Annotated in this window: 54 protein-coding genes and 1 pseudogene (1 of these 55 running past the window's edge); 33 read left to right on the forward strand and 22 right to left on the reverse strand. The window is 65.2% G+C overall.

The annotated features are described in order from the left end of the window. Positions 1-521: 521 nt before the first annotated feature. A complete protein-coding gene (locus ABQZ09_RS06575; protein WP_166749352.1) occupies positions 522-1,097 on the reverse strand; it encodes a DUF3016 domain-containing protein in 576 nt (191 codons plus the stop codon). A gap of 249 nt (positions 1,098-1,346) precedes the next feature. Between ABQZ09_RS06575 and ABQZ09_RS06580 the strand changes: the two genes are divergently transcribed. The 5 genes from ABQZ09_RS06580 (at position 1,347) to ABQZ09_RS06600 (ending at position 6,206) form a co-directional block, all read left to right on the forward strand. Beyond that, positions 1,347-1,793 (forward strand): hypothetical protein, encoded by a 447-nt coding sequence (locus ABQZ09_RS06580; RefSeq protein ID WP_039414189.1) that lies wholly within the window; start codon positions 1,347-1,349, stop codon positions 1,791-1,793. Continuing rightward, positions 1,780-2,070, forward strand: coding sequence for a hypothetical protein (locus tag ABQZ09_RS06585; RefSeq protein ID WP_184555838.1), 291 nt, complete (start codon positions 1,780-1,782; stop codon positions 2,068-2,070). The genes ABQZ09_RS06580 and ABQZ09_RS06585 overlap by 14 nt, the downstream gene beginning before the upstream one ends. Before the next feature lie 222 nt (positions 2,071-2,292). After that, on the forward strand, positions 2,293-4,236 hold the full coding sequence (locus ABQZ09_RS06590) for a hybrid sensor histidine kinase/response regulator (protein WP_228314558.1): 1,944 nt from the start codon (positions 2,293-2,295) through the stop codon (positions 4,234-4,236). 217 nt (positions 4,237-4,453) lie between these two features. Then, positions 4,454-4,762, forward strand: coding sequence for a DUF3247 family protein (locus tag ABQZ09_RS06595; protein ID WP_039414184.1), 309 nt, complete (start codon positions 4,454-4,456; stop codon positions 4,760-4,762). Between the two features lie 88 nt (positions 4,763-4,850). Beyond that, a complete protein-coding gene (locus ABQZ09_RS06600) occupies positions 4,851-6,206 on the forward strand; it encodes a PQQ-dependent sugar dehydrogenase (RefSeq protein ID WP_349776442.1) in 1,356 nt (451 codons plus the stop codon). Positions 6,207-6,409: 203 nt separating this feature from the next. Here ABQZ09_RS06600 and ABQZ09_RS06605 read toward each other — a convergent pair whose 3' ends face one another. Beyond that, complete coding sequence (locus tag ABQZ09_RS06605) at positions 6,410-6,670, reverse strand: hypothetical protein (RefSeq protein WP_349776443.1); 261 nt, start codon at positions 6,668-6,670, stop codon at positions 6,410-6,412. A gap of 188 nt (positions 6,671-6,858) precedes the next feature. Here ABQZ09_RS06605 and ABQZ09_RS06610 point away from each other — a divergent pair, with 188 nt between their 5' ends. Genes ABQZ09_RS06610 through ABQZ09_RS06620 form a run of 3 tightly spaced genes read left to right on the forward strand, consistent with a single transcriptional unit; the run spans position 6,859 to position 9,313 of the window. Further along, on the forward strand, positions 6,859-7,926 hold the full coding sequence (locus ABQZ09_RS06610; RefSeq protein WP_166744206.1) for a class I SAM-dependent methyltransferase: 1,068 nt from the start codon (positions 6,859-6,861) through the stop codon (positions 7,924-7,926). After that, on the forward strand, positions 7,923-8,636 hold the full coding sequence (locus ABQZ09_RS06615; RefSeq protein WP_039414172.1) for a pseudouridine synthase: 714 nt from the start codon (positions 7,923-7,925) through the stop codon (positions 8,634-8,636). Before ABQZ09_RS06610 ends, ABQZ09_RS06615 begins: the two co-directional genes overlap by 4 nt. Then, positions 8,633-9,313: an HAD family hydrolase gene (locus tag ABQZ09_RS06620; RefSeq protein ID WP_349776444.1), complete on the forward strand. Its 681-nt coding sequence runs from the start codon at positions 8,633-8,635 to the stop codon at positions 9,311-9,313. The genes ABQZ09_RS06615 and ABQZ09_RS06620 overlap by 4 nt, the downstream gene beginning before the upstream one ends. 74 nt (positions 9,314-9,387) lie before the next feature. Here ABQZ09_RS06620 and ABQZ09_RS06625 read toward each other — a convergent pair whose 3' ends face one another. The 6 genes from ABQZ09_RS06625 to ABQZ09_RS06650 form a co-directional block, all read right to left on the reverse strand. Continuing rightward, positions 9,388-10,194 carry an SDR family oxidoreductase gene (locus ABQZ09_RS06625; RefSeq protein ID WP_184389428.1) on the reverse strand — a complete coding sequence of 269 codons (807 nt, stop codon included), beginning with the start codon at positions 10,192-10,194 and terminating at the stop codon, positions 9,388-9,390. 179 nt (positions 10,195-10,373) lie between these two features. Then, positions 10,374-10,934, reverse strand: a complete 561-nt coding sequence (locus ABQZ09_RS06630) for a DUF1415 domain-containing protein (RefSeq protein ID WP_039415418.1) — start codon at positions 10,932-10,934, stop codon at positions 10,374-10,376. A 131-nt stretch (positions 10,935-11,065) separates the two neighbouring features. Beyond that, entirely contained in the window at positions 11,066-11,929 is an 864-nt protein-coding gene (locus ABQZ09_RS06635; RefSeq protein WP_349776445.1) for an alpha/beta hydrolase, read from the reverse strand. Then, positions 11,907-13,646: an ATP-binding response regulator gene (locus ABQZ09_RS06640; RefSeq protein ID WP_349776446.1), complete on the reverse strand. Its 1,740-nt coding sequence runs from the start codon at positions 13,644-13,646 to the stop codon at positions 11,907-11,909. The genes ABQZ09_RS06635 and ABQZ09_RS06640 overlap by 23 nt, the downstream gene beginning before the upstream one ends. Then, on the reverse strand, positions 13,639-14,103 hold the full coding sequence (locus ABQZ09_RS06645; protein ID WP_349776447.1) for a hypothetical protein: 465 nt from the start codon (positions 14,101-14,103) through the stop codon (positions 13,639-13,641). The genes ABQZ09_RS06640 and ABQZ09_RS06645 overlap by 8 nt, the downstream gene beginning before the upstream one ends. A gap of 144 nt (positions 14,104-14,247) precedes the next feature. Next, positions 14,248-14,733: a YajQ family cyclic di-GMP-binding protein gene (locus ABQZ09_RS06650; RefSeq protein WP_039409242.1), complete on the reverse strand. Its 486-nt coding sequence runs from the start codon at positions 14,731-14,733 to the stop codon at positions 14,248-14,250. 106 nt (positions 14,734-14,839) lie between these two features. Here ABQZ09_RS06650 and ABQZ09_RS06655 point away from each other — a divergent pair, with 106 nt between their 5' ends. The 5 genes from ABQZ09_RS06655 (at position 14,840) to ABQZ09_RS06675 (ending at position 19,280) form a co-directional block, all read left to right on the forward strand. Further along, the gene (locus tag ABQZ09_RS06655) at positions 14,840-15,736 is read left to right on the forward strand and encodes a DMT family transporter (RefSeq protein WP_039409252.1); all 897 of its coding nucleotides are present in this window, start codon (positions 14,840-14,842) and stop codon (positions 15,734-15,736) included. Between the two features lie 139 nt (positions 15,737-15,875). Continuing rightward, on the forward strand, positions 15,876-16,883 hold the full coding sequence (locus ABQZ09_RS06660) for a methionine ABC transporter ATP-binding protein (RefSeq protein WP_184555856.1): 1,008 nt from the start codon (positions 15,876-15,878) through the stop codon (positions 16,881-16,883). Then, entirely contained in the window at positions 16,880-17,575 is a 696-nt protein-coding gene (locus tag ABQZ09_RS06665) for a methionine ABC transporter permease (RefSeq protein WP_039564295.1), read from the forward strand. The genes ABQZ09_RS06660 and ABQZ09_RS06665 overlap by 4 nt, the downstream gene beginning before the upstream one ends. A gap of 217 nt (positions 17,576-17,792) precedes the next feature. Continuing rightward, positions 17,793-18,596 carry a MetQ/NlpA family ABC transporter substrate-binding protein gene (locus ABQZ09_RS06670; RefSeq protein ID WP_039409234.1) on the forward strand — a complete coding sequence of 268 codons (804 nt, stop codon included), beginning with the start codon at positions 17,793-17,795 and terminating at the stop codon, positions 18,594-18,596. Positions 18,597-18,722: 126 nt separating this feature from the next. After that, positions 18,723-19,280 carry a CcdC protein domain-containing protein gene (locus ABQZ09_RS06675; RefSeq protein ID WP_166749343.1) on the forward strand — a complete coding sequence of 186 codons (558 nt, stop codon included), beginning with the start codon at positions 18,723-18,725 and terminating at the stop codon, positions 19,278-19,280. A 251-nt stretch (positions 19,281-19,531) separates the two neighbouring features. Here ABQZ09_RS06675 and ABQZ09_RS06680 read toward each other — a convergent pair whose 3' ends face one another. Continuing rightward, positions 19,532-20,203, reverse strand: a complete 672-nt coding sequence (locus tag ABQZ09_RS06680) for an OmpW/AlkL family protein (RefSeq protein WP_349776448.1) — start codon at positions 20,201-20,203, stop codon at positions 19,532-19,534. 140 nt (positions 20,204-20,343) lie between these two features. On the opposite strand from ABQZ09_RS06680, the gene ABQZ09_RS06685 reads away from it, so the two are divergent. The 6 genes and pseudogenes from ABQZ09_RS06685 to ABQZ09_RS06710 all read left to right on the forward strand — a co-directional run bounded on the left by ABQZ09_RS06685 (position 20,344) and on the right by ABQZ09_RS06710 (position 26,151). Further along, positions 20,344-20,904, forward strand: a complete 561-nt coding sequence (locus ABQZ09_RS06685) for a DNA-deoxyinosine glycosylase (RefSeq protein ID WP_349776449.1) — start codon at positions 20,344-20,346, stop codon at positions 20,902-20,904. Between the two features lie 97 nt (positions 20,905-21,001). After that, a pseudogene (locus ABQZ09_RS06690) lies at positions 21,002-21,408 on the forward strand (DUF2884 family protein); the annotation flags it as partial. A 127-nt stretch (positions 21,409-21,535) separates the two neighbouring features. After that, positions 21,536-23,311: a dihydrolipoyllysine-residue acetyltransferase gene (locus tag ABQZ09_RS06695; protein ID WP_349776450.1), complete on the forward strand. Its 1,776-nt coding sequence runs from the start codon at positions 21,536-21,538 to the stop codon at positions 23,309-23,311. Further along, the gene (locus tag ABQZ09_RS06700; RefSeq protein WP_166749340.1) at positions 23,308-23,955 is read left to right on the forward strand and encodes a hypothetical protein; all 648 of its coding nucleotides are present in this window, start codon (positions 23,308-23,310) and stop codon (positions 23,953-23,955) included. Before ABQZ09_RS06695 ends, ABQZ09_RS06700 begins: the two co-directional genes overlap by 4 nt. A gap of 16 nt (positions 23,956-23,971) precedes the next feature. Next, entirely contained in the window at positions 23,972-25,804 is a 1,833-nt protein-coding gene (gene lpdA / locus ABQZ09_RS06705) for a dihydrolipoyl dehydrogenase (RefSeq protein WP_349776451.1), read from the forward strand. Positions 25,805-25,863: 59 nt separating this feature from the next. Next, complete coding sequence (locus ABQZ09_RS06710) at positions 25,864-26,151, forward strand: hypothetical protein (RefSeq protein WP_349776452.1); 288 nt, start codon at positions 25,864-25,866, stop codon at positions 26,149-26,151. A gap of 138 nt (positions 26,152-26,289) precedes the next feature. On the opposite strand, the gene ABQZ09_RS06715 is transcribed toward ABQZ09_RS06710, so the two are convergent. After that, entirely contained in the window at positions 26,290-27,102 is an 813-nt protein-coding gene (locus ABQZ09_RS06715) for a porin family protein (protein ID WP_349776453.1), read from the reverse strand. Between the two features lie 630 nt (positions 27,103-27,732). Between ABQZ09_RS06715 and ABQZ09_RS06720 the strand changes: the two genes are divergently transcribed. From ABQZ09_RS06720 to ABQZ09_RS06765, 10 genes are all read left to right on the forward strand, one after another. Continuing rightward, positions 27,733-28,098, forward strand: coding sequence for a hypothetical protein (locus tag ABQZ09_RS06720; protein ID WP_074059361.1), 366 nt, complete (start codon positions 27,733-27,735; stop codon positions 28,096-28,098). Positions 28,099-28,123: 25 nt separating this feature from the next. Next, on the forward strand, positions 28,124-28,924 hold the full coding sequence (gene atpB / locus ABQZ09_RS06725; RefSeq protein WP_047693890.1) for a F0F1 ATP synthase subunit A: 801 nt from the start codon (positions 28,124-28,126) through the stop codon (positions 28,922-28,924). 73 nt (positions 28,925-28,997) lie between these two features. Continuing rightward, entirely contained in the window at positions 28,998-29,300 is a 303-nt protein-coding gene (gene atpE / locus ABQZ09_RS06730) for a F0F1 ATP synthase subunit C (protein ID WP_002814105.1), read from the forward strand. A 114-nt stretch (positions 29,301-29,414) separates the two neighbouring features. After that, complete coding sequence (locus ABQZ09_RS06735) at positions 29,415-29,885, forward strand: F0F1 ATP synthase subunit B (RefSeq protein WP_039409208.1); 471 nt, start codon at positions 29,415-29,417, stop codon at positions 29,883-29,885. Positions 29,886-29,888: 3 nt separating this feature from the next. Continuing rightward, positions 29,889-30,416, forward strand: a complete 528-nt coding sequence (locus tag ABQZ09_RS06740) for a F0F1 ATP synthase subunit delta (RefSeq protein WP_039409206.1) — start codon at positions 29,889-29,891, stop codon at positions 30,414-30,416. Positions 30,417-30,463: 47 nt separating this feature from the next. Continuing rightward, positions 30,464-32,011: a F0F1 ATP synthase subunit alpha gene (atpA, locus tag ABQZ09_RS06745; protein ID WP_047693888.1), complete on the forward strand. Its 1,548-nt coding sequence runs from the start codon at positions 30,464-30,466 to the stop codon at positions 32,009-32,011. 186 nt (positions 32,012-32,197) lie between these two features. Then, the gene (gene atpG, locus ABQZ09_RS06750) at positions 32,198-33,061 is read left to right on the forward strand and encodes a F0F1 ATP synthase subunit gamma (protein WP_047693887.1); all 864 of its coding nucleotides are present in this window, start codon (positions 32,198-32,200) and stop codon (positions 33,059-33,061) included. A 125-nt stretch (positions 33,062-33,186) separates the two neighbouring features. Then, a complete protein-coding gene (atpD, locus tag ABQZ09_RS06755) occupies positions 33,187-34,593 on the forward strand; it encodes a F0F1 ATP synthase subunit beta (RefSeq protein ID WP_047693886.1) in 1,407 nt (468 codons plus the stop codon). A 147-nt stretch (positions 34,594-34,740) separates the two neighbouring features. After that, positions 34,741-35,163 carry a F0F1 ATP synthase subunit epsilon gene (locus tag ABQZ09_RS06760; RefSeq protein ID WP_005992065.1) on the forward strand — a complete coding sequence of 141 codons (423 nt, stop codon included), beginning with the start codon at positions 34,741-34,743 and terminating at the stop codon, positions 35,161-35,163. Between the two features lie 266 nt (positions 35,164-35,429). Continuing rightward, a complete protein-coding gene (locus ABQZ09_RS06765) occupies positions 35,430-36,017 on the forward strand; it encodes a chorismate mutase (RefSeq protein WP_349776454.1) in 588 nt (195 codons plus the stop codon). A 412-nt stretch (positions 36,018-36,429) separates the two neighbouring features. On the opposite strand, the gene ABQZ09_RS06770 is transcribed toward ABQZ09_RS06765, so the two are convergent. Beyond that, the gene (locus tag ABQZ09_RS06770; RefSeq protein ID WP_047692945.1) at positions 36,430-36,813 is read right to left on the reverse strand and encodes a GtrA family protein; all 384 of its coding nucleotides are present in this window, start codon (positions 36,811-36,813) and stop codon (positions 36,430-36,432) included. 145 nt (positions 36,814-36,958) lie between these two features. On the opposite strand from ABQZ09_RS06770, the gene glmU reads away from it, so the two are divergent. Then, positions 36,959-38,323 (forward strand): bifunctional UDP-N-acetylglucosamine diphosphorylase/glucosamine-1-phosphate N-acetyltransferase GlmU, encoded by a 1,365-nt coding sequence (gene glmU / locus ABQZ09_RS06775; RefSeq protein ID WP_228314487.1) that lies wholly within the window; start codon positions 36,959-36,961, stop codon positions 38,321-38,323. A 205-nt stretch (positions 38,324-38,528) separates the two neighbouring features. On the opposite strand, the gene ABQZ09_RS06780 is transcribed toward glmU, so the two are convergent. From ABQZ09_RS06780 to ABQZ09_RS06810, 7 genes are all read right to left on the reverse strand, one after another. Further along, positions 38,529-39,875, reverse strand: coding sequence for a sensor histidine kinase (locus tag ABQZ09_RS06780; RefSeq protein WP_039409248.1), 1,347 nt, complete (start codon positions 39,873-39,875; stop codon positions 38,529-38,531). Positions 39,876-39,883: 8 nt separating this feature from the next. Then, the gene (locus ABQZ09_RS06785) at positions 39,884-41,227 is read right to left on the reverse strand and encodes a sigma-54-dependent transcriptional regulator (protein WP_349776455.1); all 1,344 of its coding nucleotides are present in this window, start codon (positions 41,225-41,227) and stop codon (positions 39,884-39,886) included. A 150-nt stretch (positions 41,228-41,377) separates the two neighbouring features. Continuing rightward, on the reverse strand, positions 41,378-41,725 hold the full coding sequence (locus ABQZ09_RS06790; protein WP_349776456.1) for a hypothetical protein: 348 nt from the start codon (positions 41,723-41,725) through the stop codon (positions 41,378-41,380). Positions 41,726-41,923: 198 nt separating this feature from the next. After that, positions 41,924-43,156 (reverse strand): ABC transporter permease, encoded by a 1,233-nt coding sequence (locus tag ABQZ09_RS06795; protein ID WP_349776457.1) that lies wholly within the window; start codon positions 43,154-43,156, stop codon positions 41,924-41,926. A 55-nt stretch (positions 43,157-43,211) separates the two neighbouring features. After that, a complete protein-coding gene (locus ABQZ09_RS06800) occupies positions 43,212-44,513 on the reverse strand; it encodes an ABC transporter permease (protein WP_349776458.1) in 1,302 nt (433 codons plus the stop codon). An 11-nt stretch (positions 44,514-44,524) separates the two neighbouring features. Beyond that, a complete protein-coding gene (locus ABQZ09_RS06805; RefSeq protein WP_349776459.1) occupies positions 44,525-45,244 on the reverse strand; it encodes an ABC transporter ATP-binding protein in 720 nt (239 codons plus the stop codon). A 48-nt stretch (positions 45,245-45,292) separates the two neighbouring features. After that, positions 45,293-46,564: an efflux RND transporter periplasmic adaptor subunit gene (locus ABQZ09_RS06810; RefSeq protein ID WP_228314492.1), complete on the reverse strand. Its 1,272-nt coding sequence runs from the start codon at positions 46,562-46,564 to the stop codon at positions 45,293-45,295. 205 nt (positions 46,565-46,769) lie between these two features. On the opposite strand from ABQZ09_RS06810, the gene glmS reads away from it, so the two are divergent. From glmS to ABQZ09_RS06825, 3 genes are all read left to right on the forward strand, one after another. After that, positions 46,770-48,599: a glutamine--fructose-6-phosphate transaminase (isomerizing) gene (glmS, locus tag ABQZ09_RS06815; protein ID WP_349776460.1), complete on the forward strand. Its 1,830-nt coding sequence runs from the start codon at positions 46,770-46,772 to the stop codon at positions 48,597-48,599. Between the two features lie 387 nt (positions 48,600-48,986). Then, positions 48,987-49,460: a hypothetical protein gene (locus tag ABQZ09_RS06820; RefSeq protein ID WP_039564281.1), complete on the forward strand. Its 474-nt coding sequence runs from the start codon at positions 48,987-48,989 to the stop codon at positions 49,458-49,460. Between the two features lie 234 nt (positions 49,461-49,694). Further along, positions 49,695-50,840, forward strand: a complete 1,146-nt coding sequence (locus ABQZ09_RS06825) for a hypothetical protein (RefSeq protein ID WP_349776461.1) — start codon at positions 49,695-49,697, stop codon at positions 50,838-50,840. 134 nt (positions 50,841-50,974) lie between these two features. On the opposite strand, the gene ABQZ09_RS06830 is transcribed toward ABQZ09_RS06825, so the two are convergent. The 4 genes from ABQZ09_RS06830 to ABQZ09_RS06845 form a co-directional block, all read right to left on the reverse strand. Then, positions 50,975-52,876 (reverse strand): XVIPCD domain-containing protein, encoded by a 1,902-nt coding sequence (locus ABQZ09_RS06830; protein ID WP_349776462.1) that lies wholly within the window; start codon positions 52,874-52,876, stop codon positions 50,975-50,977. Between the two features lie 72 nt (positions 52,877-52,948). Beyond that, complete coding sequence (locus tag ABQZ09_RS06835) at positions 52,949-53,710, reverse strand: hypothetical protein (RefSeq protein WP_349776547.1); 762 nt, start codon at positions 53,708-53,710, stop codon at positions 52,949-52,951. 325 nt (positions 53,711-54,035) lie between these two features. Beyond that, positions 54,036-54,560, reverse strand: a complete 525-nt coding sequence (gloA, locus tag ABQZ09_RS06840) for a lactoylglutathione lyase (RefSeq protein ID WP_039403670.1) — start codon at positions 54,558-54,560, stop codon at positions 54,036-54,038. A 165-nt stretch (positions 54,561-54,725) separates the two neighbouring features. After that, positions 54,726-55,493, reverse strand: partial view of a copper resistance protein B gene (locus ABQZ09_RS06845; protein WP_503018664.1) — the 3' portion only. Its footprint extends 306 nt past the window's final position; 768 of the gene's 1,074 nt are visible here — the last part of the coding sequence; its start codon lies off the right edge, out of view; it ends in the stop codon at positions 54,726-54,728.

A 55,493-nucleotide genomic window follows, 5' to 3' on the forward strand; every position in this document is an offset into this window, starting at 1 on the left:
GGGGCGTGAGCGGTAGCTGCGGCGTTCTTCCCTTCTCCCATCGGGAGAAGGTGGCGCGTAGCGCCGGATGAGGGTACGGGCGAAGCCTCGTGCGGTTGGAACGGCACGTGGGCTTCGCCCCGTACCCTCACCCCGACCCCTCTCCCGGCGGGAGAGGGGCGTGATCGGTAGCTGCGGCGTTCTTCCCTTCTCCCATCGGGAGAAGGTGGCGCGTAGCGCCGGATGAGGGTACGGGCGAAGCCTCGTGCAGTTGGAAAGCCACGATAGCTACGCTCCGTAACCTCACCCCAACCCCCGCTCCGCACTCCGGCCTGCGCTTGCGCCACAGGCGCTCCGAGGCACGCGCGCCTGTGGCGCGCAAGCCATGCCTTCTCGCCGCGCAGGGAGCGGGCTTTAGGGCGCAATCTCATGGTGTGGATGCGTCACTGTTGTCGCGCGTCCATAAACAAAAACGGCGCGTTGCCACGCGCCGTTACCTTTCGAGGTCTAGCTGGTTTGGCGGCGATATCCCCGTCAAACCATCACAACCCGGCCGTACTGCGATCGCCACGAAACTGTTTACGCAGCCAGTCGTCGATCATGGCTTTCTCGAAGCGCAGCGGGTCGCTGTCGGTCAGCCGAGGGCCACTCATCAGGAAGGCCGAATCCACCAGCTTGCGTTCGCCCTGATCAATCACCCGACCATCGGCCCCGGTCAGCGTGTAGCTGAAACTCAACCGCGGCGGGTAGATGTCCTTGACCACGCGAACGTCCTGCATGCGTGGACCGTGCCACGGCTCGTACTGGCCGGCGCGGCGGATGTCGGTGATGGTCACGCTCAGATGCTGGCCGTCGGGCAGCTGACGTGCGGCGCTCTGCTGGAAGTGGGTGGCCAGCTGGGTCACCCAGTCACCGCGCTGTGCTTCCCAGCGATTGCCGCTGAAGCGCACTTCGGAAAATTCGGCCGGGTCGGTCCAGCGCACATCCACCTTGCCGTCGCTGCTCAGCGCGCGCGGCGCCTGCGGGTCGGTGACGTTGCGCACGCGAGCCTGCACACCGGTCGCTGCGAGCAGTCCTGCCAGCAGCAGGCCGGCGCCGGAAACACTGGAAAGTTTCATGGAAAGCCTCCAAGCGGTAGGTACGTCGCGTACCGGGCGTGCCAGCAGTGTGGGGGTGCGCAAGAGCGCCCGCAACGCGCGCTGCGCCCGGGGCCGCTAAGGCATTGCCGTACGGTTAATCCGCGCCGTGGCAGCCATGACGGCGGGTTCACTGCGCCTGCGCCCACGCTTCACGGCACGGCCCGGAAGATCGGCGCCATGGACACCCACTCTTTCCGCACAAAGTCAGTTTCTTCGGCGCCGGCGCATATGCCGGCGGACGTGCGCCTGCAGTTCATCGACTGGGCAAAACAGCACGGCCACAACCCCGCCACCGGGGCCGCCGCCTTCGTCGCGCTGCAAAGCGATGTGGATCTGGATCTGGCCACGCGCACGCTGCGCCTGGAACCGGGTGCCGACCCGCGCGATGTCCTGCGCGAGCATCTGTCCGAGCTGTCACGCCAGGTGGATGTGGCGGTGCAATTTCCGCCGGTGTATGCCTACACCGCTGCCAACGGCCTGGAGTATCGCTATTCGCTGATGCTGGTGATTGCCGAGGACTGCGTGGAGTGGACCGGACGGGTCTGGCAGGACCTGGATTACCAAGGAATGCTTACCGGTCGCGGGCAGGGGCCACGTGCCAACTACACCCAGCTGGCGCGCATGGCGCTGGAACACGAGTTAGACCAGGAGCATCCCCGTTATGTCCAGGCATGAACTCGAACTGGAGCTGCCGCTCGGCGCGCAGGTCGCCAGCGGTGAGGACGGCTTCAGTCAGCGCTGCCGCAATGAATGTGCCGCGCTCGGGTTGTCGCGTGTGCGCCTGTTGCTGCTCGATGCCGACTATGCGCGCTCCACGGCCTGGCGCGAGGAAGCGCAGCGCTGGATGGACGAACAGCTGCGCCGCGAGGGCGAATGGGTATTCCGTGGCGTGATTGCCGGCATCGTGTTGATCACCGCCTGTATTGCCGTGGCGGCGGCCACCTTGTGGTGAATGCCCGTCGGGGGTGACCGACGTGCGATGGGGGCGTGATCGCCTGCGGCCGCCCGTGCACCCGCTGACGACATAGGGCATGGTTTCATCTGTCCGTCATCCGCACTGGCAGCACCCGTGGCCCCCGATTTGCGTCCTTCGCCCCCCAACCTTGATCCGAGCAGCCTCGATCCAAGCGCCGGCCTGGCCGTCGCCATTGCCGAGCCGTTTCTCGACCCGGCGATGTACCACGAGATCTTCCACAACATCGATGCCGGCTTCTGCGTCATCGACATGGTGTTCGAAGGCGATCAGGCCGTCGATTACCTGATCCGCATGACCAATGGCGCCTTTGAGCGCTACACCGGTCTGTCCAACGCGCTCAACGTGTCCATCCGCAACATGCTGCCCGAGCATGAACAGGAATGGTTCGACCGTTACGGGCAGGTTGCCCGTACCGGCAACCGTATCCACTTCGAGATGCAGGCCAAGGCGTTGCGTCGCTGGTATTCGGTGGACGCATTCCGGGTCGGGCAACCGGAGCAGGCGCGGGTGGCGGTGTTGTTCATGGATATCACCGAACGCAAGCGCGTGGAGCGCGAACTGGCCGAGAGCGAGGCGCGTTTCAGTGCGCTGGCCGACGGCCTGCCGATGCCGGTCTGGGTGCTGGATGCGCAAGGCGTGGTGCGCTTCGTCAACAGTGCCTACGGCGAGTTCTTCGGCCTGGACATTTCCAGCGGCACCGTGTCGGCCTGGAGCGAGTTGCTGCATCCGGACGACCTGCCGATCTTCCAGTTTGAATTATCGGCCGCACTGGAAGAACAACACGGCCTGCGTGCCCTGGTGCGTGCGCGCCGCCACGACGGGCAGTGGCGCTGGATCGAAATGACTGCCACCCCGCGCTATTCGGCCGATGGTCGGTTCATCGGTCTGGCCGGCAGCAGCCCGGACGTGACTGAGCAGCGCGAAATCGAACTGGCCCGCGAGCAATTGCTGGAGTCAGAGCGCAGCGCGCGCAACGAAGCCGAGAGCATGGCCCGGCTGAAGGATGAGTTCCTGGCTACGCTGTCGCATGAACTGCGCACGCCGCTGACCACCATCCTGGGCTGGAGCGAATTGCTGTTGCAACGGGTCGAAGAAGGCCACCCCAACTTCAAGGGCCTGTCGGTGATCGCCAGCAGCGCACGCGCGCAGAAGCGGCTGATCTCGGACATGCTCGACCTCAGCAGTATGCTGCTGGGCAAGGTGCAGCTGGAAGTCGAATCGCTGGATCTGGCCGAGCAGGTGCGCGAGGCCCTGAACACCCAGGAACTGGCCGCCGAAGGCAAGGACCAGGTGCTGGAGCTGCACGTGCCGCCAACGCCGTGCCTGGTGCTGGGCGATGCCACGCGGCTGCAGCAGGTGCTGTGGAACCTGCTCTCCAATGCCATCAAGTTCACCCCGGCCCATGGCCGGATCGATGTCACCATCGAGCGCGACGACGGCCATCTGCTGGTGGCGGTGCGCGATTCGGGCGATGGCATTGCCGCCGAATTCCTGCCGCACCTGTTTGGCCGCTTCCGCCAGGCCGATGGCACCACCACCCGTCAGCATGGCGGCCTGGGGCTGGGCCTGGCGATCGTGCAGCAACTGGTGGAAATGCATGGCGGCCAGGTCGGCGCCACCAGCGGCGGCCGTGGCAAGGGCGCCACGTTCACCGTGCGCTTGCCCGAGCACGTTCCCGACCAGGCCAAGCGCCCGCGGCGCGAACTGCGCCGCCGCCTGATGTCCGAACAGATCGTCGAGGCGCGTGCGCTCAACGGCCTGCGCCTGTTGGCGGTCGAAGATCAGCCCGACATGCTCGATTACCTGCGCCGTCTGCTCGAAGAGCAGGGCGCCGAAGTGGTTACCGCCGGCAGCGCCACCGATGCGCTGGCGTTGATCGACCACCGCGGCCATGCGCGCTTCGATGTGATGCTGACCGACATCGGCATGCCCGGCATGGATGGCTACGGATTGATCCGCACCGTGCGCGACAACCTGGGGTTGGATGCCAATGCCCTGCCGGCGGTTGCGGTGACGGCGCTGGCGCGCGATGACGACCGCAAGCGCGCGCTGGAATCCGGGTTCCAGGAGCATCTGGCCAAGCCGTACAGCGTGGCGCAACTGGTCACCGCGGTGCGTGCGGCGCGCGAAGCGATGGAATGACGCGGGGCGCGGCGGTAACGCCGCGCAGTGCCACGCGCGCAGCTGCCGGTGCATCGGCGTGCGCCTGTCGCCGATCGCTCATTGCATGGTGCCCATCACCTGCACGCCTGCAGGCTGGCATCGCCGTGCAGGCGTGCTCACCGTGACATCGAGGCGTTTGCTGTGTCTTTCACGCCGCGTGGCCTAGCGTGAGGAGCTCGTTGATGGAGAAATCGCAATGCCAAAGTACGCCCCACACGTGTATTCCGAACAGGTACAGATCGCCACGCTGGAGCATTGGGTGTCCTTGCTCGATGGGCAGGAGCGGGTGCGGATCGAACTGGACGACGGCAGCATGCTGAGCGGCACGGTTGCGGTGCGCCCCAGCATCCAGACCTATCTCGACGACAACGACAATGAAGGGCTCAACGGGCAACTGCGTCTGGACCAATTGGACGCCTCGCAGGAGCCGCAGTGGATCTGGATGGATCGCATCGTGGCCGTGCATCCGCTGCCCCTGGGTGCAGATCCGCAAGTCATGCCGTGAAGGCGGCGTGTTGACGATGTGTTTACTTCTCCCTGGCGTGTTGCCGGCATGATGTCCGATTGCCGCAACCGTTCAGGAATCGTCTGCAATGACAGCCTTTCTGCCCTCTCGCACTCGCTGGCCGCTATCGCTGATGGCGGTCGCCGTCCTGGCCGGCTGTGGTGACACCGCCACTCTTGCCATCGAACAGGGCACCGGCCCGAACCCGCAATTGCCCGAGCCGGTCAAACGCCTGATCCCCACGGTGAAGGTGGCGCCGGTCAAGCGCTGGGCGGCCACGGCCAAGCCAATCGCTGCCGACGATCTGCAGGTCAATGCGTTCGCGCGCGACCTCGATCACCCGCGCTGGGTGTATGTGCTGCCCAACGGCGACGTGCTGGTCGCCGAGACCGCGCGACCGCCCAAGCCTGAAAACGCCGAGAGTGGCGGCGGGCTGCGCAAGAAGGTGCAGGGTGCGGTGATGAAGAAGGCCGGTGCGGTGGTGTCCAGCGCCAACCGCATCACCTTGTTGCGTGACGCCGATGGCGACGGCGTGGCCGAGGTGCGCACCCAATTCATCAGCGGGCTGTTCTCGCCATTCGGCATGGCCCTGGTCGGTGACCGCTTCTATGTGGCCAATGCCGATGCACTGGTGAGCTTTCCATATACGCCGGGCGACACGCATATCACCGCCAAGCCCACGTTCGTGGCCAATCTGCCGGGCGGGCTCAACCATCACTGGACCAAGTCGCTGCTGGCCAGCCCGGATGGCAGCAAGCTGCCGGATGGCAGCAAGCTGTATGTGGGCGTGGGCTCCAACAGCAACGTGGCCGAAAACGGGATGGAGGCCGAGCTCAATCGCGCCGCGATCCTGGAGATCGACCCGGCCACCGGCAACAGCCGCGTTTTTGCCAGCGGCCTGCGCAACCCGGTGGGCACGGCCTGGGAGCCGCAGAGCAAGGCGCTGTGGGTGGTGGTGAACGAGCGCGATGAGATCGGCAGCGACCTGGTGCCGGATTACCTGACCTCGGTGCGCGATGGCGGCTTCTATGGCTGGCCATACAGCTATTACGGCCAGCACGTGGACGAGCGGGTCGAACCGCAGAATGCCGAGCTGGTGGCCAAGGCGATCAAGCCGGACTACGCGCTGGGCCCCCATACTGCATCGCTCGGCCTGAGCTTTGCCAGCGGCACGCTGCTGCCGGAACGCTTCCGCCGGGGCGCCTTCATCGGGCAGCACGGCTCATGGAACCGCGACCCGCCCAGTGGCTACAAGGTGCTGTTCGTGCCGTTCGCCAACGGCAAGCCCAGCGGGACGCCGATCACGGTGCTGGACGGCTTTCTGGATGCCGAAGGCAACGCCCAGGGGCGCCCGGTCGGCGTGGCGCCCGACAACAGCGGTGCGCTGCTGGTGGCCGATGACGTGGGCAACGTGATCTGGCGTGTGACACCGAAGACGCGCTGACGCATCGACTGAAAAAAACCGGGCGGCTGCCCGGTCTGGTTGGCTCTACATGCGTGCTCGACGTCCAGTGCTTGAGCTTGTCCGTGAACGCGGCAAGCTACTGAATGTGTGTTCGAGTCGCGCATGCCTGACGATCAATTGGCATTGCACGCTGCGAACGCTCCACGGAGCAACGTGAGAGAATGCGCGGCAACACGCTCGGACTAGCGTGGCGCTTCGGGCGTGGCGCTGAAGCGGCGTGCGTAGTCGCGCTCTTCGGTGATGCGGTTGATCTCGTCGTCGGCCATTTCCGGAGCGCCGTAGACCGCATACGCCACGGTGCCGTCTTTGCGCTCACCTACCTGGTGCAGCCGGTAGCGGGGGCGGCCGGCGCCGGTGTTTTCAGGGTAATGCATCGGTGGTGGTGTGTCGTCCAGATCCATTTCGCTGTTGTCGACAACTCCTCCTACGAACAAGGCTCGCATCGCGTCTCTCCGGTGTGGGCTTGGATTCCAGCCTAGGCGGGCGGATGTTGCGTGCGCATCAATAGTCCGTATACACATTGGAAGGCGCATGGCGGCGATGCACACACGCAGGCAACCCCACGTCGGGCGCGGCGGGCAGGCGGCACCGGTCCCTTACAATGGCGGCCTGTTCCCGACCCGATGATCCGATGGCTGGCCCGCCCGATGCCCCGCTTCAAGCCCTGTTCCTGCCTTTTGCCCAGGGCGCGCTGCCATGGCCGCAAGGCCCGGTGTTGTTCCTGCGCGCACGCGACGGCTTTCCGCTGCGCGAACATGCCACCGCTGAGGCGTTGATCTGCGAGCAGAGCTTTCGTCCGTTTGCCCAGGCGCTGGAGCGCAGCGGCTGGAGCGTGCGCGAAGAAAGCCAGATCGAGGCCGACACCACCCGTTATGCCCTGGTGCTGGTGCTGCCGCCGCGCCAGCGCGACGAAGCGCGTGCGCTGTTCGCGCGTGCGGTGGCGCTGACCGCGCCCGGCGGCCGCGTGGTCGCCTGTCAGTCCAACAACGAGGGCGCGCGCTCGGGTGAAGCCGATCTGCGCCAGCTCACCGGCCTGGCCGGCAGCCTGACCAAGCATCACTGCCGCACCTACTGGACCGCACCGCTGCCTGCCGAGACCGATGCGGCGCTGCAGGCGCGTTGGGCGGCGCTGGATGCGCCACGCAAGATCCTGGACGGGCGTTTTGTCAGCCGCCCGGGAGTGTTTGCCTGGGATCGCATCGACCCGGCATCGGCGTTGCTGGTCGAGCACCTGCCCGCCACCCTGGCCGGGCATGGCGCCGATCTGGGCGCCGGGTTCGGGTATCTCTCGGCCGAGGTGCTGGCGCGCTGCCCCAAGGTCACTGCGTTGGATGTGTATGAAGCCGAAGCGCGTGCGCTGCAGCTGGCGCAGCGCAACCTGCAGGGCCTCGCGCATCCGGCGCAGCTGCACTATCACTGGCGCGATGTCACCGCCGGGCTGGAGGCGCAGTACGACTTCATCGTCAGCAATCCACCGTTCCACACGCCGTCCCGTGCCGATCGCCCGGATATCGGGCAGCGCTTCATTGCCGTGGCCGCGCAGGCGCTGCGCCCGGGCGGGCAGCTGTTGCTGGTCGCCAACCGCCATCTGCCCTACGAACAGGTGCTCAACGACAGCTTCGGGCAGGTGCGCGTGGCTGCCGAGCGCGACGGCTTCAAGCTGATCGCCGCCACCCGTGGACGCGGAGCGCGCGCATGAAGCTGGTCAAGCACATCGCCAATCTCGGCTACGGCAGCCGCAAGCAGGTGACCCAGCTGTTCCGCCAAGGCGCGGTCACCGACGCGCAGGGCGAGGTGCTGTACGCCGACGACCAGGTGGAACACGACGCCATCCGCATCGATGGCGAGCCGCTCGATCCGCCCCCGGGCTTCAGCCTGTTGCTGCATAAACCCAGCGGTTACACCTGCTCGACCAAGGACACCGGCCGGCTGATCTACGAACTGCTGCCGCCACGCTTCCGCTCGCGCGCGCCGGTGCTGGCGCCGGTTGGGCGGCTGGACCGCGAAACCAGCGGCCTGTTGCTGATGACCGACGACGGCGCGCTGCTGCACCGGATCATTTCGCCCAAGTCCGCGCTGGACAAGGTCTACGAGATCACGCTGGCCGAAGACCTACGTGGCGACGAAGCCGCGCTGTTTGCCAGTGGCACCTTGCTGCTGGAAGGCGAAACCAAGCCATTGCTGCCGGCCGAACTGGAAGTGCTCGGCCCCCGGCAGGCACGCCTGACCCTGCACGAGGGCCGCTATCACCAGGTGCGGCGCATGTTTGCCGCCGCCGGCAATCACGTGGTGGCGCTGCATCGCAGCCGCATCGGCGGGTTGGGGCTGGACGCGCTGCCGTCCGGGCAGTGGCGCGCGCTGGAGGCGAGCGATCTGGAGGTATTGTTCGGCCGTGGAGCATCTGCATGACGGCGGTCGCACCGCTGCCGTTCCGTCCGCAGGCGGTGATCTTCGATATGGATGGCCTGATGCTCGACAGCGAGCGCGCCATCACTGCCTGCCTGGCACAGGCGGCCGATGTGCAGGGGCTGCAGATCGAGCCGGCCTTCTGGCTGCTCATGGTGGGCACGGGCGATGCGGCGTGCCGCCGTCTGCTTGGCGAACGTGTCGGCGATGCCGCTGCCGAGCACCTGCTGGCGCGGGCCCAGCCGTTGTATGAAGCTGCGGTGGAACGCGGTATCCCGCACCGGCCCGGCATCATCGCGCTGCTGGAGTATCTGGCGGCGCAAGGGCTGCCGCGTGCGGTGGCCACGTCCACCCAACGCCCGCTGGCCTTGCGCAAGCTGGAGGCTGCGGACCTGTTGTGGCGCTTCGCGGCGGTGTGCACCGCCAGCGACGTGCGACATCCCAAGCCGGCGCCGGACATCTACCTGCTGGCCGCGCGCACGCTGGACGTGGACCCTGCGCAGTGCCTGGTGCTGGAAGACTCGCCCACCGGCGTGCGCGCCGCCCTGGCGGCTGGCATGACGCCGATCCAGATCCCGGACCTGCTCGAACCCGATGCCGATGTGCGCGCGCTCGGTCATCGCATCCTGCCCTCGCTAAGCGGTGCGCAGCACCTGCTGGAAGCGCAGCTGGCGGGCTGATCGGCGGGTGGCGGGAGCGCGGACACACATCGGGACCGCAGCGCTCGATGCCAGGCGACACGAACGGTACGCCCTCACACGTACTGCATCTTGCGCGACATGCCGCCGTCGACGACGAAATCCTGCCCGGTGACAAACCCGGACAGCGGCGGCGACAGCAGGTACACCGCCAGCTGCGCGATATCTTCCGGAGTTCCCACGCGTCCGGCCGGATGCTGCGCATGGTCGCGTCGCGACAGCTTGGGCGCACGTCGGCGCTGCGGTGCGCGCCAGGCATCGGTACTGATCCAGCCCGGGCTGATGCTGTTGACGCGCACCTGCGGGCCCTCGCTCAGCGCCAGCGCATGGGTAAAGGCGACCAGGCCACCCTTGGCGGCGGCATAGGCCTCGCTATGCGGTTCCGACTGCCAGGCGCGGGTAGAGGCGATGTTGACGATCGCGCCGCCGCCCTCGGCCTGGGCCAACGCGGGCAGCGCCTGTTTGCTGCACAGAAACGCGCCGTGCAGACTCGCAAGACGCCGGTTCCACTCGTCCCATGCCAACTGCGGCAAGGGCGCGATGTGCGGATCGGGGACGCCGGCGTTGTTGACCAGGCCATCGAGCCTGCCGAAGCGTTTGAGCGCGGTGGCGATCAAGCGCGCCGCCTGCGTCTCGCGCGCGGCATCGCAGCGCACGAAGGCGCTGCGTCGCGGCAGCGCCCACTCCTGCAGGCAGGCCTTTCCGGCATCGGCGTCGAGATCGCCGATCACCACCGTGCCACCGGCACCGAGCACTGCCTGCGCAATGCCGCGCCCAATGCCTTGCGCACCGCCGGTGATCACGACCACGCGGTCCTGCAGGGGGGAAGGGTTCCATGCGGAAACGCCGGGAGTCAGGGCCATGGCATGCGCACCGTGCGAAAGAAGGCGGCACTGTAGCGCGCACGCTGTCAGCGTCGTAGCAACACCGCATGCACCGGCGCGCACGATGCGCTCGCGCCGCCTTGCGCTTCAACACTTGCCGAACGGCACCGCGCGCGCCCGGCTCTGCTGCACGCCGGCGCGCGCGGCGCGTTGCAGGCTCAGTGCTCGGCGCCGTTCAAGACGCGTTCCCAGCCAGCGTGGCCCAGCCGCTCCAGCGTCTGGATGTTGCGCTCGACGATGACGTCCGGATCCGGGAACGCGGCCACCGCACGCTCCACGCTGTCTTCGCGCAGCAGGTGCAGGGTGGGGAAGGGCGAGCGGTTGGTGTAATTGGCCACATCGTCCGGCGCAGCGCCTGCAAACTGGTAGTCGGGGTGGAAGCTGGCAACCTGCAGGACACCTTGCAGGTCCAGCGCTTCCACCGCCGCGTCGGCGTTGTCGAGAAAGTCGTTGTAGTCCAGGAAATCGGTGAGCACGTCCGGGTGCACGATCAGCGTGGTGTCGATCTGCTCGGCCGGCGTATCGCGCAGCAGCACCAGCTCCTCGGCCAGTTGCTCCAGCAATGCCTCGGGCGTGCTGGCATCGCTGAGCACCAGCCGCACCTGCTCCTTGACGTATACCGCCTTGGCGAACGGGCACAGGTTCAGGCCGATCACTGCGCGTTCGATCCACGTGCGCGTGGCGGTCAACGGATCGGTCGGGGCAGGCGTGGTGGTCATCGTGGCGGCGGCGTGATGGCGCGCCAGTGTATGCGATCGCTGTGGGCGCAGCGGCGCATCCATCCACGGCGAATGACCCGGCAGACGCAAGCGGCGCTGCGGGCGGCAATGCTCCAGCGCCTGCGCGAAGCTCAGGGCTTGCTTGCGCTGCTGGGCTCGTCATGCCTCGCATCGCCCGGAGCTGCGCCCACCTGCGTACGCAGAAATTCCACCGACACCTGTGCGACGTGGTCGGCCAGCGGCGTCTTGTGCGGCGATCCGATCGCATGCGCGCCCGCATCGAATGCCATCGCCTGCTTGTGCGAAGGCGGCGTGCCCAGCGCCTCGAACATGGCCAGCATTGCCGGCACCGAGGCGATCTGATCTTCGTCGCCGTTGGGCGCGCGGTAATAGCCAAGCAACACCGGGCAGCGCACCTGCGGCCACGGCGGCGCAGCGGTCACCGCGTGGAACAGGCCGCGCAATGCACGAAAACCGTCCGGGTGGATGGTGTCTGACCAATACGCCAGTGCCGCCGCCGTGCGCGGGTACGGGTCGGTCACCGGCACCTCCGCAGCGCATAGCCGATCGAGAAAGCCCGGGTTGGCAGGCTGCACGCCGGGCGACCACGCGACCACGGCCGCGATGTGCGCCGGATGCTGCGCGGCCAGCCACAGGCCCAGCGTGCCGCCCATCGACGAGCCCACGATCGCTACCCGTTCGCCCATGCGCTGCGCCTGCGCAAGCGCCTCCACCGCCGACGCCTGCAAGGCCGCTGTGGTGAGCCCGTGCATCGCGTCCGCTGCGCTGTGCCCGTGCCGGGGCCAGCGATGCACGCAGCAGTTGGCCTGCAGCGCATCGGCCATCTGCTCGGGTAGCGTGCCGGCTTCGCCCGGGCTTGCGGAAAACCCGTGCAGGTAGAGCAGCGCCAGCGGGGTGCGCGCCTGCGCGGCGGTGCGCCAGTGCCGGCGCGCCGCATTCCCCGGTTTCAGTTCAGTGCGGTGGTCGGTGGGCATGGCGGGCAAGCAGCGCGAGCAGTTCGTGCGCGTTGATCGGTTTGGACAGGTATCCGGCCACGCCGGCAGCGGACGCCTCGCGCATGGAGTCGGTACGCGTGTCGGCAGTCAGCACGATGATCGGCGGCAGCGTGGCGATCGCATCGCGTGCCTGCCCCAGCGCATCCCAGCCGGAGGTGCCGGGCATGTGCAGATCCAGAAACACGATGTCGGGTGCGGCCTGTGCGATGCGTTGCACCGCATCGGTGCCATCGACATGGAAACTCACGCGATGCCCGGCGCGGGTCAGCAGGTTGCCGATCACCAGGCGGTTGGTATCCAGGTCCTCGAACACCAGGCAGTGCAACGATGGCACCGTCTGTGCGTGCTGCGCCAGCGCATCGCGCAGGTCCAGCGTGCGGCTGCCCTCGGCGGCGGTGGCAGGCAATTCGAAGATCCAGCGGAAGATACTGCCACCGGCGGGGTTGTCGCTCACCGTCAGGCTGCCGCCCATCGCATCGGACACCGACAAGGCGATGTACAAGCCCAGCCCCACACCGCCCTCGACGCGATTGAAGCCGGTGCTGAGCTGGGTGAACGGCGTAAAGATGTAGGCCTTCTTGTCGTCGGGCACGCCGATGCCGGTATCGGTGACGGTCACCTCGATGGTCCAGCGCGCGTGCGCCAGGGTGGCGTCCACCAGCAGCTCGACCGCGCCGCCGGTCGGAGTGAACTTGATCGCGTTGATGACCAGGTTGCTGATCACCTGCTCGATGCGGCCCTCGTCGCCCAGCACGTGCGGCGGCTGCGCAGCCTCCAGGCGCACGCCCAGCGACACGCCCTTGGTGGACGCGGCGGTCGCGCACACCGCCTTGACCGTTGTCAGCACGTCCAGCAGGCTCACTGGCTTGCTGTGCAGCTGCAGCCGTCCACCGTCGATGCTGGCCACGTCCAGCACCTCGTTGACGCGATGGCGCAGCGCCGTGGCGTTGACCGTCACCGCCTGCATCAGGTCGCGCTGGTCGGCCGGCATGCGCTGGGTGTCGATCAGCTGCGCGCAATTGATGACCGCATTCAACGGCGTGCGCAGCTCGTGGTTCATGGTGCTGATGAAGCGGCTTTGCGCATCGCGCGAGGCCAGCGCCTGCAGCGCCACTTCCTGCATCGCAATCACGATGCGGGCCACCAGGAACGGCAGCACCATGCTGAGCGCCACCGCATACACAAAGTACGCAGGCCGCGACAGCCAGTAGCCGGTGGGCGCGGTCAGCAGCATCAGCACGAAGGTGCTCAGCAGCACCGGGACCATCGCGCACTGCCCGTAGCGCGCTACGGCAGCGATGGTGATGAAGGGCAGGAATGCGTTCAACGACATCAGCAGGATGAAGGCCTGCGAGGTCTGGATGCCGATGAACAGCAGGCTCATCGCAAAGCCGAAGGCATCCATCCATTCGCCCGGCGCAATGCGTTTGCTGCGCACCACCACCATCCATGCCACCGCCACCACCCACAGCAGCACCGCGGTGAGAAAGACGTTGTGCGCGTCTTTCACCAGTACCGGCTGCGGACCGTACAGCCAGCCCAGGCACCACAGCATCACGATGGTCTGCACGATCACGCGGCCCACGCAGGCCCGGTATTCCAGGAACGACTCGAGCAGCTGCACGAGCCTGTCGTTGCGCAATTGCCTGGCCGCCGGAATCAGGCCGGGCGCAGCGCGGTGGGAAGTACTACGCATGAGGTTTCGCGTCGTCGAGGGGAAGGGTGCGCCGGTAGTGCCTGACCAGTAGACCAGCGGCGGTCGCCACCGCGGTGAAGCGGTGCGCAAGCGTGTCGCTCAGGGCGTCGCGCTCCACGTCGCGGCGCAGCTGGTCGCAGGCCCTGAGCAGTTGCTGCGAGCCGGTCAGCGAGATCGTGTTCTTCAACGCATGGATCTGCTCCAGCGCCTGCTGCCGGCTGGTGGCGGCCTGGCCGAGCGTGCAGCGTGCGATGGCATGGTCGATCTCCACCGCGAAGGCATCGGCAAAGGACGCCGCCGCCACCGGGTCAAGGCCGGCCATGGCGTGCAGCGTGGAGCCGGCTTCGATGCGGGGCTGTGCCTGGACGGCGGCCGCCTGCCCCCCGCTCGCGACAGCCACGCCCGTCTGTGGGGCGACGCGCAGGCGATTCAACAGACGGCCGAGCAGCGCGCGCATCGGGCTACCAGACCAGCGGCCCGATGCAGCGTGCGTTGCCGCACGCTGCCTGCGGCGGGCAGGGGCGGTGCGCCGTCACGCGACCGACGTCAACCATGGGCATGGCCTGGCGGCTCGACGCGTTCACCGGCATGCCCGCCGCGCTCAGTCGCGGAAGTTGTCGAACTGCAGCGGCAGCTCGAAATCGGCCTTTTTCAGCAGTGCGATGGCGTCCTGCAGGTCGTCGCGCTTCTTGCCGGTCACGCGCAGCTTGTCGCCATTGATCTGCGCTTCGACCTTCAGCTTGGCCTCCTTCAACTTGGCCACCAGCTGCTTGGCCTGCTTCTGCTCGATGCCCTGCTTGACGGTGACCTTCTGCCGCGCGCCGGCCAGGTTGGTTTCCACATCGCCAAACTCCAGGCAGCGGATGTCGATGCCGCGGGCCAGCAGCCGCGCGCGCAGGATGTCGGTCATCTGCTTGACCTGGAAATCGCTGGGTGCGGACTGGTTGATCACCTTGCCGTCTTCCAGCTCGAACCTGGCCTCGACTCCCTTGAAGTCGAAACGTGTGTCCAGTTCACGGTTGGCCTGGTCCACCGCATTGGTCAGTTCGTGCTTGTCGACTTCGGACACCACGTCGAAGGAAGGCATGCAAAGCTCCTGCTGTCTGAAAACAGCGGCCATTCTAGGGCATCGCACCGGGCTGCCCGTCACCGGCGCGTGGCGGTCGATGGGGCGCGGCGGCGATAATGCGGCCATGCCCACCACCCGTTCTCCGCTCCCCGCCATCGCCTGGATGGTGGCCGCCGTGGCCTGCTTCTCGCTGATGGATGCGGGAATGAAGCTGCTGTCGGCCCATTACCCGCCATTGCAGGTCACCTTGCTGCGGGGCGCGGCCTCGTTGCCGTTCGTGCTGGTGTGGGTGTTCGCCACGGCCGGGCCGCGCTCGATCGTGCCGGTGCGCTGGGGCCTGCATCTGCTGCGCGGGGTGCTGGGCATGGTGATGATCGGCTGCTTCGTCTACGGCCTGAAGCGCATGCCGCTGTCCACCGCCTACACGCTGTACTTCGTGGCGCCATTGCTGGTGGCGGCGTTGTCGGTGCCGCTGCTGGGCGAACACGTCGGGCCGCGGCGCTGGACGGCGATCGGCATCGGCCTGGTCGGGGTGATCGTGGTGCTGCGCCCGGGCGTGGACGGGCTGATCTCGCTGCCCGGCCTGATGGTGCTGCTGGCGGCCACCGCCTATGCCATCGCCGCGGTCACGGTGAGCCTGCTGACCCGCACCGACACCCCGCAGGCGATGGTGGTGTGGTTTCTGCTGTTCATGGCGATCGGCGCCGGGCTGCTGGCCATCCCCGACTGGGTGCCGCTGCAGCCGCGCCACGGCTGGCTGATCGCCGGCATGGGCCTGGCCGGGGCGCTGGGGCAGATCGCGCTGACCCAGGCCTTCCTGCGCGGCGAAGCCTCGATGATCGCACCGCTGGAATACACCGGCCTGGTCTGGGTGATCGGCTGGGACTGGCTGCTGTGGCAGACCCTGCCCGACGGCTGGACCTGGACCGGCGCCGGCATCATCGTCGCCAGCGGGCTGTATTTGTTGCGGCGCGAGCGCATACGGCAGGCCGACAGGCTGCCGCCGCTGGATAGGCCGTAGTTGGGGATTCGGGATTCGGCATTCGGGATTGGCAACAACGGGGCGCCGGTTGCTTTTACGAATCCCCAATCCCCAATCCCGACTCCCAGCAGTGAACATTGACTGTTAGGCTTCACGACCCCCCAATCGGCCACGCGCGGTGATCCAGTTTCAGCGCCTGCACAAGTCCTATTCCGTTGACGGTCGCCACATCGTGGCGCTGCATCCGCTCGATCTGCGGATCGGCCCCGGCGAGGTGTTCGGCATCATCGGCCATTCCGGTGCCGGCAAATCCACCCTGATCCGGCTGATCAACCGGCTGGAAGAACCTAGCGGCGGCCGCCTGCTGATCGGCGACGAAGACGTCACCGCGCTGGACAGCCAGGGCCTGCGCGCCCTGCGCCGGCGCATCGGCATGATCTTCCAGCACTTCAATCTGCTGTCCTCACGCACCGTGGCCGGCAACGTGGCCTTTCCGCTGGAACTGGCCGGCACGCCGCGCGCGGAGATCGATGCGCGGGTGGCCGAGCTGCTGGCCCGGGTGGGCCTGCAGGACCACGCCAACAAGTATCCGGCACAACTGTCCGGCGGGCAGAAGCAGCGCGTCGGCATTGCGCGCGCGCTGGCCACCCGGCCACAGATCCTGCTGTGCGACGAGGCCACCAGCGCACTGGACCCGCAGACCACCGCATCGGTGCTGCAGCTGCTGGCGCAGATCAACCGCGAGCTGGGCCTGACCATCGTGCTGATCACCCACGAAATGGACGTGATCCGCCGCGTCTGCGACCGCGTGGCCGTGCTGGATGCGGGCCATCTGGTGGAAACCGGTCCGGTCACCGAGGTCTTTTTGCACCCCAAACACGCCACCACCCGGCGCTTCGTGTCCGAAGCCGAGCATGTGGACGAAGCCGAACTGCACCGCGATTTCGCCGCGGTCGGCGGGCGTATCGTGCGGCTCACCTTCCTGGGCAACGGCACCTATGAACCCGTGCTGGGCCGCATCGCCCGCGAGACCGGAGTGGACTACAACATCCTGTCCGGGCGCGTGGATCGCATCAAGGACACGCCCTACGGTCAGCTCGTCGTCGCGCTGACCGGCGGCGACCAGAACGCTGCACGCGCCGGCTTCGTCGCCGCCGGCGTGCATGTGGAGGATCTGCGCGTATGAACCCGATCGTTGCCGCTGCCGGCGGCTTCTTCCGCAATCTCGATGCCGCCAAGTGGGGCGACATCGGGCAGGCGACCCTGGACACCTTGCTGATGCTGGCCGGCGCGTTGCCGCTGACCTTGCTGATCGGCCTGCCGCTGGGCGTGGCGCTGTTTCTGTGCGGCGCGCCGCAGCTGCGCCGCCGTCCGGTGCTGTACGGCGCGCTGGCGCTGGTGATCAACCTGCTGCGCTCGGTGCCTTTCATCATCCTGATGATCGCGATGATTCCGCTCACGCTGATGCTGATGGGCACCTCGCTGGGCGTGCGCGGCGCGATCCTGCCGCTGGTGGTCGGTGCCGCGCCGTTCTATGCGCGCCTGGTGGAAACGGCACTGCGCGAGGTGGACCGCGGCATCATCGAAGCCAGCCAGGCGATGGGCGCCACCACCCGCCAGCTGGTGCTGCGGGTGCTGCTGCCCGAGGCGCGCCCCGGCCTGATCGCTGGCGCCACCGTCACCACCATCGCGCTGATCGGCTTCACGGCCATGGGCGGTGCGATCGGTTCCGGCGGGCTGGGCGATGTGGCCTACCGCGAGGGCTACATGCGCTCGCATGCGGATGTGGCGCTGATCACCGTCATCGCCCTGCTGGTGCTGGTGCAGCTGCTGCAGATGCTGGGCGACCGCCTGGTGGCGCACTACAGCCGGCGCTGAGCCGCGCAAGGCAGGGGCGGGGCGGCGGACGCTGGTCGTGCGCCCTGGCCATGGCCGCGCTGGCCGCGGTGGAGCAATGCGCGCGCCTGTCTGCATGGCGTCGTGATGGCGTCGTGCGCTGTGCGTGGCGGCGGCGCGCTGCATCGCCGCCGCCGCCACGGTCTGCTAGGTTTAACGTCTGCGGCCTTTCCGCACTCCTCCTCCCACGGATCCCTACATGAGCACATTCGCGTTTCGTTCCCTCCTGGCTGCGGCCACGCTGGCGTTGGCGTCCTGCGGTGGCACCGGCGGCAGCAGTGGCGGCGACACCCTCACCGTGGCGGCCACGGCGGTGCCGCATGCCGAGATCCTGGAAGTGGTCGAACCGCTGCTGGCCAAGCAAGGCCTGACACTGGACGTGCGCGTGTTCAACGACTACGTGCAGCCCAACGACCAGGTCGTGCAGAAGCAGATCGACGTCAATTATTTCCAGACCGAGCCCTACCTGGACGCGTACAACCGCGACCGCAAGAGCCAGCTGGTGACCGTGGTCGGCGTGCATATCGAGCCGTTCGGTGCGTACTCGCGCCGCTTCAAGGCGCTGGCCGACCTGCCCACCGGCGCCGATGTGGTGATCCCCAACGACCCCAGCAACAACAGCCGCGCGCTGATCCTGCTCGACAAGGCCGGCGTGATCAAACTCAAGGACCCGAGCAATGCGCTGTCGACCCAGCGGGATATCGTCGACAACCCCAAGCAGCTCAAATTCCGCGAGCTGGATTCGGCAATGCTGCCGCGCGTGCTGGATCAGGTCGACCTGGCGCTGATCAACACCAACTACGCGCTGGATGCCGGGCTCAATCCGACCCGCGATGCCCTGGCGATCGAAAGCAAGGAGTCGCCCTACGTCAACTTCCTGGTGGCGCGAGCGGACAACAAGGACGATCCGCGCGTGCAGAAACTGGCCAAGGCGCTGACCAGCCCGGAAGTGAAGGCCTTCATCGAGCAGAAGTACAAGGGCGCGGTACTGCCTGCGTTCTGAGCAACACGCACCATGCCTGCGTCTGCCCACATGCGGGCGCAGCCACACATCGGCTGGCAGGCGAACACGCGCACCTGACGCAGGCGTAGTAGCGTGGTCGGCTTCTTTGTCCAGGCCGTGCCTTCGATGCCCCTGCTGCTTGCCATTCCACTGGCCGTGATCATTGCGTTGGCGGTATTCGCAGTGCTGTTTCCGTTGTCGCTGCTGCAGCGCTTCCGGGTCGGCACCGCACGCCGGCAGGCACGGGGCTGGCTGCTGATGGTCAACCTGGTTTCGGCCGGGCTATCCAGCGCGCTGTTCGTGGTGTTTACCCTGATCGCCGCCGCGTTCTGGCCCGGCGCGATCAGCCATGCCGCGTTCGGATGGGCCTGCGGGCTGGCGCTGGGCGTGCTGGCCTTGCGCCTGACCCGCTTCGAGCGCACCGCGCAGGGCCTGTTCTATCGGCCGAATCTGTGGCTGGTGCTGGGCTTGACGGCGCTGGTGGTGGTGCGGGTGATCGCCGGGATGGTGCAGGGCTGGCGCAGTACCTGGCAGGGCGCCACGTGGCCGGTGGACGGCTGGCTCAGCCACGCCAGCCTGCTCGGCGCAGCCGGCGTGCTGCTCGGCTACGCGCTGGCCTACGCCACCCTGTTGTGGTGGCGGTGGCGCACCGCGCGCCTGCGCGGCAGCGTCTACTGGCGTTGAAGGCAGCGCCACGCTCCACTGCCTGCGCGACGATCAACTCTCCTGCGGCGTTGCCGTGGCCATCGCCCGTGCGCTGATGGGCGAGCTGCGCACCGGTCACCCGCCGCCTGGGCACCCCGATGTCGCCACCGGCCAAGCCAACGCGCGGGGCAGGTACCGCGACCCGCGCAACGCGCAAGCGACGCGCACAAAAAACGGGCCTTGCGGCCCGTCTTTCGTCAACTGACACATTGCGTACGGCAGGTGCGTGCTTAGAAGCGCGCGCCGATGCCGAAGCCGACGGTCCACGGATCCAGTTCCAGCTCGCTGCCGGTGCCCTGGCCGCCAACGCGCAGTTCCGGACGCGAACGCATGTAGCGGGCGTCGGCGCGTGCGAACCAGGTGGAGTTGATGTTCATGTCCACACCGACGGTGCCGATCACGCCCTTGGCGGTATCCACGCCGACGTGCTGGCCGCTCGGCGAGGCCGCGTCGATCTTCTCGTTGCTGAAGTTCGACTCGTAGTAGCCCACGCCCACGAACGGACGGAACACGTTGTCGGCTTCGCCGAAGTGGTATTGGCCGCTGATGGCGATCGGCTGCTGCTCGACGGTACCGACCTTGCCCACGCCATCGGCGTTGACGCGGTGGTTGAACTTGTCGGCAGCGCCCCACAGTTCAACGGCCCAGTTGTCGTTGATGTAGTAGCTGGCGCTCAGCGTCGGTGCCGGGCCGCCATCGACGTCCAGGCCCGGAGCCGGATCGTTCTTCGGGTTCAGCAGTGCCACGCCACCGACCACGGCCCAATGCTTGCCGGAGGCAGTTTCAGCAGTGGAAGAAGTCGAGGAGGTGTCACTGGAATAGGTGGCGTCCTGCGCGAACGCGGACGGTGCAATCGCAAGTGCAGATACAGCAGCCAGGCTCAGGATGGAAATGGAACGCATGAGGATCTCCTCGTCTTGTTGTTAGGCCCGTGGAGTGGGCCGCGCCAAAACTATTCCTAAAAATCTGAATCCACGCCTACCTGCGGCTCGCTAAAATTTCGTTTGTTCAGGAACGTTCCCAAGAAGGCCGTGGTTGCACGATGCAGGCAGAAGAAGACATTCACGCAGATGCGAGTGCCGTGACGAAAAACGGCACATGTGAGGGCTTGCCAGCGCACGTTCGTAACGATTGTCGTGTGCTGGTGCTCGGCTCGATGCCCGGCATCGCCTCGCTGGATGCTGGTCGCTACTACGCGCATCCGCGTAATCGGTTCTGGCCTGTCATGCATGCCCTGTTGGGCATCGATGCGGCCGTTCCCTATGCCTTGCGCATGCAGGCACTGCTCCACGGCGGGCTCGGTCTGTGGGACGTGATCGGCCAGTGCGTGCGCCCCGGCAGCCTGGACACCGCCATCGTTGCCGACAGCATCGTGATCAACCCGCTGCCCACGATGCTGTCCACGTTGCCGCAACTGCGGCTGGTGGCCTGCAACGGCGCTGCCGCCGCCAAGGCCTGGCAGCGGCATGTGCACCCGCTGCTCCCGGAACAGGCGCGCGCGGTGTCGATGCTGGCCTTGCCTTCCACCAGCCCGGCCAATGCTGCCTGGTCGTTGCCTCGCCTGTGTCAGGCATGGCAGCCCGTGCGTGATGCGCTGAGGTAAGCCACACGCCAGCGTATCGCCGCTGGTGTGCAATCGGTGCAACACACAGACCGGGCAGGTACGGCGGCTGTCGCCATCAGTCACGCCAGCCTCTGGCACAGCTGCAGCGGAGGCAGCGGCGGGACAGTGCAGGCAGCACACGGGGAGCGAGAAGCTGGACCTGCGGTTGACGCAAAGCTTCAGCAAGCGCCAGCTCACGCCCATCGATATCGACCAGGAGATCGGTGCGCTGGTTGCCGAGCTGCTGCCAGCTGATCGGCGATGTGCTCGCCGCGGATGCAGTCGGCACTGACCGGAAACGACGCGCAGCTGCGCTCGCTCGATGGCCTGCAAGCGCGCATCGAGCGCATGGTCGAGCCGCAGGCACGTGCATTGCGGCCTCGCGCGCAGCAGCTGTGCACACGGGTCGACGCCCTCGATGCGCTGGACAATGCGCTGGCGTATCGTTTGCCCTCGGGCGAGCTACTGCAGCTGTTGCGGGTGGATCTGCGCATGTCGAAATGAGCGTACAGGTGCGCGCGCGGACGCTGCATCCTGCCGGGCGCGCGATTTTTTCCGCGGCAATGGTTGGCGCTGCGGCCCGCAGCCGGCCACAATAGGGGTTTCCCCATCTGTTGCCGGAGTTCCCCGTATGGCCGAAATCAAGGAAGCACTTGTCCCCGATATCGGTGACTACAGCGACGTCCCGGTAATCGAGGTGCTGGTGTCCGTCGGCGATACGGTCAGCAAGGACCAGAGCCTGGTCACGCTGGAATCGGACAAGGCCACGATGGAAGTACCCTCGTCGGTGGCCGGCGTGGTCAAGGAGATCAAGGTCAAGGTCGGCGATTCGCTGTCGCAGGGCGCCCTGGTGGCGTTGATCGAAGTGGCCGATGCCGGCGCAGATACCGCCGCCAAGCCGGCCCCCGCCGCCGCGCCCGCCAAAGCCGCACCCGCTGCGGCGCCGGCACCTGCCGCCAAGGCCGAGCCGGCTGCACCGGCGGCCGGTTCGGAAGGCGGCCTGATCGAGGCCACCGTGCCCGACATCGGCGACTACACCGACATTCCGGTGATCGAAGTGCTGGTCGCCGTGGGCGACACCGTTGCCAAGGACCAGAGCCTGGTCACGCTGGAGTCGGACAAGGCCACGATGGAAGTGCCGTCCTCGGCCGCGGGCGTGGTGAAGGAGCTCAAGGTCAAGGTCGGCGACACCCTGTCGCAGGGCAATGTGGTGGCGATCATCGCCGCCAGCGATGGCGGCGCCGGTGCGGCGCAGTCCCCGGCCAAGCCCACCACCGACACCGCCGAGACGGCGGGCAAGGTCGAGCCGGTCGCCGTCTCTGCGGAGCCAGACAAGCTGGCCCAGCGCGAAATCGCGCAGGTGCAGGGTGCCCGTTCCAGCGGCCCGTCGCAGCCGGCCGGTGCCGCGCAGGGCGGCCAGTCGGCCGGCAACCCGAGCAGCCCGCCGGTGACCTTCGATGCCGACAGCGTGTTGCCCTCCAAGGTGCCGTATGCCAGCCCGGTGGTGCGCGTGTTTGCACGTGAACTCGGCGTGGACCTGGGCCAGATCAAGGGCAGCGAAAAGGGCGGTCGCATCACCCGTGAGGACGTGCAGCGCTTCGTCAAGGCCGCACTCAGCGGCGGCGCACCTGCCGCATCCGGTGCCGCACCGGCCGGTGGTGGCAACGGCCTGAACCTGCTGGCCTGGCCGAAGGTGGACTTCAGCAAGTTCGGCGAAACCGAAACCCAGCCGCTGTCGCGCATCAAGAAGATTTCCGGTGCCAACCTGGCGCGCAACTGGGCCATGATTCCGCACGTCACCCAGTTCGAATCGGCCGACATCACCGACCTGGAAGCCCTGCGCGTTGCCCTCAACAAGGAAAACGAGAAGGCCGGCATCAAGCTCACCATGCTCGCCTTCCTGGTCAAGGCCAGCGCCGCAGCGCTGAAGAAGTTCCCCGAGTTCAACGCCTCTCTGGATGCGGCCGGTGAAAACCTCACCCTGAAGAAGTACTTCCACATCGGGTTTGCGGCCGATACGCCGAACGGCCTGGTGGTGCCGGTGATCCGCGACGTCGACAAGAAGGGCGTGTTGCAGATCGCCCAGGAAAGCGGCGAGCTGGCCAAGAAGGCGCGCGACGGCAAGCTGGGCCCGGCCGACATGAGCGGCGGCTGCTTCTCGATCAGCTCGCTCGGCGGCATCGGCGGCACCGCGTTCACGCCCATCATCAATGCGCCGGAAGTGGCGATCCTGGGCGTGTCCAAGTCGGCGATGCAGCCGGTCTGGAACGGCAAGGACTTCTCGCCCAAGCTGATGCTGCCGTTGTCGCTGAGCTACGACCACCGCGTCATCGACGGCGCGCTGGCGGCCCGCTTCACCACCTACCTCAGCCAGGTGCTGGCCGACATGCGTCGCGTCCTGCTGTGAAGCCTGCGCTGCTGACGATCGCTCTGCTTGGCGCGTTGCCGTGGACCTGTGCCGTGGCGCGCGAGTGCGACAGCACGCTCGGGCGCGGCTGGCCGCCGGCAGTGGGCAACTACGGCACTGCGGTGACCACGCTGCTCGATGGCGCCAGCAAGCCGGCCTTGTCGTTGCTGACCCTGCCCACACGTGGGGTGGAGAGCGGCGTGTCGCTGGTGCCGGGCAAGGACGGCGCCGACTGGACCCTGCGGCATAGCCGCGCCGACGAGCGCGTCTACAGCTGGGTCAGTCAGGCCGATCGCGGCAGCGTGCAGTTCCGTACCGAACAGACCCCGGAAACGGTCGAGATCCCGATTCCGGCGGCCCTGGCCAGGCGCCTGGTCAGCAACTGGACCGCTGCACTCACCCAGCTGGCGCCGACCGGCCGTACTGCGCCGGTGACCGAGGGCGAGGTGGTGTCGTTCCAGGTGGAGGGCGTGCGCTACAGCGGTACGCGCCCGAACTGCGGTGCCGGCGAGCTGCTGCTGCAACAGGCCGCGCTGCTGATCGAAGCCAGCGACGGCAAGGAAAAGAAGCGCGACAAGCGCTGGACCCAAATCGAATCGTCGCTGGATGAACTTCAGCAGACGCTTGCCGGCACGGCCGGTTGAGCCACAGGAGAAGCAAATGGCGGTCATTGAAATCAAGGTTCCCGACATCGGCGATTACAGCGATGTCCCCGTCATCGAAGTGCTGGTTGCCGTGGGCGACAGCGTGGCCAAGGACCAGGGCCTGGTGACGCTGGAATCGGACAAGGCCACGCTGGAAGTGCCGTCCTCGGCGGCCGGTGTGGTCAAGGAACTCAAGGTCAAGGTGGGCGACAGCCTTTCCGAAGGTGCGGTCGTGCTGCTGCTGGAGACCGAAGGCGAAGCCGCCGCGCCGGCAGCGCCTGCCAAGGCCGACACCAAGGCGGCCCCGGCCGCTGCAGCGCCTGCCGCCGCTCCGGGCAGCAAGCCGCCGGTGACGCCGTCGCATCGCGCTCCGGTCGAGCCGGCAGCGCCCAAGCCGGCGCTGGCCAGCGGCAAGCCCGCCGATATCGAATGCAAGATGGTGGTGCTCGGCGCCGGCCCCGGTGGTTACACCGCCGCGTTCCGCGCGGCCGACCTGGGTCTGGACACGGTGCTGATCGAACGCTACGCCAGCCTCGGCGGTGTCTGCCTCAACGTGGGCTGCATTCCGTCCAAGGCGCTGCTGCATGCGGCGGCGGTGATCGACGAGGTCGCCCATGCCGGCGACTTTGGCGTGGACTTCGGCCAGCCCAGGATCACCCTGGACAAGCTGCGCGAGTACAAGGAAAAAGTGGTCGGCAAGCTCACCGGCGGTCTGGCCAGCATGGCCAAGCAGCGCAAGGTGCGCACCGTCACCGGTGTGGCCAGTTTCGTCTCGCCCAACGAGCTGGAGATCGTCGGCGACGACGGCAAGAGCCAGCTGCTGCGTTTCGAGCACTGCATCATCGCGGCCGGCTCGCAGGCAGTGAAGCTGCCCAACTTCCCCTGGGACGACAAGCGCGTGATGGACTCCACCGACGCGCTGGAGCTGCACGACATTCCCAAGACCCTGCTGGTGGTCGGCGGCGGCATCATCGGCCTGGAAATGGCCACGGTGTACAGCGCGCTCGGCAGCAAGGTCACCGTGGTCGAGTTCATGGACCAGCTGATGCCGGGCGCCGATAAGGACCTGGTCAAACCGCTGGCCGACCGCCTGAAGAAGCAGGGCGTGGAGGTCCATCTCAAGACCAAGGCCACCGACGTCAAGGCCGACACCAGCGGCATCACCGTCTCGTTCGAAGCGGCGGTGGAAGGCGAAAAGCCGGGTCTGCAGGCCACCGCCTACGATCGCGTGCTGGTCGCCGTGGGCCGTACGCCCAACGGCAAGAAGATCGGCGCGGAGAAGGCCGGCGTCACCATCACCGAACGCGGCTTCATTCCGGTCGACCGGCAGATGCGCACCAACGTGCCGCACATCTTCGCCATCGGCGACATCGTCGGTAACCCGATGCTGGCGCACAAGGCCACCCACGAAGGCAAGCTGGCCGCCGAAGTGGCTGCCGGCGAGAAGAAGGAATGGGTGGCGCGGGTGATCCCGTCGGTGGCCTACACCAACCCGGAAATCGCCTGGGTCGGCGTCACCGAAACCGAAGCCAAGGCCAAGGGCCTGAAGGTCGGCGTGGCCAAGTTCCCGTGGGCGGCCAGTGGTCGTGCAATCGGCATCGGCCGCACCGAGGGCTTCACCAAGCTGATCTTCGACGAAGAGACCCATCGCGTGATCGGTGGTGCCATCGTCGGCGTGCATGCCGGTGACCTGCTGGCCGAAATCGGCCTGGCCATCGAGATGGGCGCCGAATCCGAAGACATCGGCCACACCATCCATGCGCATCCGACCCTGAGCGAATCGGTCGGCATGGCGGCCGAGGTTTACGACGGCACCATCACCGACCTGTACATCCCCAAGAAGAAGTAAGCGCCGTTCACGGCCGCGCCGCCACGTGTGGTGCGGTCGTTGCGGTGGTGAGTCGACGCATGGAGGTCGTCATGGGGCAGGGCAATCTGTGTCCTGAACTGCAGGCGCTGCTGCAGCGCGAACTGGCCAGCGGCAACCGTATCGCCGAGCCGCCGCGGCGAGCCGACTGGCCACATCCGGGCTCGGTGTTCGTTTCGCTGAAGCGCGACTTGCGCAGCGACGTGGCGTCGCTGCCGGCGACGGTGCAGCATGCGATCTGCACCGATCCCCACTACGGTTGGCACGACGAGTGCTACTGCACCACGCACCGGCATCTATTGGTCGCGGGTGCGACCAAGCCGCCCTGAGCGTGTGCCCACTGCTGCCATGGGTTGCAGTCGCGTCGGTTACTTGCCATGCATCCGTAAAACGACAGAACCCCGCATCGCTGCGGGGTTCTGCATAAGGCTGCTTTTTCCGGTCCCGGGTCCCGGGACCGGAAAGAATCAGAACGCGAACGTCACGCCTGCGACCGGGCCCTTGAACTCCTGCTTCAGGCCGATCAGGCCGTCGCTGCCGCGCTGGTCGACGTCGAGCTTGAACCAGTCGTAGCCGGCGAAGATGCCGAAGTTCTTGGTGAAGCGGTATTCGGCCATCGCGTTGGCGCGGCTCAGGTCACCGTCGTAGTCGCCGAAGTCGCCCCAGCTGGTGTTGAGGTACTGGCCCTGCACGTTGAACAGCCAATGCTCGCTTGGGCGTGCGGTAAAGCGGATACCCACCACCGGCGCGGCGCCATCTTCGCTTTCGTCCAGTACGTCACCGGAGAACACGCTGCCCAGATCGGCATACGCATTGGCTTCGACCTTGGCGTACTCGGCACCGATCTGCAGGCCGAGGCTGAATTGGGGGGTGTCGATCACCGAGTAGTCGTACACCAGGGTCGCAACCTGGTACTTCAGCTCGCCCTTGATGAAGCTGCCGGTCGGCACGGTCACGCCACCGGCGCTCAGATCCTGGGTCAGGGTCTCGCGGCGGTCCTTGTCGTACTTGAAGTAATCGAAGATCAGGCGCTGACGGGTGCTGATGCGGAACACGCCATCCACGCGCGGCTCCCATTCCTTGCCGCCGAGCTTGAAGTCTTCGTTGACCGACACGTTGTTGCCAGCCACCAGCGTGTTGCCACGGATGGTGTTGTCGTTGTCGACATTCATCGCACCGAGGCGAAGCTGGAAGCGGTCGTCGGTATCTTCGGCGTGTGCGGGCGCGACATAGCCGACGGCCAGAACGCACGGGATCGCCAGTGCGAGAAGGTGTTTCATGGGGAGCTCCGAATTCTTGGAATGGTCAGGCCGTTGAGCCAGTGCGGCGCATGTTCGATAAGGCGGCGTCGTCCAAAAGTGAAGAACCCGTCGCATGCCCGTGAAGGTGCACATAGCAATCGGACAAAACGGTCCGCAACGCCAACAGGCACAGGCGCCGCCGCTGTCCAGCCCTGAAAACGCTGCCGGTCGCGATGGGCCCAAAATGTGCGGCAGTGCATACCCTGCGGTACGTTCGACTGCGCAGACTGCGCAGTGACTTCTCGATGTCGCCGGGCCAATGCTCGTTCCGCGCGCTGGCGAAGCGAGCGGTCGTGCCCCGCAGCGGATTGGACCGCGGATGGGAAAGTGTCAGGGTGCGACAAAATGCGTAAAAAGCAGGAGCCCCGGTTTCCCGGGGCCCCCAGACGCGGCCTGCGGCGCGACCTTTCGACGAGGATGTGCAGGCCTCGCCGGTTATGACCGTCGGTTTGTGGCAAAGTTCCCACCCGTCGCCGCCATCGCCACATGGTGCATCGCAACAACGAATGACCTTTGCCGGTTGTCTCGCAATTTGTCCCATTGCTATACTTTCGCGGCTCGACGAGGCGCAACTGCGCTTCCCACTCATTCACACGTAAGGTAACCGTAGTGCTGAACTCCGTTGACGCGGGTCGGCGGTTGATGCTGCGCGCTGCGGTATATCCGCTTGCCGCCGTAGCTATAACCAGTCTGGGGTTGCTGTTGGTCGGTCCCCGTTACTCTGCCGGTCTGGCATTGACCGGGTTTGCGACGGTGCTGGGTGGTTGGGTGGCGGCACGCACCGCGCTCGGTGGCGGCATCCAGGCAGCCGGTATCGCCATGGTGCGGTTGGTGCTGGCGATGGTGCTGAAGTGGGTGTTGGTATTTGCGGCGTTGTCGCTGGGCTTTGCCCTGTGGCGGCTGCCTCCTCTGGCTCTGTTGGCGGGTATCGCCATCGGGTTGATTTTTCAGGTTCTGGCCCTGGCCAGACGTTGATTCGAACTTAAAGGGCTCCAGACACATGGCGGGCGAGGCAGCAACCCCTACCTCCTATATCCAGCACCACTTGCAGAACCTAATTTATCCGGTTCGCGAGGGTGGCGGCACGTTTTGGACCATCCACGTCGACACCCTGGTCATGGCCGTGTTGATGGGCCTGGTGATGGTGCTGGCATTCTGGACGGCGACCCGCAATGCCACTGCCGGTGTGCCGGGCAAGTGGCAGGCATTCGTGGAAATCTGCCTGGAGTTCGTCGACCGCCAGGCCAAGGACACCTATCACGGCAGCAGCAAGCTGGTGACGCCGATCGCGATCACCATCTTCTTCTGGATCCTGTTGATGAACCTCATCAAGATGATTCCGGCAGATTTCATCGCCATTCCGCTGGGCTGGGCCGGTATCCATGCCTGGAAGCCGGTACCCACCGCCGACGTCAATGCCACCTTGGGCATGTCGATCAGCGTGTTCTTCCTGATGATCGTGTTCTCGCTGCGCTCCAAGGGCGTGGGCGGCATGACCAAGGAATTCCTCACGGCGCCGTTCGGCAAGTGGATGATGCCGTTCAACCTGCTCTTGAACATCGTCGAGTGGCTGAGCAAGCCGATTTCGTTGGCGATGCGACTGTTCGGCAACATGTTCGGCGGCGAGATCGTCTTCCTGCTGATCTGGGTGCTGGGCGGTGCGGGCATCGCCGGCATGGTCGCTGGCGGCGCATTCGGCCTCGGCTGGATGCTGTTCCACCTGTTGGTGATTCCGCTGCAGGCCTTCATTTTCATGATGCTGTCGATCGTGTATCTGAGCCTGGCTGAAGACAGTCACTGAGTTTGCGTCACCCCTTCATCTGCTTCATTCCGCTTCATCCATCACCCTTAGAAACTTTCGTTCGGAGATCACCATGTACCTCGCCGTCCTGACCAACCTCGCTCAAGTCCAGAGCTCCACCGTCCTCGCCGTCGGCATCATGATCGGCCTGGCCGCGCTGGGTGCCGGCCTCGGTCTGGCCATCATGGCTGGCAAGTTCCTGGAATCGGCTGCGCGCCAGCCGGAACTGATCCCGGTGCTGCAGGTGCGTATGTTCATCACCGCCGGCCTGATCGACGCCGCGTTCATCATCAGCGTCGCTGTCGGCCTGCTGTTCGCCTTCGCCAACCCGCTGGCCCAGGTGTTCATCGAGCGTCTGTCGCAGGCCGCCGGCTGATCCAGCGGTAGCAGGATGTGGAGGCAGCCGCGCGCGGTTGCCTCCGCGGATGAAGGTCGGAAAGCGTCGCCCGTGCGGCGGCGCTTTCACCCCTAAACAGCGATTGAGCGACCCATGGATATCACCCTTACCATCTTTGCCCAGGCGTTGGCCTTCGCCGGTCTGATCTGGATCGTCGCGACCAAAATCTGGCCGCCGCTGTTGCAGGCGATCGAAGAGCGTCAGCAAAAGATCGCTGAAGGTCTGGCTGCGGCCGATCGCAGTCAGAAGGATCTGGCGCAGGCGCAGGAAAAGGTCAACGAAGCATTGAAGGACGCACGCACCAAGGCCAACGAGATCATCGATCAGGCCCATGCGCGCGCCAACCAGATCATCGAAGCGGCCAAGCTGGAGGCAATCGCCGAAGCCAACCGTCAGAAGGATCTTGCCCAGACCGAAATCGACGCATCCGCCACCCGTGCCCGCGAAGAACTGCGCAGGCAGGTCTCGGTGCTGGCCGTCAGCGGTGCAGAAAAGCTGCTCAAGCGCGAAATCGACGCCAACGCCCACAAGGCGCTGCTCGACGAGCTGGCGGCGGAGATTTAAGCGATGAGTCAGGCCCTCACACTTGCCCGTCCCTACGGCCGTGCCGCGTTTGCGATCGCGCGTGAGGGCGGCACATTCGCGCCCTGGTCCGATGCGCTGGCGTTTTCGGCGCAGGTGGCTGGCGATCCGCGCGTGGCTGCGCTGCTGCTCAACCCGGCCCTGGGCCAGGAACAGGCGGTAACGTTGCTGGCGCCACCGCAGGCAGGCGAAGACTATCTGCGCTTCCTCGGCCTGCTGGCCGATGCGCAGCGGCTGTCGCTGCTGCCGGAAGTAGCGGGGCTGTACGAACAGCTGCGCGCCGAAGCCGAACACGTCGTCAAGGCGACCGTGACCTCGGCCACCGAAATGAGCCCGGCCGAGCTGGACACGATTGCCGTCGCGCTGAAGAAGCGTTTCGGCCGCGAGGTGGACATCACCACCGCGGTGGATGCGTCGCTGATCGGCGGCGCGGTGATCGACACCGGCGACGTGGTCATCGACGGCTCGCTGAAGGGCAAGCTTGCGCGTCTGCAAAGCTCGCTCGCCCACTGAATTCACATAAACGCATGGCCCTCGCGGCCGGCACCTAGGACTGAACGATGGCAACCACGCTCAACCCCTCCGAAATCAGCGACCTGATCAAGACCCGCATCGAGACGGTCAAGCTGTCCGCGGAGTCGCGCAACGAAGGCTCCGTGACCAGCGTGTCCGACGGCATCGTTCGCATCTTCGGCCTGGCCGATGTGATGCAGGGCGAAATGATCGAACTGCCGAACAACACGTTTGCGCTTGCACTGAACCTGGAGCGCGATTCGGTCGGCGCCGTGGTGCTGGGCGATTACGAAAGCCTGCGCGAAGGCGACGTGGCCAAGACCACCGGCCGCATCCTGGAAGTGCCGGTGGGTCCGGAACTGCTGGGTCGCGTGGTCAACGCACTGGGCGAGCCGATCGACGGCAAGGGCCCGCTGGGGGCCACCCAGACCGCACCGGTGGAGCGCGTGGCGCCCGGCGTGATCTGGCGCAAGTCGGTCGACCAGCCGGTGCAGACCGGTTACAAGTCGGTCGATGCGATGATCCCGATCGGCCGTGGCCAGCGCGAGCTGGTCATCGGTGACCGCCAGACCGGCAAGACCGCGCTGGCGATCGACGCGGTGATCAACCAGAAGGGCACCGGCATCAAGTGCGTGTACGTAGCGATCGGCCAGAAGGCCTCGACCGTTGCCAACATCGTGCGCAAGCTGGAAGAGAACGGCGCGCTGGCGCACACCGTGGTGGTGGCTGCGACCGCGTCCGAATCGGCCGCGATGCAGTACATCAGCCCGTATGCCGGCTGCACCATGGGCGAATACTTCATGGACCGCGGCGAAGACGCATTGATCGTGTACGACGATCTGTCCAAGCAGGCCGTGGCCTACCGCCAGATCTCGCTGCTGCTCAAGCGCCCGCCGGGTCGCGAAGCCTACCCGGGCGACGTGTTCTATCTGCACTCCCGCCTGCTCGAGCGCGCTGCGCGCGTGTCCGAGGAATACGTGGAGAAGTTCACCAACGGTGCGGTGACCGGCAAGACCGGCTCGCTGACCGCGCTGCCGATCATCGAAACGCAGGCTGGCGACGTCTCCGCGTTCGTGCCGACCAACGTGATCTCGATCACCGACGGCCAGATCTTCCTGGAAACCGACCTGTTCAACGCCGGTATCCGTCCGGCCGTGAACGCCGGTATCTCGGTGTCACGCGTCGGTGGTGCGGCCCAGACCAAGATCATCAAGAAGCTGTCCGGCGGCATCCGTATCTCGCTGGCGCAGTACCGCGAGCTGGCTGCGTTCGCGCAGTTCGCCTCGGACCTGGACGAAGCCACCCGCAAGCAGCTTGAGCGCGGCCAGCGCGTCACCGAGCTGATGAAGCAGAAGCAGTACGCGCCGATGTCCATCGCCAACCAGGCGCTGTCGATCTATGCCGTCAACGAGGGTTATCTCGATGACGTGCCGGTCAACAAGCTGCTGGCGTTCGAAGAAGGCCTGCACGCGCATTTCGCCAACACCCAGGGCGAGTTGATCAGCAAGATCAACAGCACCGGCGGTTGGGACAACGACATCGAAGCGGCGTTCAAGAAGGGCATCGCAGAGTTCAAGACCACGGGCACCTGGTAAGTCAGTAGCCGGGATTTGGGATTGGGCATTCGGGATTTGTAAGAACGGTGGATCGAGGTCTATTGATCCTCGACCATCGTTTCGAATCTCCAAATTAGGTATTCGGAAGTCGTGGTGCGGGACGTGGGAGGCTTCGGCCATTCCCGAATCCCGATTCCCGATTCCCACGAGCGAAGCGAGCGAGCAATGGCAGGCGGACGCGAAATCAAAACCAAGATCAAGAGCGTGCAGAACACCCGCAAGGTGACGCGCGCGCTCGAAATGGTCTCGGCCTCCAAGATCCGCAAGGCGCAGGACCGCATGAAGACCTCGCGTCCGTATGCGCAGGCGATGAAGCAGGTGATCGGGCATCTGGCGCAGGCCAGCACCGATTTCCAGCATCCGTTCCTGGTCGAGCGTGAGCAGGTCAAGCGGGTCGGCTACATCGTGATCTCTTCCGACCGCGGCCTGGCCGGCGGTCTGAACAACAACCTGTTCCGCAAGATGCTGGGCGAAGTGCGCCCGTGGCAGGACAAGGGCGCCGAGGTCGACGTGGTGACCATCGGCCAGAAGGCCTCGGCGTTCTTCCGTCGCATCAAGGTCAACATGGTCGGCAGCGTGACCCACCTGGGCGACAGCCCGCAGGTGGAACAGCTGATCGGCGTGATCAAGGTGATGATCGATGCCTTCATCGAGGGCCGTGTGGATCGCGTGTACCTGGTCTACAACCGTTTCGTGAATACCATGACGCAGAAGGCCAGTTTCGATCAGCTGCTGCCGCTGCCGGCCGCCGAACACAAGGTGGCGCAGCACGATTGGGACTACCTGTACGAACCCGATGCCGCCACCGTGCTGGAGCACGTGATGACGCGTTACATCGAGTCGCTGGTGTACCAGGCGGTGCTGGAAAACGTGGCCTCTGAACATGCCGCACGCATGGTGGCGATGAAGGCCGCCAGCGACAACGCCAACAAGATGATCGGCACCTTGCAACTGGTCTACAACAAGGCGCGCCAGGCGGCGATCACCCAGGAAATTTCGGAAATCGTCAGCGGCGCGGCCGCTGTGTAGCCGGGAATGGAGAATCGGGAAACGGGAATAGGCAAGGCCGTCGGTGCTCTTGATCTTCCCATTCCCCATTCTCGATTCCCCATTCCCGACACCAGAATCGAACAGACATTAGTGGAGTTATCCAAATGAGTCAGGGCAAGATCGTTCAGATCATCGGCGCGGTCGTCGACGTCGAATTCCCGCGTAATGAAGTGCCGAAGGTGTATCACGCGCTCAAGGTCGACGGCACCGAAATCACCCTGGAAGTGCAGCAGCAGCTGGGCGACGGCGTCGTGCGCACGATTGCGCTGGGCTCCACCGACGGCCTGAAGCGCAACCTGGTCGCCACCAACACCGAACGCGCCATTTCGGTGCCGGTCGGTGCCGGTACGCTGGGCCGCATCATGGACGTGCTGGGTCGCCCGATCGACGAAGCCGGCGACGTGCAGGCCTCGGATCACTGGGAAATCCATCGCGGCGCACCGTCGTATGAAGACCAGTCGTCCAGCACCGAATTGCTGGAAACCGGCATCAAGGTCATCGACCTGATGTGCCCGTTCGCCAAGGGCGGCAAGGTCGGCCTGTTCGGCGGCGCCGGCGTCGGCAAGACCGTCAACATGATGGAACTGATCAACAACATCGCCAAGGCGCACAGTGGCTTGTCCGTGTTTGCCGGCGTGGGCGAGCGTACCCGCGAGGGCAACGACTTCTACCACGAGATGAAGGACTCCAACGTCCTGGACAAGGTCGCGATGGTGTACGGCCAGATGAACGAGCCGCCGGGCAACCGTCTGCGCGTTGCGCTGACCGGCCTGACCATGGCCGAGTACTTCCGCGACGAGAAGGACGAAAACGGCAAGGGCAAGGACGTGCTGCTGTTCGTGGACAACATCTACCGCTACACGCTGGCCGGTACCGAAGTGTCCGCACTGCTCGGCCGCATGCCGTCGGCCGTGGGTTACCAGCCGACCCTGGCCGAAGAAATGGGCGTGCTGCAGGAGCGCATCACCTCGACCAAGAGCGGTTCGATCACCTCGATCCAGGCCGTGTACGTGCCTGCGGACGACCTGACCGACCCGTCGCCGGCGACCACCTTCGCCCACTTGGACTCGACGGTCACGCTGAGCCGTAACATCGCATCGTTGGGTATCTACCCGGCGGTGGATCCGCTGGACTCCACCAGCCGCCAGATGGATCCGCTGGTGATCGGTCACGAGCATTACGACACCGCCCAGCGCGTCCAGCAGACCTTGCAGAAGTACAAGGAACTGAAGGACATCATCGCGATCCTGGGCATGGACGAGCTGAGCGAAGAAGACAAGCAGTCGGTGTCGCGCGCACGCAAGATCGAGCGCTTCTTCAGCCAGCCCTTCCACGTGGCCGAAGTGTTCACCGGCTCGCCGGGCAAGTACGTCTCGTTGAAGGACACCATCCGCGGCTTCAAGGCGATCTGCGACGGCGAATACGACCACCTGCCGGAGCAGGCGTTCTACATGGTCGGCAGCATCGAAGAAGCGGTCGAGAAAGCCAACAAGATGAGCGCCAAGGCGTAAGAGCCGGGATTTGGCATTCGGGATTCGGGATTAGGTAAGGCGGTGGGCGGGGTGCGGAAACGAGATGAGTGGCCATGGTGAAAGCTGCGGTTGCCAATCCCGAATCCCCAATCCCCAATCTCCGCCTCACAACGTGAGGCATCCACCATGAGCACTATCCGTTGCGACATCGTCAGCGCCGAGAAGGAGATCTTCCACGGTGAGGCGACGCTGGTCGTGGCTACCGGCGAGCTGGGCGAGCTGGGCATTGCGCCCAAGCACGCACCGCTGATCACCCGCCTGAAGCCGGGCAAGGTGGTGGTCACCACCGCCAGTGGCGAACAGCTGGACTTCGCCATTTCCGGCGGCATCCTGGAAGTGCAGCCGCAGGTGGTGACCGTGCTGGTCGACACCGCGGTGCGTGCGCAGGACATCGACGAGGCCGCCGTCCGCAAGGTCAAGGAAGAAGCCGAGCGGCTGCTGGCCAACCGTGGCGACACGGTGGACGTGGCCCAGGCGCAGCGTCAGCTGGCCGAGGCGACGGTGCAGTTGCAGGCGCTCGAACGCCTGCGCCGTAATCTCAAGCACTGAGCGCTTGCCTGGCCTGTCAAGGGTCAGGCAACGCGACGCCCGTGTACTGCCGCACCCAGGTGTGGACTGCAAACGCCGACCTTCGTGTCGGCGTTTTCGTTTCTGGAGCCGCGGTTGCGGGACAGCACGCCATGTTCTGTGGGTAACAGGCACACTGCGCGCTTGCGCCGTGGTGCGATGCGGGATGCGCCGTTACGACGGTTTGTGTGCATTGGTTGACGCTGGCGCGTCATCGCCGCAGGCGACCTGTCGTGGAGGATCGTTACATGACCCACTGGGTGGATGGTTTCCGTCGTTACGTCATGACCGGCATGCTGACAGCCGCACTGCTGGGGTGCGCATGGCCGGCGCGCAGCCAGCCGTCGCTGGATCCGCTGCTGGACCGCATCGTGGCGCGCAATGCCATCGGCGATGCCGTGGCGTTGAGCAAGTGGGACAGCGGCAAGCCGGTACTGGACCAGACGCGCGAAGCCGCAGTGTTGCTGAGCGTGCGCGATCAGGCGTCCCACCATGGGCTGGAGCCCGATGATGCGGTGCGTTTTTTTGCCGCGCAGATCGAGGCCAACAAGGCGGTGCAATATGCACTGCTGAATCGCTGGCACGAGCGCGGCCGCGCGCCGGATATGGCCCGGCCGGATCTGGCTGCGTTGCGCGCACGGCTGGACCAGCTGCAAGGCGAGTTGCTCGATGCACTGGCCGCCGCAGGTCCCGCACGCGCGGCGCGGGAGTGCCCGACCGACACCGCGCGCGTGGCTGCGCGCTATGCCGCGCAATGGCAGCTGGACGCACTGCATCGCGCGGCACTGGTGCGCAGCCTGGGCGACTTCTGCCAGCAGGTGGGCAACAAGACCTAGCGGGCGGCAATTCGGCGCGATGGGCTTGATGCAGGCGAGCAGACGATTCAGTGCGTGTGTGGGTCTATGCGCTTGCAGCGTGTGCGGGAACGAGTGACCGTATCTGCGGTCAGGCGGATAACCGCGCGGTCAGCGATTGGCCGCGTGGTTCTGCGACCTGTGGGTGCCACGGTTGTTTAGCAATAGCATTCAACGACGGCGAAGCCGGTTCGTGCGCGGTCGTCAGCCTGAGGTCCGGGGGCGCCGCTGCGCGGGCGTCTGCGACGGGAAAAGCGGGGGTTTGGACGACATGCCTGTCGCATGGCGGCTGTTCGCCAGCGCTCCCCAGGCGAAGGCCGGCGCACTGTGCAGGACAGGTCGCGCCGGCGCGGAGTGTCTGATGCGCCCGGTCGCTACGATCGCTTGCCTGGCCTCAGCGATACACCACGTGCCGGCCCAAAAAGAACGACACGATTGCCAGCCCGCCTTCGACCAGCGGTTTGGCCAGCCAGGCCTGACGCAGGCCGACCAGATCGACGGTGACCGACAGCAGCCAGGTGCTGATCAGCGTCAGCGCCAGCCACATCACCGCAAAGCGTCGGAAACGCTGCCAGCCAAGGCGTGCATCGCCTTGCCGGGCAAAGGTGTAGCGGCCGTTGAGCCAGAAGCCGAGCACCGCACCGCTGATGCGCCCGAGCAGATTGGCCGGCACCGCAGGCATGCCGGCGGCGGTGGCCGCGATGAAGATGCCGCAATCCACCGCCAACTGCAGCGCGCCAATGAGGATGAACTGGCTGCCTTGGCGGAACAGGCTCATGCGGACCGAAGAGGAAGAAAGGGCGCCCATGCTAGCGGTCGCCGCGCTTAACGGTGTGTCATTGCCTGCCGATCCTCTGTGACGGGCACGCCGTGTTGCACTGCTGCGACTAGAATTTACGCATCTATCGTCTCGGGAACTGTTGATGACCCTGCCTTTGCACGTTGTGATCCTGGCCGCAGGCGAGGGCAAGCGCATGCGCTCGTCGCTGCCCAAGGTGCTGCAGCCGCTGGCGGGCCGGCCGATGCTGGCGCACGTGATCGCCACCGCACGCCAGCTGCAGCCGGCGGCGATCCATATCGTGTACGGGCACGGCGGCGACCAGGTGCGGGACGCATTCGCTGCGCAGCAGGATCTGCAATGGGCCGAGCAGCGCGAGCAACTGGGCACCGGCCACGCAGTGCAGCAGGCAATGGATGCGATTCCGGATGCGGCCACGGTGCTGGTGCTGTACGGCGATGTTCCGCTGATCCGCAGCGAGAGCCTGCTGGAACTGCTGCACGCGCCGGGGCGCATGGCGGTGCTGGTCGCCGAACTCGCCAATCCCACCGGTTATGGACGCATCCTGCGCGATGCCGAAGGCAAGGTGGCAGCGATCGTTGAGCAGAAGGATGCCAGCGAGGAGCAGCGCCGTATCCGCACCATCAATACCGGCATCCTCACCGCCGAATCCACCGCGTTGCGCCGTTGGCTGGGTGGCCTGTCCAACGACAACGCGCAGGGCGAGTTCTATCTCACCGATGTGTTTGCCAGCGCGGCCAGCGATTTCACGCCGGCCGACATGGTCTACGTGGCCGACCCGCAGGATGTGGAGGGCGCCAACGACCCCTGGCAGCTGGCCCAGCTGGAGCGTGCGTGGCAGACACGGGCGGCGCGGGCGCTATGCCTGCAGGGCGTGCGCATGGCCGACCCTGCGCGCGTGGAGCAGCGCGGCAGCGTGCAGGTGGGCCGCGACGTGCAGCTGGATATCGATGTGATTCTGGAAGGCGATGTGACCTTGGGCGATGGCGTGGTGATCGGTCCGTTCGTCCGGTTGCGCGACGTGAACCTGGGCGCGGGCACGCAGGTGCGCGCGCACTGCGACCTGGAAGGCGTGGTCACCGAGGGTGCGGTACTGGTGGGCCCGTTCGCACGGCTGCGCCCCGGCACCGTGTTGGCCGATGGCGTGCATATCGGCAATTTCGTGGAGACCAAAAAGGTCACGATGGGCGTGGGCAGCAAGGCCAATCACCTCACCTACCTGGGCGATGCGGTCATCGGCAGCAAGGTCAACATCGGCGCCGGCACCATCACCTGCAACTACGATGGCGTGAACAAATCGCAGACCACCATCGGCGATGGCGCCTTTGTCGGCTCCAACAGCGCGTTGGTGGCACCCATCGAGATCGGCACCAATGCGACCATCGGCGCGGGATCGGTGATCACCCGCGATGCACCGCCGGGCCAGCTCAGTGTGTCGCGTCCGCGACAGACCGTGATCGAAGGCTGGGAGCGGCCTGGTAAAAAGTAGGCCGCCCTGTTGGCGGACACACAGTGCGCTGCGGCCCCAGATCGACTGCGTAGGAGCGCACCCGGGCGCGCCTGACAACGCCGGGAAGCCTGTCGCGCCCTGGTGCGCTCCTACAGCTGCACGACGGCGTTCTGATGCGGACGGTCTGATGCAACGATGACGCGTGCTGATCCTAGGCGCTACCAGGCGTGGACGGAGTGCTGCTTCATGCGGCCAATGGCAGCAACAGGGTCACACACAGCCCGCCATGCGCGCGGTTGTGCAGCGAAATGCGCCCGCCGTGCGCCTCGGCGATTTCGCGGGTCAGTGCGAGCCCCAGGCCGGTGCCGTTGCGCTTGGTCGAGTAAAACGGCATCAGCGCATTGTGCAGCACCGCTTCGTTCATGCCATTGCCGCGGTCGAGCACTTCGATGCGCAGCCATTGCGGCACGCGGCTTACGCGCACGGCGACCTCGCTATTGGCCGGTTGCGCTTCGCTGCAGGCTTCGTGCGCGTTCTTGAGCAGGTTGAGCAGCGCCTGTTCGACCTGGGCGGCATCGATGCGGCTGCTGACATCGCTGAGGTCGCCCTGCAACTGGAACGGGATCTGTTGCCGCAAGCGTTCCAGAAATGGTTCCCAGGCGATTGTCTGCAGCTGCGGCTGCGGCAACTTTGCAAATCGCGCATAGCCGCGGATAAACCCTTCCAGATGGCGCGCGCGTTCTTCGATGGTTTCGAACACCGTGCCCAGGCGGTCGGTGCGTTCGCGGCGCAACAGCTCGGCGCCGGAATGCGCCAGCGAGGCGATCGGAGCCAGCGAGTTGTTCAATTCGTGGCTGATCACGCGGATGACCTTCTTCCAGGTCTGCACTTCCTGCCGGCGCAGCTCGGTGGTCAGGGTGCGGATCAGCAGCAGCTCATGGCCGCGCCCATTGAGGTGGAAGCTGCGCCGCGACAGGTGGTAGATCTGCTCATCGTCTTCGTCGTCACCCTCTTCGCGTACCGCAAACAGGCAGTCGCCGCCGCGGGCCAGGGCATCGCGCAATTCGCCCGGCATGCGCTCCAGCACATCGTCCAGATGCTGGCCTTCGAGCTTGCGCCCGCCATGCAGCAGTTTGCGTGCGGCATTGTTGGAGAAACCGATCCGTCGCAGGCCATCGCCGCCGGCCACCACCAGCAGCATCGCGACCGGCGTGTTCTGCAGCATGGTGTCGAGCATCAGTTCGCGTTGCACCAGGTCGCGGCGTTGCGCACGCAGCACGTCGCCGAGTTCGGCATGCGCCTGCACCAGTTGTGCCAGTTCGTCATTGCCGCGCCAGTGGACACCGAAGTTGTATTCGCCATCGCGGTAACTGCTGGTGGTGCCGGCCAGCGCTCGGAACAGCGAGCGCATCGGCGCGGTGGCGCGGCGCAGGCTCCACCACATGGCCGACAGCAGCGCCACGGCCGAGACCAGGGCCACCTCCCAGCTACGGTCCAGCCAGTAAGCGATCAACCAGGGCAGGGCAGCGGCCAGCGCGAGTACTGGCAACAGCCGCAAGAACAGGCCAAGGGTGAAGGAGCGATTCCACATGCGATGGCTCATTCGGCAGTGATGCCGTAGCGGTCCATGCGCCGGTACAGTGCCTGCCGGCTCAGGCCCAGCTCGGCGGCCGCTTGTGCAATCACGCCTTGCGCGCGGGCCAGTGCCTGTTCGATGCGCGCGCGATCGGGCTCGCCGGCCACTGCAGCCACCGGGCGCGGTGCGGGCGCCCGTGGCAGATTCAGATCGCTGACCTCGATGCGCGCGCCCTGCGCAAGGAGTGCGGCACGTTGCAGCACGTTGCGCAGCTCGCGCACATTGCCCGGCCAGGCGTGCCGCTGCAACGCGTCGCGCGCCTGTGCGGACAAGGGCTTTTCGCCAGCAAGAAAGTAATCGGCCAGTGGACCGATGTCGCCTGGCCGATCGGCCAGTGCCGGCAGTGCGATCTCCACCGTGTTGAGGCGGTAATACAGGTCCTCACGGAAGCCGCCCTCGCGGATCATGCCCTGCAGATCGGCATTGGTCGCGCTGATGACACGTACCTGGGTGTGGCGCTCGCGGTTGGAGCCCAGGCGTTCGTAACGGCCGGTTTCCAGCACGCGCAGCAGTTTCATCTGCCCCGCCAGCGGCAGGTTGCCGATTTCATCCAGGAATAAGGTGCCGCCGTCGGCCGCCTCGAACTTGCCTTCGCGCGCCTTGTTGGCGCCGGTGTATGCACCGGCCTCGGCGCCGAACAGTTCCGCTTCGATCAGCTCGCCTGGCAAGGCGCCGCAATTGAGGGCGATGAACGGCCCCTGCCTGACGGCGGAATTGGCCTGGATGATCTCGGCGATCTTCTCCTTGCCGCTGCCGTTGGGGCCGGTGATGAGCACTGGAAGATTCGAGCGTGCCACCTGGCAGGCGAGCGCAATGGCGCGCTCGCTGGCCGGGTCGGCGAAGACCGCACCGCGCAGGTCGTAGCGCTGGGTGAGTTGCTCGCGGCCGCGATGCTCGCGCTCGCGGCGGCGCTGCAGCTCGCGCCGCGCTTCGGACAGCTCCAGCAGGTTGTTGACCGTGGTCAGCAGCTTGGTGTCGTCCCAGGGCTTGGCGATGTAATCGGCCGCACCGGCCTTGACCAGGCCCACCGCGCTGCCCAGATGGGTCCAGGCGGTGAGCAGGATCACCGGCAGGTCCGGGTGGCGCTGACGGAGTTGGCTAAACAGCGCCTCGCCTTCCTCGCCGGAGGTGGTGTCGGCGGTGAAGTTCATGTCCTGGATCACCAGGTCGAACACCTGCTCGTCCAGCAGCGCCAATCCGGCCTGCGGCGAATGCGCATGCCGTGCCTCGATGTCGTGCAACGAAAACAGTACCTCCAGCGCAGTGGCCACGGCCGTGTTGTCGTCGATGATCAGGATGTGCGGCATCGCGGTGCTCAGGAAGGCGCGGGAAGAGGGATCGACACAGAATACTGTGCAGGACGGTGCTGCAAATGCGTCGCTTGTCGGGGCGTGATTTGCAGGCGGTAGCAATGCCGACGGACTGGACCGTGCGCGGGATGGAGACTTGGCTGCTTGTCAGCCGGACGTGGGCGGCGAAGGAGCCCTCGGCGGGAGGAGTGGCGCGTACGCTGCTGCAGCCCAGGTCAGACGCACCTGGACGCCGTCGCGCAGCACGTGCACTTCGATCGGGGCGTTTGCAGCGGCACGCAGTGCGGCGATCAGCTGGGCGACGCTGGTGATCTGGGTACGCCCTGCCGTGCGTAGCCGGTCGCCACGGTGTAACTGCAGCGCCAGTGCCGCGCTGGCTTTTGTCACCAGCAATCCGTCGCCGGTCGAGACGAGTTCCAGGACCTGTTCGTTACGTCGCCAGTCCAGCCGCGTGTCTTCGATAACGAGGACATCGCGGGTCGAGGTGGCTGGCACGGAGGTCGCCTGCCTTGCGGCACTGGCCTGCCCGGCGTGCAAGAGGCAAGAGACTGTCAGCAGGATCAGCGCCGGTGTTGCAACAAAGGGATGCATGGAGTGTGTCTCGATCAGTGAAGTTGCCGCAGGCGCGGGCGATGGCAAGGAGACGCCGACGCTTCGTCCCTCCAACGCGCAGCAAGGAAGAGGCCTCGTTGATCATGCACTGCGAGTGGCGACAGCCGGTGGCACTGCAGCCGCGCGACGCGCGGGCCAGAATACCGCCACCTGGCCAAGCGTCCACAACAGCAAGGCGCCGATCGGCAGGTAGATCGCCGGCAGCCGCGGCAATTCGTAGCGCGCCATCAGCCATACGTTGATCGAGTAGGCCATGAGCATGCCGAGCACGATACCGATCGAGGCGAGCAGGAAATTCTCCATCTGGAAGTAGCGCAGAATCTGGCGACGCGTTGCACCCAGCGCACGGCGGATGCCGATCTGCTTGGTGCGCTGCTGTACCCAGAAGCTGGCAAGACCGACGATGCCCAGCGCAGTGACGACCAGTAGCGCGATGCACACTGCGCCGAGCAACCAGATCATGGCGCGATCGTTCTCGAAATAGTCTGCGCGGATTTCGCTATAAGTCTCTTGTTTCAGGACCAGCCGACTATCGTCCAATTTCATCAGTGCTGCGACGGCAGATTGCAAGACCTCTGCCCGACGCGTTGGATCGGTGACACGGATGATGTATTGGCCTGCGGTGTAATTGATGCGCAGTGGCAGCAACATCGAATAATTGCTCTGATCAAGGCCGGCTGCGGTATTGTTGGTGGGGCGTGCCAGTGTCTGCACGATGCCGATGATGTGTAGTGCAGTATCGCCTGCGTAAACTGTCTTTCCCAATGCAGTTTGGGCGGGGAATAGCTTGTTGGCCATGTGCTGCGTAATGATCACCGAAAGGCCTTTCTCATCGATGGACCTGTCCTTGTTGGCCTGCGACATATCCATGAATTCGCCTGCGGTGAAATCGCGCCCTGCCAGCAACTGCAGACCAAGTGTGCCAAGCGTGCCTTCGCTGGCCATGTATTGCGCGGCATTGAGTGTCGGGCGCTCTTGTTCTCGAGTAAGAGAGACACTGCTGTTCCACGAGTAATGAACAAACGGAATCTGATTGATGACGATCGCGCCGCGGACACCGGGCAGGTTGCGGAGTGCTGCCAGATCTTCACGCGTGCGCGCTTCTGCATTGACCTGGGTGCCGATACCCCCAAGCTGGATGCTGACCAGTTCCGATTCGGCAATGCCACTGGGCTGCTGCAGCGTTTCGATGCGGTTGCCGATCAAAAACAGGGAATTGCAGATAATCGCGCAGGCAAGTGCTATTTCGAGCACGATCAATGCTGCTGCGGTCTTGTGACGGCGCAACGTGGAAACGATAGGGCGAATGTCCATGGGCGGTACCTTCGGATAAGAGGCCGTGCCCGCCTTGGCGCGGCGGGCTTGGTGATCAGGACGCTTTGAGCTGTAGCGCGGGGGCAACCTGGATGGCGCGCCAGGACGGCAGTAAGCCGGCCAGCAGGCTGGCAAACAGCGCCAGTGCGAAGGTCAGCAGCAGCATGGTCGGATCCAGATGTGCCAGCTCGGCGTAGTCGACGGCCTGTTGGCGCACCGCCCACAATCCCAACCATGCCAGCCCCAGTCCCGCGATGCCGCCTGCAAGTCCGATGGTGCCGGCTTCGACCAGGCATTGCGCAAAGATGGCACCGCGCGATGCGCCCAGTGCGCGACGCACACCGATCTCGCCACTGCGGCGCAGGAACTTGGCGAGCAACAAACCAACGGTATTGAGCAGGCACACCAGCAGGAAGCCCATTGCCAGCCACAACTGCAGGCGCACGTCGCCGGGAACCACCTCTTTATAGTCCAGCCACTCCATCACGTTGCGCAGGCGGGTGTTGTTCGGGCGCTGGAAACGTCCGGCAGCGCGTTGTTGATCGGAGTAGTTGTCCAGGTAGGCCTTGTAGTCACCAGCCTTCGCCGGGCTTTCCAGCTCTGCCCAATACTGCATCCAGGTGCAGGACGCATTGAGCGCCGTTTGATCGCTATTGTCGTTCTTGCCAAAGCAATTCATGCCGCCGTAATGGTCCATCTTCAGGTCGATCGCCACCGAGAACGGCAGGTACACCTGTTCGTCTGAGCCGTAGCTATTGCTGAGGTCATAGAAGCGCGGATTGACATTCCATTCATTGAGTACGCCAACAATGCGGAAAGTGCTCTTGTCCATGCGCAAATCGCGGCCGACGCTGTTGCTCCCGTCGAATAATTTCTCGTTGAGTTTCTTGGTAATGACTGCAACGCGTTCGTGTTTTTCGTCGCTGCCGGCCGACCAGCCCTGTCCGTACAGGAACGGTGTTTCGAACATAGGGAAGAAATCTGCCGAGGTAAAGCGAGCTTCCGACCTGAATGCGCTGATGCCCTTCTTGTCTGGCTCGATGGCCACTTGCCCGCCGGTCATCAGTGCCTGGCGTTTGGCACGTTTTTCACGTAATAGCGCTTCGGCATCAAAGCGGGTCACTTGATCATCCGGCTCTTCGCCTGGCTGAAAACCGGCTTTGGGTTGTGGGTCGACCAGCACGTTGAACAGCCGATCGCTCTTCTGCGGAATCGGGTCGCCCGACAACACATGGAACACCGTCAACGTGGTCATGCTGGCACCGATGCCCAGCGCAATGGCCAGCACCATCAGTGCGGTGAGCACCTTGTTGCGGCGGAAACTGCGGACCGCCAGAGTGAAGTAATAGCCGAACATGGGCGGGCTCCTTAGTCGGCCAGGGTTGCAGCGGCGCTGGGCGCGCGCATCAGGCTGGGGTTGCGTTCCAGATCGGTGGCCTGGCCGTCGACGATGTGCACGTTGCGCTGCGCGCGCGCGGCCAGTTCCGGGTCGTGGGTGACCATGACGACGGTGGTGCCCTGGCTGTTGATCTCTTCCAGCAGTTCCATCACCCCGCGCGCCATTTGCGAGTCGAGGTTGCCGGTGGGTTCGTCGGCCAGCAGCAGGCGTGGGCTGCCGGCCAGTGCGCGCGCGATCGCGGCGCGCTGCTGCTGGCCGCCGGACAGTTCGGTGGGGTAGTGCTTCAGCCGCGAGCCCAGGCCGACCTTGGTCAGCGCCTCTTCGATGCGCTGCTTGCGCTCGGCCGCGGCCATGCCGCGATAGCGCAGCGGCACATCGACGTTGTCGAACAGGTTGAGGTCCGGAATCAGGTTGAAGCCCTGGAAGATGAAACCGATCTTTTGATTACGCAGGCGCGAGCGCGCATCGTCGGAGAGATGGCTGACGTCTTCGCCATCCAGCAGATACTGCCCGCTGGTGAAGGTTTCCAGCAGCCCGGCCAGGTTGAGGAAGGTGGTCTTGCCTGAGCCGGAGGGGCCGGTGACCGCGACGAATTCGCCTTCGCGTACATGCAGGTCCAGCGACCGCAGCGCGTGCGTTTCCACCTGTTCGGTGCGGAAGACCTTGGAGACCGCTTGCATCTTGAGCATTGCCGATTCCTTTGCGAAGAGAGAGTGCGACGAGATGGAATGACTGAATCAGTGGACGGTGACGCGCGGCGCATCACCGAAATTGTCTGCGCCGGACACCACCACGCGGTCGCCGGCCTGCAGCCCGGACAGAACCTGCACTTCGCCCAGGCTGCTGACGCCCATGCGCACCGGGCGGCGCACCGCGGTGTTGCCATCCATCACGTAGGCGTAGCTGCCGCCGGATTGTTCGACGAAGGGGCCGCGCTCGACCTTGAGCACGTTGCGGCGCGTGTCCATCACCACGCGTGCGCTCATGCGCTGGCTCTGGCGCAGGCCCGGCGGCTGCTTGTCGGTGAAGCGGATGCGCGCAGTGACTTCGCCGTTGACCACTTCCGGCGACACCGCCGAGATGGCGCCGGGGAACGGTTCGCCGCTGCCGCTGGTGAGCTGGGCCGGCATGCCGATCGCCAGATCGCGGGCGAAGCTTTCCGGCACCTTGATCTCGACTTCGAACTTGGACAGATCCACCACGCCCAGGATCGGCGCGTTTGCGGCGACCTGGGTGTGCTGCACGGCCTGCACCTGGCCGACCTGGCCATCGAACGGCGACAGCAGCGTGAGGGCATCCACCTGGCGCTGCACCTCGGCCACCACCGCGCGTTGGCGGTCGGCCAGCAGGCGCTTGTTGCGCGAATCCAGATCTGCGCCCTGGCTCTTCAGCGCCGCATCGCGCTGGGCGTGCTGCAGGTCGATGTCGGTCTTCTTCAAGGTGTCCTGCGCCTTGGCCAGCTCCACCTGCGGCACCGCACCGCCATCGTAGCCACGCTGGTAGCGCTCCAGGTCGCGTGCGGCGGCCTGCTTGTCGATTTGGGCCTGGTCGGTGAGCTTGCTGGCGTTGGCGCGTGCCAGCGTGGCATCCAGGGCGGCGCGGCTGGATTCGGCCTCCAGGCCGGCCAGCGTGGCCTGCTCCTGCGCCAGCTTGCTGCGCAGCTCCGGGCTGTCGATGCGCGCCAGCTCCTGGCCCTGCTTGACCACATCGCCGGCGACCACGCTCAGGGTCACGGTGCCGGCGGAGATGGCGTACAGCACGGGGCTGTTGGCAGCGATCACGCGGCCGTCGGCGGCGATGTCGCGTACCAGGTCGCCCTGGCTGACCGTGGCGATGCGCACCCGGCTGGCGTCGAACGAGCGGCTGCCGGCGCTCCATGCAGTGACCGCCCAGCCAATACCGGCCAACACGGCGACCGCCGCGATGCCGGGCCATAGCCAGCGGCGCCACGGCGTGCCCCGGGTGGGGGTGCTGAGAACCTGGTCCTGGGCAGAGGTGTCACGAATCATGGTCGGCGGGCTCGGTGGCGTCACAGTGACAAAGCAGGACGCGTGCCAACCGGCAAGTGGCTGAAATGCTTGAACTTTAGGGTCGCAGCGCAGGTGTCCGCAGTGTCCGCGGACACCTGCGCGGACACGCTGTCCGGGGACGGTCATGCAGTGGACAAGAGCGGACACGCTAAAATGCCGGCCTTCTTCCTAAAGAGCTGTCCCTATGTGCGGCATTGTCGGAGCGATCGCCGGGCGCGATGTGGTCCCGGTCCTGATCGAAGGACTCAAGCGGCTGGAATACCGCGGCTACGATTCCTCCGGCATTGCGGTGCTCGATGGCGACCAGGTGCGCCGGGTGCGACGCACCGGGCGCGTGGCCGAAATGGCCCAGGCCGCGCAGGCCGAACAGTTCGGCGCCACGTTGGGCATCGGCCACACCCGCTGGGCCACGCATGGCGGTGTCACCGAAGCCAATGCGCACCCGCATATCAGCGCCGGCGTGGCGCTGGTGCACAACGGCATCATCGAAAACCACGAAGCGCAGCGCGAAAAACTGCGCGCGCTGGGCTACACCTTCGAGTCGCAGACCGACACCGAGGTCATCGCGCACCTGATCCATCACCATCTGGGCAGCGCGGGCGACCTGCTGAGCGCGCTGCAGCGCACCGTCAAGGAGCTCACCGGTGCCTACGCGCTGGCGGTGATGAGCCAGGCCGAGCCGGAACGGTTTGTCTGCGCGCGCATGGGCTGCCCGTTGCTGATCGGGGTGGGCGAGGGCGAGAACTTCGTCGCCTCCGATGTGTCGGCCATCGTGCAGGCCACCCGCCAGGTGATCTTCCTGGAAGAGGGCGACACCGCCGAACTGCGTCGCGATGGCGTGCGCATCTTCGATGGCAACGACGCCCCGGTCGAGCGCCCGCTGCACCTGTCGGATGTCTCGTTGGCGTCGCTGGAGCTGGGGCCGTTCCGGCATTTCATGCAGAAGGAAATCCACGAGCAGCCGCGTGCGCTGGCCGACACCATCGAAGCGGCCATCGATGCCAAGGGCTTTCCGGCATCGCTGTTCGGCGCCAACGCGGAAGCGGTGCTGCGTGACATCGAAGGCGTGCAGATCCTGGCCTGCGGCACCAGTTACTACGCCGGCATGACTGCGCGTTACTGGATCGAAGCCATCGCCGGCCTGCCGTGCAGCGTGGAAATCGCCAGCGAATACCGCTACCGCGCCGCGTATGCCAACCCCAAGCACCTGATCGTCACCATCTCGCAGTCCGGCGAAACGCTGGACACGATGGAAGCGCTGAAATACGCCAAATCGCTGGGGCATCTGCATACGTTGTCGATCTGCAACGTGCCCGAAAGCGCCATCCCGCGCGCCAGCGAACTGGTCTGCTATACGCGCGCCGGCGCCGAGATCGGCGTGGCCTCGACCAAGGCGTTCACCACGCAGCTGGCGGTGCTGTTCCAGCTCACCATGGTGCTGGGCAAGCTGCAGGGCCGCATCAGCGAGGCCGAAGAAGCCGATTATCTGGAGCAGCTGCGTTTCCTGCCGGGCAGCGTGCAGCACGCCTTGAATCTGGAGCCGCAGATCATGGCCTGGGCCGAGCGTTTTTCGCCGAAGGAAAATGCGCTGTTTCTTGGTCGCGGCCTGCATTACCCGATCGCGCTGGAAGGCGCGCTCAAGCTCAAGGAAATCTCCTATATCCATGCCGAAGCGTATCCGGCTGGCGAGTTGAAGCACGGCCCGCTGGCACTGGTGGACGCGGCGATGCCGGTGGTGGTGATCGCACCGAACGACCGCCTGCTGGAGAAGGTCAAATCCAACATGCAGGAAGTGCGCGCACGTGGCGGTGAGCTGTTCGTGTTCGCCGACCAGGACAGCCACTTCAGCGAGTCCGAGGGCGTGCATGTCATCCGCACGCCACGCCACGCCGGCGTGCTGTCGCCGGTGATCCACACCATCCCGGTGCAGCTGCTGGCGTATCACACCGCCCTGGCACGCGGCACCGATGTCGACAAGCCGCGCAATCTGGCCAAGTCGGTGACGGTGGAGTAAGCGCGCGAGCGGGACGACCGCGCCCGCCTTGGGGCAGGCGCGGCTAGTGCGTTGTTTCGGCTGAGACTATGCCACCGGAATGCAATGCTTGCGCGCTGCCGGTGCCGGCCTCTGGCTGACGACCTGCGTGCCATATCCGCATCGAGCCACTGCACCGAAGCCTGAGCCCGCAGCTTGTACAGCGGCGGTGCGCAGCCAGGCTGCGTGGCTGCCTCGCTGCTTCTGCTCAAGAGAGTAGCGATCGTCGTCCTCGGGCAGCCAGGCGATGGGCCCTCGTCAAGGCAGTTGCGTGTTGCGCCGCTTAGCAGCCGCGCTCCGAGGCTGCCAACGCTTTGGCCCAGGTTATGCATAAGCTTCTTGCGAGGGTCACACCACGCAGGAGGACGTATGCACGAGTCTTTCAAACAGGGGGCGCCAGCGGAATTGTGGCAGGCGTTGGTGCGCGAGGCGGGGCAGCGGATCGCACGTCCGCTGGACGAGTCGCGTGAGCATTATCTGGTGTTTGTGTTGTTGCGTTTCCAGCGCGATGCGCATCTGCTGTCGCGCACGCAGGCACTGGCATGGTTGCATGCGCAGGATCAGGTCGGCAGCGTACGGGCCGATGCATTGCGCGACGTCGGCGACGGTTGCCTGCTCATTGCGGGCCTGTTCCCGGGCGTGGCGCAGCGCCGTCGGCTCAGCGTGGACTACTTCATCGACCTGGGGCGCGGTGCGTATTCCGAAGTAGCCGACACCCGCTACAGCGATGCAGGTCTGTTTGCACAACTGGCCGGCAGCTATCGCGAGCTGGTGCGCACACTCGCTGCATTGCGCACTCCACACGACTGGCAACCGAGCGCTGGCGGGATCTTGCATGCGTAACCAGTGAACGTGCGCAGGGACGGTCCCCACATCGGCGTCGGGACCGCCCCGACTGCGATGGCTGCCGTGTGCGGGCACACTATCCCTGCAGGACGATCTGCGGGTGCGTTGTGCCATTACCTGTCGATCCGAACCCTGCAGTGTTAGAGGCCATCGCGTGCAAGCGTTGGTGCATCGGTCGCGCTGCATGGGGGACATGCAGCGCGCCGCAGTCATCCACAGGGACAGGGATCCATGAAGACGTGTATCGCGGCGGTGCTGTTGGCACTGCCTGGGCTTGCCGTTGCGCAAGATCTGCCGCTTGGCTATGCGGGTCAGGGTGGAATGACGCTGCAGGAAATCGACCCGGCCATCTATGCGTATCACTACGACCACGGGTTCGTAGGCGAAGATGCGATGGGTTGGGACCCTGCGCTGCAATTCGCCTGGTCGCGTCTCGCTGCCGCCAAGGTCTGCGCACAGCAAACGCCATCTGATGCAGTGATCGGCAAGCTGGTGGAGCAGTACGGCAAGGATGCCGTGGTGCACCAGATCAACGGTATCGGCTTTCATGAAGCGCAGATGCGTGCGGCTGGGACGTTTTGTACGCCGACGCGCGTGGCCGAAGCCACAGCAGTGGGGCCTGCGTTTGCAGGCGGTGACTTCTCTGCGGCAACTGCCTATGCGGCGGCAGCTGAGGCGGGGACGATTACGGTTGTGGCAGCCGAAGGGCAGCCATCGTCACAAACGCAAGCCGATGCAGATGGCGTCATTGCAGCATCGGCTGACTGGGCCTTGCAGCTGCCGTTGCATGCCAGCATGCGCGTAGGCCCCAATGGGCTGCCCAATGGCGATGAGATGTTGCGCGTGGTTCGTCGCGGGCATACCGGGGCGGTGGTGGGATTGCAGATCGCCACCAGTTTGTTTGCGCGTGGGGGCGTGGTCTCGGCCTTCAACAAGGGGCAGTTGAAAGGCGAGAAGATGGAAGGGGTAGGCAATCCGGGTTATCAATTGCAGCGCGATGCGGTCAACGCGCACTTGAAGACCTATTTCACCGGGCATCCGACCGCCTTGCCGGTGGATCCGTTTCCATTGCAGGTGCTGATGTCCGACTGGCTGCTGGTGTATCAGAGCCTGGCCGATACCAAATCGCCCTACGAATTGCGCTATGTAGTGACGATCGGCGGGGAACGCACCGGCCTGCTCAAGCGCAAGGCGAGCCCGGTCAGCATGCACTGTACACCGACACCGCGGACTGCTTCTCTGGAGCAGTGGGAAGCCAACGATTACGCATTGGTCAAAGAGGCCGCGCAAGCCTACAGCGACGAATGCGCAGCGAAATTCGCCGAGCGGTTGCCGCAGTGGTTCCCCGATCGAGAGGCTGTTGCGACGTCCAATTGAACGGCCGGATCTGTCGACGCCGGACATTTGGCACCTGATGTGCTGTGATAAGAATCGCGCTAAACATATCGCTAAACCACAAGGGGCACTGATCCATCGATCAGTACCCCTTATGCCTTTCCATTGCAGAGCGATCAGCCTACGCTGCGCGCCTGGTTGCGTTGCTGCTCGTGCTGATCTTGGGCCTGCGTCTGCGACTGCGCTTCCTGCCGCACGGCATTGCTGCTTTGCTCCAGGGGCCGTTCCGCAGCGGTTGCCTTGTCGGTGTAGATCCGCTGATGCGCCGGGTCGCTCGGCTGGCCCTGTACGGCAAACAGCCCGCTGCCATCCTTGCTTTGCGCCACCATGTCGATTCGCTGCAGGCCACTGACTTTTGCTTCGAAGGTCATGTGGCCGGCAGCGTTCACCAACTGCTGCCGATTGGCGAATGCATTCGGACCCAGTTGTTCCAGCTTGCTGAAAGCCTGGTTGAATAGTGGATGGTCGGGGTTGGTTTTCTCCGAGAGCAGCGGTGTTTTTTCTGCCTGCTTCAGCGCATTGAGCGTATCGCGGCCAACCACGCCATCGTCCTGTAGCCCGTGTGCACGCTGGAACGCCTTGACTGCCTCGCCCGTCCGCTGGCCATAGGCGCTGTCGGCTTTGAGTTCATTGCCGTTGGCGTCCTTGTAGCCCAGCTGTTGCAAGGTTTGCTGCAATTTTTGAACATCGGCACCGTGGGCCTTCTCGCGCAGCACGCCGGGTGTTTCGGCCGCAACTTGTGCATGCGCGGGCTTGTGCGCGTTGCTGTCGTGCGACTGCTGCTTGGTCTGGTTGCGGTCCTGCAGCAACTCGCGCGCCTCGGAGAGCGGGTCGCTGGCATAGAGTTTGACGCCCTTGGCGTGCTTGCGCTCGAGGTAGGAATCCAGCGAGCTGAGTTCGACACCCTCGCCGCCGCGCGACTGGCTGATCTTGAGCTCGCCATCCTTGGGGTCGCGCACCACCATGGTGATGTGGTCGATGCCCTTATAACGCCCCTTGTCCCAACTCTGCGGGCCATTGTCCTCGCCGATGATCATGCCCTCTTTGAGATTCTGGGCAGTGACGTCTTTGCCTTGCATCAGAACCCCAGAGCGCTCCTGCGCTTTTTCCACGATCATCGCCGCGCCGTCAATTGCCAGCTTGAATTGATCGCCCTTACTGAACACGGTATGCCCAGCCTTTTCGTTGATCTCCTTCATGGTTGCGTTCTGCATGGTGGCAACCCAGCCAGAACAATCAACATAACCCTGTTCCGGGTGTTTCCCGTCCACACCTGTATGCTTGCCGCTCATGGCGTATTTGACGTGATCGTACTTCTCTGTCAAATCATAGGCAGCGCTTAGTGCAATAGTTCCCTTATGCTGTGTTTGTGCGGGCGTGCCCTGGGCCTGCGTCGGTGCGCGTGAAGGTGCATCGTTAATCGGCTCAATTCCTTTTTCGGGAATGCGAATGCGATCAAACTTGGTATCCCAGTATTGCCTGAACGTTTGTGCCATTTCCCTATCGGGGAGGCGTTTAAACGCGTCGTATTCGACTCCAGTCACTTCCTTTAAGTCTTCTCTGGAGACATTGTTGATGATCTTCGCGCGAGTATCGGGACGGATGAATTCGCCGCGTGCGATAGCTGACTGGATTGAACGATAGCCGTCCGCACCCTGCTGGTGCGCCATGTATAAGTCCATTCCATCGGGCTGCTCTTTGCCCGATAGATATGGCATTCCGTTGCTTCCATGGCGGTTTACCAGGATGCGACGGTTGTCCTGATACAGTTGTGCAGCGGCATCGGTGTTAGCGACCGCATCCAACTCACGGCCCCTGATGCCGTATTGCTCAGCCGTTTCTGGTACGAACTGGAATAAACCTTTGGCGCTATTGGGGCCGCGCGATGCCAGTTCATTAAACTGGCCGCCAGTTTCAATATATGCGAACCGCATGAAGTCGTCGCGCGGAATGCTGCGCTGCTGAGCTTCACGTTCGATGATGTCCAGTACTTCAGCGCGGTTGTAGTCACGTGCCATCGCGTTCTCCATGCGATTGAGGCGGCAACAGATGCTGCCGCGTTAAGTCGACCTGAGCCAATCCATTGGCCCTTACCGGGAGGTCGACCGGTAGGTTTTCTGCGACGCATCGTAAAGATATTCGGTTACCGTGTCACCCTGGTTGGCTGCTCCAGGAATACTTACCCGCAACAGGGGCATGTCGCTCGCATCTTGCGGCACTATCACAAGCGTGCCGGTGACATCAATGCAAGGAATGGATCCCGGAGAGTCAGGTCCGCAACTTGCATCGTTATTGGAGCCAGCCTCGAGCGTTGTCAGGTAGCGCCACACATTTTCATCGGTTTTCGTGAGTTCATGCGGATTGAATAGCAGTACCTCGATCGTCCGCATACGGACCCCCGAGACCAGATACCAGGTGGGTAACGCCAGTAGCATGTCGCCCGAGGGTGTGATCCATGTCTGGGGTTTGCGCTCAGTATCTATCTCGTTGCCTTTTTCGCTACCCCCGAATTCACCAATGTAGGGTTCTACGCCTAGCAGCTTCCACGGTGACTTGCTGCCCGGCTCGCTGGCCACAAACGTAGCGTGAGCAAGTGTCACCTTGGTACCAGGGGCAGCGTCGTGATTCTCGCGCTCTGCGCCGTAGCGTTCGGGCGTTTCCCAGGCAAAGCCGGTGTAGTAACGCGTACCGCCAAGTTCGAACTCGAAGCCGTACCAGTAGTTGATCCAGCTGCCATTGGCGACCTCGTAAGAGGTTGCGCCGTCGCCGTCCACGTTGCTGATGAAATACAGCACGCTATCGGGGCGCGGCGGCTGCACCTGCTGGGTCGATCCCTGGGTTGCGTCCTGCATGGGAGATGCATCCTTGTCTGCGGATTTAGGGGTGGTGGCGTTGGCTGTGTCGGCGGTGGCCGTTTTTGGAGCCGTGGCGTCTGGTGTCGCCGGCTTGCACGCGGCGATCGTTGCTAGCGCAAGAATCAGTGGAATCTTCCTGACGAGCATTGGGGTGCATCCATTGCGGAGGGCGGCGAAAGTCTACTCCAGCCCGCCGTTGTGTCCAGTCGTCGCGCCGCGCCTGGCGGTGCCGGCTTTCTGCCGGGGCGTGGGGGCGGGATGGGAGGCCTTTTCATGTCCACTCCCATCCGCCGAAACGTCAGGGTTGCCGAGCGTCCCGCTCTCAGGCCAGCGGCGTATTGGAAATGATCTCTACCCAGTATCCGTCCGGGTCCTTGATGAAGGCCAGGTGCTTCATGCGGCCGTCTTCCAGGCGCTTTTGATACGGCACCTCGAGGCTGTCGAAGCGCGCGCAGGCGGCGTGGATGTCCGGCACCGAGATGCAGATATGGCCGAAGCCGCGCGGGTCGCTGTTGCCGTCGTGATACACGGGACCGTCTTCGGTTTCGGTGCCGTGGTTGTGGGTCAGTTCGAGCACGCCGGGGATGCCGGCCATCCACAGGCGACGCTCTGCGTCGTCATCGGGAACGGCGGTGTCCTCCGGCAATAACGCCAGAAAGTACAGGCTGAATTTCGCGTCTGCATAGTGACGTGCATCCAGCAGGCGGAAGCCGAGCACGCGCGTGTAGAAGTCCAGCGAGCGCGGCGCGTCCTTGATGCGCAGCATGGTGTGGTTGAACACGAAGCCGTGGGTCTGTGCCGGCGCCGCACTGGCACCGGGCACATGCTGCAGATCGGTCAAAGGCATGGTGATTTCCTCTTGAAAGTTGGGTGCGCAGGGTAAGCGCCGGGTGGCGATGTTAGCGGGGGCGGGGTTGTGGGCATGTCATGGCAGCGCACTGCCACCGTCCGCGCGCGTGTCAGCGGCAGGGGCAGGGGCCAGATAAGCAGTCCGGGCCCCCTTGCCACTGGCTCAGAACCAGATGCGCACGCCAGCGACGAAGCGACTGTCGCGTGCAGGCTCCTCGTCCATCGTGGCGGTGGCGCGGTCACCGAAGCTGCGGTGATGCACCCAGCCGATGTAAGGCGCAAACCGCCGGGTGATTTCGTAACGCAGCCGCATGCCTACTTCGACCTGTTGCAGCCCGCTGTCGATACCGCGTCGATCGTCATCGGTCACTGCGATGGTTGCCTCTGCACGTGGCTGCAGGATCAGGCGGTTGGTGAGCAGCACGTCGTACTCACCTTCCAGCCGCACCGCGGCGCGACCATTGCCGACAAACAGCGTGGCTTCGGTTTCGAACTTGTACGGCGCCACTCCCTGCACCCCGAACGCGGCCCAGCTGCGATGGCCTGTACCCACGTCCTGACGCACGCCTGCCAGCAGATCCCACCACGGTGAGATGGCATGACCGTAGAACGCTTCCACCGATGCATCCCGGGTGCGGCCGCGGTGACGCTCGCCTTCGCTGCGGAGCCAGAGCCGGTTGATGTCGCCGCCGACCCATGCCCTTGCTTCCCACGCTTGCCCGCTGCCGCGATCGGTGTCGAAGGCTTCCAGGCGATCGAACAGGACATACCGGTTGATGCCGGTTCCGTGCATCGCATGGCTGCGCAACGGGGCAAAGGCCGCCGCGATGTCCTCGGTGGTGGGCTCGGGAATTGGCTCGCGTGGCAGGGCTGCGTTGCCACGTGGGGCAGATGTGGACACGGACGTGCTCGTGGCTGTTGCATGACCCAT

Source organism: Xanthomonas sp. WHRI 6106 (assembly GCF_040202405.1).
GTDB classification, from domain to species: domain Bacteria; phylum Pseudomonadota; class Gammaproteobacteria; order Xanthomonadales; family Xanthomonadaceae; genus Xanthomonas; species Xanthomonas cannabis.

What these genes read in the sequence shown, in the direction of transcription:
- ABQZ09_RS06575 (WP_166749352.1), bottom strand. Translation starts at nt 1,097, where the DNA reads ATGAAACTTTCCAGTGTTTCCGGCGCCGGCCTGCTGCTGGCAGGACTG.
- ABQZ09_RS06580 (WP_039414189.1), top strand. Translation starts at nt 1,347, where the DNA reads ATGCCGGCGGACGTGCGCCTGCAGTTCATCGACTGGGCAAAACAGCAC.
- ABQZ09_RS06585 (WP_184555838.1), top strand. Translation starts at nt 1,780, where the DNA reads ATGTCCAGGCATGAACTCGAACTGGAGCTGCCGCTCGGCGCGCAGGTC.
- ABQZ09_RS06590 (WP_228314558.1), top strand. Translation starts at nt 2,293, where the DNA reads ATGTACCACGAGATCTTCCACAACATCGATGCCGGCTTCTGCGTCATC.
- ABQZ09_RS06595 (WP_039414184.1), top strand. Translation starts at nt 4,454, where the DNA reads ATGCCAAAGTACGCCCCACACGTGTATTCCGAACAGGTACAGATCGCC.
- ABQZ09_RS06600 (WP_349776442.1), top strand. Translation starts at nt 4,851, where the DNA reads ATGACAGCCTTTCTGCCCTCTCGCACTCGCTGGCCGCTATCGCTGATG.
- ABQZ09_RS06605 (WP_349776443.1), bottom strand. Translation starts at nt 6,670, where the DNA reads ATGCGAGCCTTGTTCGTAGGAGGAGTTGTCGACAACAGCGAAATGGAT.
- ABQZ09_RS06610 (WP_166744206.1), top strand. Translation starts at nt 6,859, where the DNA reads ATGGCTGGCCCGCCCGATGCCCCGCTTCAAGCCCTGTTCCTGCCTTTT.
- ABQZ09_RS06615 (WP_039414172.1), top strand. Translation starts at nt 7,923, where the DNA reads ATGAAGCTGGTCAAGCACATCGCCAATCTCGGCTACGGCAGCCGCAAG.
- ABQZ09_RS06620 (WP_349776444.1), top strand. Translation starts at nt 8,633, where the DNA reads ATGACGGCGGTCGCACCGCTGCCGTTCCGTCCGCAGGCGGTGATCTTC.
- ABQZ09_RS06625 (WP_184389428.1), bottom strand. Translation starts at nt 10,194, where the DNA reads ATGGCCCTGACTCCCGGCGTTTCCGCATGGAACCCTTCCCCCCTGCAG.
- ABQZ09_RS06630 (WP_039415418.1), bottom strand. Translation starts at nt 10,934, where the DNA reads ATGACCACCACGCCTGCCCCGACCGATCCGTTGACCGCCACGCGCACG.
- ABQZ09_RS06635 (WP_349776445.1), bottom strand. Translation starts at nt 11,929, where the DNA reads ATGCCCACCGACCACCGCACTGAACTGAAACCGGGGAATGCGGCGCGC.
- ABQZ09_RS06640 (WP_349776446.1), bottom strand. Translation starts at nt 13,646, where the DNA reads ATGCGTAGTACTTCCCACCGCGCTGCGCCCGGCCTGATTCCGGCGGCC.
- ABQZ09_RS06645 (WP_349776447.1), bottom strand. Translation starts at nt 14,103, where the DNA reads ATGCGCGCGCTGCTCGGCCGTCTGTTGAATCGCCTGCGCGTCGCCCCA.
- ABQZ09_RS06650 (WP_039409242.1), bottom strand. Translation starts at nt 14,733, where the DNA reads ATGCCTTCCTTCGACGTGGTGTCCGAAGTCGACAAGCACGAACTGACC.
- ABQZ09_RS06655 (WP_039409252.1), top strand. Translation starts at nt 14,840, where the DNA reads ATGCCCACCACCCGTTCTCCGCTCCCCGCCATCGCCTGGATGGTGGCC.
- ABQZ09_RS06665 (WP_039564295.1), top strand. Translation starts at nt 16,880, where the DNA reads ATGAACCCGATCGTTGCCGCTGCCGGCGGCTTCTTCCGCAATCTCGAT.
- ABQZ09_RS06670 (WP_039409234.1), top strand. Translation starts at nt 17,793, where the DNA reads ATGAGCACATTCGCGTTTCGTTCCCTCCTGGCTGCGGCCACGCTGGCG.
- ABQZ09_RS06675 (WP_166749343.1), top strand. Translation starts at nt 18,723, where the DNA reads ATGCCCCTGCTGCTTGCCATTCCACTGGCCGTGATCATTGCGTTGGCG.
- ABQZ09_RS06680 (WP_349776448.1), bottom strand. Translation starts at nt 20,203, where the DNA reads ATGCGTTCCATTTCCATCCTGAGCCTGGCTGCTGTATCTGCACTTGCG.
- ABQZ09_RS06685 (WP_349776449.1), top strand. Translation starts at nt 20,344, where the DNA reads ATGCAGGCAGAAGAAGACATTCACGCAGATGCGAGTGCCGTGACGAAA.
- ABQZ09_RS06695 (WP_349776450.1), top strand. Translation starts at nt 21,536, where the DNA reads ATGGCCGAAATCAAGGAAGCACTTGTCCCCGATATCGGTGACTACAGC.
- lpdA (WP_349776451.1), top strand. Translation starts at nt 23,972, where the DNA reads ATGGCGGTCATTGAAATCAAGGTTCCCGACATCGGCGATTACAGCGAT.
- ABQZ09_RS06710 (WP_349776452.1), top strand. Translation starts at nt 25,864, where the DNA reads ATGGAGGTCGTCATGGGGCAGGGCAATCTGTGTCCTGAACTGCAGGCG.
- ABQZ09_RS06715 (WP_349776453.1), bottom strand. Translation starts at nt 27,102, where the DNA reads ATGAAACACCTTCTCGCACTGGCGATCCCGTGCGTTCTGGCCGTCGGC.
- atpB (WP_047693890.1), top strand. Translation starts at nt 28,124, where the DNA reads ATGGCGGGCGAGGCAGCAACCCCTACCTCCTATATCCAGCACCACTTG.
- atpE (WP_002814105.1), top strand. Translation starts at nt 28,998, where the DNA reads ATGTACCTCGCCGTCCTGACCAACCTCGCTCAAGTCCAGAGCTCCACC.
- ABQZ09_RS06735 (WP_039409208.1), top strand. Translation starts at nt 29,415, where the DNA reads ATGGATATCACCCTTACCATCTTTGCCCAGGCGTTGGCCTTCGCCGGT.
- ABQZ09_RS06740 (WP_039409206.1), top strand. Translation starts at nt 29,889, where the DNA reads ATGAGTCAGGCCCTCACACTTGCCCGTCCCTACGGCCGTGCCGCGTTT.
- atpA (WP_047693888.1), top strand. Translation starts at nt 30,464, where the DNA reads ATGGCAACCACGCTCAACCCCTCCGAAATCAGCGACCTGATCAAGACC.
- atpG (WP_047693887.1), top strand. Translation starts at nt 32,198, where the DNA reads ATGGCAGGCGGACGCGAAATCAAAACCAAGATCAAGAGCGTGCAGAAC.
- atpD (WP_047693886.1), top strand. Translation starts at nt 33,187, where the DNA reads ATGAGTCAGGGCAAGATCGTTCAGATCATCGGCGCGGTCGTCGACGTC.
- ABQZ09_RS06760 (WP_005992065.1), top strand. Translation starts at nt 34,741, where the DNA reads ATGAGCACTATCCGTTGCGACATCGTCAGCGCCGAGAAGGAGATCTTC.
- ABQZ09_RS06765 (WP_349776454.1), top strand. Translation starts at nt 35,430, where the DNA reads ATGACCCACTGGGTGGATGGTTTCCGTCGTTACGTCATGACCGGCATG.
- ABQZ09_RS06770 (WP_047692945.1), bottom strand. Translation starts at nt 36,813, where the DNA reads ATGAGCCTGTTCCGCCAAGGCAGCCAGTTCATCCTCATTGGCGCGCTG.
- glmU (WP_228314487.1), top strand. Translation starts at nt 36,959, where the DNA reads ATGACCCTGCCTTTGCACGTTGTGATCCTGGCCGCAGGCGAGGGCAAG.
- ABQZ09_RS06780 (WP_039409248.1), bottom strand. Translation starts at nt 39,875, where the DNA reads ATGTGGAATCGCTCCTTCACCCTTGGCCTGTTCTTGCGGCTGTTGCCA.
- ABQZ09_RS06785 (WP_349776455.1), bottom strand. Translation starts at nt 41,227, where the DNA reads ATGCCGCACATCCTGATCATCGACGACAACACGGCCGTGGCCACTGCG.
- ABQZ09_RS06795 (WP_349776457.1), bottom strand. Translation starts at nt 43,156, where the DNA reads ATGGACATTCGCCCTATCGTTTCCACGTTGCGCCGTCACAAGACCGCA.
- ABQZ09_RS06800 (WP_349776458.1), bottom strand. Translation starts at nt 44,513, where the DNA reads ATGTTCGGCTATTACTTCACTCTGGCGGTCCGCAGTTTCCGCCGCAAC.
- ABQZ09_RS06805 (WP_349776459.1), bottom strand. Translation starts at nt 45,244, where the DNA reads ATGCTCAAGATGCAAGCGGTCTCCAAGGTCTTCCGCACCGAACAGGTG.
- ABQZ09_RS06810 (WP_228314492.1), bottom strand. Translation starts at nt 46,564, where the DNA reads ATGATTCGTGACACCTCTGCCCAGGACCAGGTTCTCAGCACCCCCACC.
- glmS (WP_349776460.1), top strand. Translation starts at nt 46,770, where the DNA reads ATGTGCGGCATTGTCGGAGCGATCGCCGGGCGCGATGTGGTCCCGGTC.
- ABQZ09_RS06820 (WP_039564281.1), top strand. Translation starts at nt 48,987, where the DNA reads ATGCACGAGTCTTTCAAACAGGGGGCGCCAGCGGAATTGTGGCAGGCG.
- ABQZ09_RS06825 (WP_349776461.1), top strand. Translation starts at nt 49,695, where the DNA reads ATGAAGACGTGTATCGCGGCGGTGCTGTTGGCACTGCCTGGGCTTGCC.
- ABQZ09_RS06830 (WP_349776462.1), bottom strand. Translation starts at nt 52,876, where the DNA reads ATGGCACGTGACTACAACCGCGCTGAAGTACTGGACATCATCGAACGT.
- ABQZ09_RS06835 (WP_349776547.1), bottom strand. Translation starts at nt 53,710, where the DNA reads ATGCAGGACGCAACCCAGGGATCGACCCAGCAGGTGCAGCCGCCGCGC.
- gloA (WP_039403670.1), bottom strand. Translation starts at nt 54,560, where the DNA reads ATGCCTTTGACCGATCTGCAGCATGTGCCCGGTGCCAGTGCGGCGCCG.